Origin of the sequence: Gordonia sp. 852002-10350_SCH5691597 (genome assembly GCF_001665715.1) — a bacterium.
Taxonomy (GTDB): domain Bacteria; phylum Actinomycetota; class Actinomycetes; order Mycobacteriales; family Mycobacteriaceae; genus Gordonia; species Gordonia sputi.
Genome location: NZ_LZMO01000234.1, coordinates 1 through 43,469 on the forward strand (window position 1 = coordinate 1; position 43,469 = coordinate 43,469).

Sequence of the window (43,469 nt, forward strand, 5' to 3'; positions counted from 1 at the left end):
GACAACTCGCTCAGAAGATCGTCGCGCGTGAGGCGTTGGTGACAAAACTCCTCGATGGTGTTGCGGCGCTGGCTGATCAGACGCGAGCCGTCGCCGCCGAGAACGGCAACAGCTTCGCGCCGATCCTGGCGAACCTCAACACCATCAGCCAGCGCCGCAACACCATCGAGGAGTTTTGTCACCAACGCCTCACGCGCGACGATCTTCTGAGCGAGTTGTCCACCCTGACCGACGATGACCGCCAGCTGCGTCTGGGTATCGTTCACCACCGAGGTCACCGTGTTCGTGTCGGCGAGCAGTTGGGTGATCTGGTCTTTGCGGTTGGTGATGATCTTCGACATCTCGACGAGCGAATCGATCGTCGGTCGGGCAAGCGCAGGCGCATCCGAGAGCTGCGCGTTGAGCGTTGTGATGCTCTGCGCCAACGCTTTGTCGTCGACACCGGCGATCACCGGCGTGCCCACTTCGAGAGTCTTCTGCAGGTCGTAGGGCACCGCGGTCTTGGCGATCCGACCATCGGGCGCGGGTTGCGACGAATTCCCCAGTGACACATCGATGTAGCGCTGTCCGAGCAGCGTCGACATCTTGATTTCAGCGGAACCATTGGAGGTGACGTTCACATCGCGATCGACCTTCATGGTGATCTTGACGTGATCACGCTCGAGCGAGGTGTCGGCAACCTCACCGACGTCGATTCCCGCAACGCGCACCTTGTCGCCCGGCCGGATACCCCCGGCCTGGGCGAAATCGGCTGTGTACGACTTCTTCCCGATGTGCGCCTGCCCGATCCCGGTGACGAGCAGGATGAGCGCCACGATCACGGCGGCACCGATGACGCCGTACCACGTACGACGGTGCCTGCTGAAGCTCCTGCGCATGCGCCCGCTCATTGGCACACCGGAGAGTGCTTGGTGCCGCCGACTTTGTTGAGGATTCCAGGAGGCAGCAGGACGTTGCCTATCGAGATGTCGAGATCACATGCGTACACGTTCAGATACGCCCCCTCCTGCATCGCTTTCGGTAGGAGCGCGAGGAACTTCGGCAGATCGACCACGGTCTGGTCGAGTGACGCGCCCGCCGAGATCAGCCCGTTCGTCGCATACCTGGTGTTGTTCGCGGCCGCCGCCAGATCTGTGCGCGACCGACCGAGCACATCTGCGAAGCCTGCTGCGGTTCTCCCGATCTGGTCGACGGACTTCCCCAGCGCGGCCGAGTTCGCGTTGAGTTTCTCGATGAGCGACGCGACGCTGGTCACGACCCCGGTGAGCTGACTCTTCTGCACCGAGAGGTCGCGCATCACGCCGCTGAGGTTGTCGATGATCGCTCCGATCACGACGTCGCGGTTGGCCATGTCGGAGGCGAGTTTGCTGATCTGCGCGACGGTCGTGTTCAGCGATACGGTGTCGCCCTGGAATGCCTGGATCAAGCCGTTGGACAGTGCGTTGACCTGTTCGGGCTGCAACGTGTCGAACACCGGCTGGAATCCTGCCAGCAACTTCGTCACGTCGAACGAATCCTGCGAGGGCTGCTGCAGCGTCGAGCCCGGAGACAACGGCGCCTCGGATGCCGCGTCCTTGCGTGAGAGCGCGAGATAGCGCTGCCCGACGAGGTTCTGGTATCGGATCGCGGCCTGCGTCGTGGTGAACACCGGCTGGTCCTGTTGCACCTCGAACGTCACCTTGGCACGCCCGTGGTCGAGGTCGATCGACTGCACGCGGCCGACTCGAACACCTGCCATCCGCACGTCGTCGCCCGAGAGCAGGCCCGACGCGTCGTTGAAGTACGCCGAGAAGTCGCGCGTCGGACCCGACACGGAACGCTCGAGCGTCGAATAGATGATGTACGTCAGCAACAATGCGACCACCGCGAAGATGGTGAATCCTATCAACGGCTTTCGGATCGACCCCTCGACCGCGCTCATCGTCCTCCCCCCGTGCCGTTGCCGTCGTGTTCTTGTTCGAGTGACACGGACTGCACGAGTGGGCCGAGCATCAGCGTGTCGGCCGCACGCGGTGCGCGGTCGAGTGCCGTTGTCAGTGTCTGGTTGTCTGCTCCGGTGGTGATCGCACCTGCCGACGACCGGTCGCCGTCATCGGATGCCTGGCCCGATCCCTGCTGGTTGGAGGCCGGCGCAACGAGCAGCGGCCCCGAACTGGTGGGACCGGTGCCTGTTCCCGGTCCGATACATCCCGGACCGCGCGCCTGACCGTACGGACCGCCGTTGTAGACCGGACAGTTCGCGCGCGAGTACTGTTGCAGCGCACCGAAACTGATACCGACGTTGACCTGAACATGGCCGTTGAGTCCGGTGAACACCGTGACCGCCTTGGCAGCCAGTTGGTTGAGCGCGGTGAGCGCCTGCGGAAGCGAGTTCGGCTCGAGTGTCACTGCGCCGATCATCGTGTCGAGATCGGGAACCAATCGCTTGGCCACGTCGCCGTTGCGCGCGAACAGGGTCTGCGCCTGATCCAGCGTGGTCGACGCCGCGGTGAGGAGCGCGGTGATGTCACGTTGATGTGATGCGACGGTCATAGCGGGGATGACGCTGCGGCCCAGTGTGTTCAGTAGTTCGGGCGCCGACTTCGCCAGTCCGAGTACTGAATCGTTGAAGTTGTCGAAACCCGACGGTGCCCCCGCCGGGAACTGCGCGTTGAGTGATTCGAAGTATGTCTTGAGTTCGCCGGAGAACATCCCGAACACCGCGCCACCACCGTGCAGCGCATCCGCGATGGTGCCGAGCACAGACGCGAGTTGCTCGGGCGGGACAGCCGTCAGCAGCGTACGCAGATCGTTCTGCGCGTCTTGCAGCTTGATGGTCGGAAGTGACCGGTCTGCGGGAATGTTGGCGCCGTCGGAAAGATGTTCTGGTGCCGGCTGTTCGGGGGCGACGAACTCCACCGAGTTCACGCCGAACAGATTCGACGGCACCGTCCGCGCTGTCACGTTTGCCGGAATGCCCTCGGCCTGAGAGGGATCGAGGTCGATGTCGACAACCTTGATCTGTTTGCCGCCCGCCCCTGTCTCGGTGGAGAGCTGCATGGTCTTGACCTCGCCGACGATCAGGCCGTTGTACCGGACATCCGCGCTGTCGACGAGCCCGTCGCCGATGTCTTCCATCTCGGCGTGCACCCCGACGACCGAGTCGAACGCACCCTGATAGCGCATGAACAGGACGACGAACATGATGGCGAGAACAACCACGAAGATCAGCCCACGCAGAACGTACTGGCGCAGCGACGGGTTGCGTCCGTCGGTGGCGATGTTCATCGGTCCCCCCTCATCCCGATATCCGAACGCCGGACGACATGCCCCAGAAGACGAGCGTCATGATGAGGTTCGCGAAGACGATGACGATGATCGCGAGTCGGATCGCGTGGCCCGCTGCGACGCCGACCCCCTCGGGTCCGCCCGACGCGAAATATCCGTAGTAGCACTGGATGAAGGTGGTCAGCAGCACGAAGATGATCACTTTGATGAACGAGAAGAGCACGTCCTGAGAGCGGATGAACGAGTCGAAATACGAAAGGTAGTCACCTGCCCCCTTGCCGCTCTGGAGCTGGAACATGACTTGGCAGGCGATGTAGTTCGCGGCCAACGACACCGAGTAGAGGGGCACGATCGCGATCACGGCCGCGAGCATCCGCGTGGTCACGAGATACGGCATCGGTCGGATCGCGATCGATTCGAGTGCGTCGATCTCCTCGCTGATCCGCATCGATCCCAGCTGCGCGGTGAACCGGCATCCCGACTGTGCCGTGAACGCGGTCGCTGCGAGTAGTGGTCCGATCTCGCGGGTGGTCGCGAAGGCCGAGAGTCCACCGGTCACCGGTGCCATGCCGAGCAGATTCAGCGCGGTGTAGCCCTCGATACCCACAGTCGCCCCACCCATGACACCGAGGATGAGCATCACGCCGACGGTTCCACCGCCGACCACGATCGCCCCGTTGCCCCATGCGACGTCGGAGAGCAGGCGCCACACCTCTTTGCGGTAGTGGGTGAAGGTGAGCGGCACAGCACCGATCGACCGCACGAGGAACGTGACGAGATGCCCCATCCTGGCGAGTGCGTCGCGCGGTGCGGTGACGACTATCTTGCCCGCGCCGAGCGGACGTAGAACCGGTGGCACATACCGTGATGCGGTCACCTCACACCACCTTTGTCGGGACGAGGAGAGCGAACATCTGCGTGAGAATGACGTTCACCGTGAACAGGAGAAGCACCGAGTTGACGACGGCGGCATTGACCGAATTCGCCACGCCCGCAGGCCCACCCTTGGTCGACAACCCGCGGTCGCAGGCGACGATCGCCCCGATCGCCCCGAAGATGACCGATTTGGTGAGCGCGAACGAGAGGTCGGAGACAGAGGCGAACGATGCGAAGGTCCCGGTGTAGCTACCGGGCGTGCCGCCCTGGAAGTACACGTTGAACACGTAGCCGGTGATGAAGCCGACGAAGCACACAAAGCCACACAGCAGAAAACTAACGACCATCGTCGCGAGGAGCCTCGGCGAGATGAGTCGTTCGATCGGATTGACACCCATCACCCTCATCGCATCGATCTCGTCGCGGATCGTCCGCGAGCCGAGGTCAGCGGCGATGGCCGAGCCGACGGCGCCCGCGAGCAACAGTGACGTCACCAGCGGTGCACCCTGTCGAATCACACCAAGACCGGTTGCCGCACCAGAGAACGACGTCGCTCCGATCTGGCCTGCGATGTTGCTGACCTGGATCGACACGATCACGCCGATCGGGATGGCGACGAGCAGGGTCGGCAACACGGACGTGCTGGCCATGAACGCGCACTGACGGATGAACTCCGCGAACGGAAACCGTCGCTTGGCGATATCGACGAACAGGGTTCGGAACACCTCGACGAACAGACCGAGTTGCCGCCCGAACGTGTCGAACGACGCCACGACATGCTCGCGAAACCACACCGCAGCGCCGTTGTGGCGAGACCGGATGGTCACGCCACGTTCTGGCGCCGCACTCTCGCGCTCCGCGGTTTCACTCATGCCCGACTCTCGATGACAACCACCCCTGCCCATGTTGTGCGGTGCCGCACGCTGCCGGCAATCATGCCACTGTTGGCGCTATGCCAACAAGCGGTCGTTCGCCAGAGTTCACTTATCTAACTGCGCGGTAATATACATCGCCGCGCTGACGTCATGTGCGATGGGTCACATGGTGGCGAGTCGGCGCCCGGCCGCCAGCGGATCTACCGTTGGGGCCATGCAGACCAACCCCGAACTGCTCGGCCCTGTCGACGCAGACATCCCGGCGACAGGAGCCTCGAGGTCGGAGGAAGACGTGCACACAAGCGCGCCGTCGAGACGGTTCACCCCTCCCCGCTTCATTGGCGACATCGAGGTGTGGGCCCCGGCCGCGAATGCTGTCGTTCTCGTGACCGACTCGCCGGACACCGACGGCAGTCCGATGACGCGAGTGTCCGACGCTCCGGGCTGGTGGCGGGTCAACACTCAGGACGGTTCCGATTCCGGCGCGCCGTCGGAGTCGGATACAGGCCGTCGCTACGGCTTCCGAATCTTGTCCGACGACACAGACGGCGACGCTCCCGTGCGTCCGGACCCCAGGTCTGTCCGCCAGCCGGACGGTGTGCACGACATGTCGGCGTTGCACGTCGTCGACGAATCGATCTGGACCGACGACGGATGGCGCGGGCGGTCGATTCTCGGCGCGATCATCTACGAGCTTCACGTCGGTACCTTCACTCCCACCGGGACACTCGACGCCGCCATCGACAAACTCGACCACCTCGTCGACCTCGGCGTCGACTTCGTCGAACTCATGCCGGTCAATGCGTTCAACGGCGACGTCGGATGGGGATACGACGGCGTCGACTGGTACGCGGTCCAGGAGTCCTACGGAGGGCCGGACGCGCTCGCGCGGTTCGTCGACGCATGCCACGCACGGGGACTCGGGGTCGTTCTCGACGTCGTCTACAACCATCTGGGCCCGTCGGGAAACTATCTACCCGACTTCGGGCCGTATCTGAGCGACGGGGCGACGTCGTGGGGCGCAGGACCCAACCTCGCGGGCCCCGACTCGGACACTGTCCGCGACTACATCGTCGAAAATGCGCTTCGCTGGTTCCGCGACTTCCACATCGACGCCCTGCGACTCGACGCCGTGCACGCCCTCAACGACCACCGCGCGCTACACATCCTCGAGGAGCTCGCTCTCGAAACCGACTCCCTCGCAGCCGAACTCGGCAGGTCGCTGTCGCTGATCGCCGAAAGCGACCTCAACGACCCGCGTCTGATCACACCGCGTGATCGCGGCGGATACGGTCTGACGGCGCAGTGGGACGACGACATCCACCACGCCATCCACAGCCTGGTGTCCGGCGAACGGCAGGGCTACTACGCCGACTTCGGCAGCTATCAGGCCCTGGCAAAGGTGTTGCGCGGCGGCTTCTTTCACGATGGCACCTACTCGTCGTTTCGGCGACGACATCACGGCAGGCCGATACCGACCGACGAGATCCCGGCAACGGCACTACTCGCCTACACCTGCAACCACGACCAGATCGGCAACCGCGCCATCGGCGACCGCCCGTCGGCTTATCTCGATCCCGGGCAGCTCGCCATCAAGGCCGCGTTGGTGCTCCTCTCCCCCTTCACGCCCATGCTGTTCATGGGTGAGGAGTGGGCGGCGAGCACCCCGTTCCAGTTCTTCACCTCGCACCCCGAGCCCGAGCTCGGCCGCGCAACCGCCGAGGGACGCAAGGCCGAGTTCGCCGAGCACGGTTGGGACAGCGCCGAGATCCCCGATCCACAATCACCGCAGACATTTGCCGACTCGAAGCTCGATTGGAGCGAACCCGACACCGGAATCCACGCGCGGGTACTCGAGTTCTACCGTGCACTCATCGAACTCCGGAAAACACGAAACGCGTTCGCCGACAACTCCTTTGCCTCTATAGACGTCGAGTACGACGAGCAGGCCGGCTGGTTCGCGATGCATCGTGGCGACCAGACCGTCGTCGCGGTGATCGGCGCAGAGCCAACCACCGTGCCGATCCCGCTCGAACCGGCACTGACCTGGGCCGACGTCGACATCACCGACGACGGCCTGCACAGCGGAGGCCACAACCTCGTCGTCGGCACCAGAGCGCGCTGACGTAGGAGCAGAATCCGGCCGGTCAGGTCAGAAACGACGGTCAGGTCAGATAGTTGTACGCCGACGAGCCCGGCTCGAGTCGCTCGCAGTTGAGTCGGGAGTGTGACATCCGCTCCATGAGGTCGCCGAGCCCCTCCGGTGAACCGAGCTCGATGCCGACGAGCGCCGCACCCGTCTCACGGTTGTTGCGCTTGACGTACTCGAACACCGTGATGTCGTCGTCGGGACCGAGGACTTCGTCGAGGAACCTGCGCAGCGCACCCGGTTCCTGCGGGAAGTCGACGAGGAAGTAGTGCTTGAGCCCCTTGTGGACGAGGGACCGTTCGATGATCTCGTTGTACCGCGACACGTCGTTGTTGCCGCCGGAGATCAGGCAGACGACGTCGGCGTCGGCGGGCAGCGACAGTCTCGACAGCCCGGTGACGGCCAGTGCGCCCGCGGGCTCGGCGATGATTCCCTCGTTCTGATAGAGGTCGAGCATCGTCGAACAGATCGCGCCCTCGTCGACGTGGGTGATGTGGGTGGTACCCGCTGTCACGACCAGTGGATCGTCGACGGACAGCACCGGCACGTGCGACGTTCCGCCCTGGCGCGCGACCTGTCGGCGCACCTCGGGATGATCAGCGACGGTCGCGCCCATCGAGGCGAGTGCATGGTGACCGAGTGCGCCGATCCGCTTGACCGCCGCGCCGTCGACAAACGGGTCTATCTCCTCGAGCGTGACCGGCCCTCCTGCCGCCAACGCCGCCGACAGCGATGCCGCACCGTACGGTTCGACACCGATGATCGCGACGTCGTCGGACTTCGACCGCAGATAGGTGGCGATACCCGCCAGGCAGCCGCCCCCGCCGACCGGAAGGACGACGACGTCAGGAACCCTGCCGAGCTGCTCGACGATCTCCACCGCACTGGTGCCCTGACCGGCCGCGGTGCGCGGGTCGTCGAAGGCGTGAATCCATGCGGCGCCGGTCCGGATCACATCGTCCTGCGCGGCCGCCGCGGCAGCGTCGTAGGTGTCGCCGACCGCGATGAGTTCGACGAATTCGCCTCCGTGCCAGCGAATACGGTCGCGCTTCTGCTTCGGCGTGGTCGTCGGGACGTAGATGCGGCCGGGCACCTTCATCGTGCGGCAGGCGTAGGCGACGCCCTGTGCGTGGTTGCCTGCACTGGCCGCGACGACGCCCGGCGCGAGCTCGTCGTCGGACAGCAGCGACATGGTGTTGTACGCGCCGCGGATCTTGTAGGACCGAACGGTTTGCAGGTCTTCGCGTTTGACATGAATCCGTGCGCCGTACGCCTCCGAGATTCGTGGGACGGCCTCTAGCGGGGTGCGCGTGACCGCGGGCGAAATTCGCTCGACAGCCGCTTCGATCGCGTCGGCGCAGAGCTGCTGATCCGACGTCGTGGGCTGCGAATTGTCGATTCCGAGGTGTTGCGTACTCACGCTCTCATGGTCTCACCTCACGAAATCCCTCGTCGGGCGACCCGACCGACGTAGCATCGGTGACGTCCACCCATTTCGCCGCGTCGTCCTCGACACGCCGTCGTCCAGCCCAGTGGCGACACACTCACCGCATCGCGGCGGGACCGAACTCGCCGCTCCGCGGCGGAAACCGAACTCGCCGCTCCGCGGCCGAAAACAAGCAGGAGGTCGGCATGCTCCGACACCGCGTTCCCATGGCAGCCCTTCGGACCGGACCCCTTCGGCGGACCACAGCTCTTGCCACCGCCTGCGCAGCTGTATGCGCGACGGTGATCGTCACCGCCGTCACCGGCACCGGCACCGCGGGTGCCGCGGCGCCGTGTCCGGGTGGCGCAGCACCTGCGCGGCTCGTCGGAACTGTTCCCGGAGCAGCATTGGAGGGACTGACTGTCGATTCGCGCGGACGGCTCTACACCACCGACCTGGTCAGCGGCCGGGTTTTCCGACTCGATCGACCCGGCGCCGGTGCCGTGCCGATCGCCAAGGTTCCCTCCGGTGGCGCGGGAGCACTCGCGTGGACCCCGGACGGCACACTCCTCGTCGGCTACGGGTCGGACCCACGCGTCTTCCTGGGCGATGCGATCCGTCCCGGCGCAATTGCTCGGCTCGACGTCAACAACCTCGCCCTGCGCCCGTGGGTCGGCGGCCTCTCCGCAGCCGACGGAATGGATGTGTCGGCACGCGGAAATGTGTACGCCACCAACGACTTCGGCAACTTGGTCGGACGCATCACGCCCGCCGGGGCGGTCCAGGCCAACTGGGCTTCGATCCCGAGCGCCAACGGAGCGGTACTCAACCGCGACGACAGCTTCCTGTACGTGTCACGCACATTCAGCAATCCGGGAGTCAGCCGGATCTCGACCGGCAATCCGCGCATCGTGCAGAGTCTGTTGACGCTCGGTGGCGCCGACGCGCTCGCCGCACCCGACGGATTGACACTCGACGCCGCCGACCGTCCGGTGGTTCCGTTCAACGCGGGTGGTCAGATCGTGCGGATCACCTCACCGGGACGCTATTGCGTCCTCGCGAGCGGACTGCCGTTGTCGAGCGTGGTGTCGTACGGTCGTTCCGCGAGTGGCTTCTCGGCCGGACATCTGTACCGAGCAGGCTTCGACGGACGGATCTACGAGATCCCGAGTGGCTACTCAGCCGGGTCGGTCGCGGCGTTCCCCGGCCGCTGAGCCGACTCGCGCGTGAGGCTCGCCGCGACGATCCACACCGCGACGCCTGCCGCGGCCGACGACCATGCGGCAATCTCGGGCGACCAGGTCACGACGAGTGCGACAAGCGCGACCACTGCGGCCGCCACTGCTGAGTAGAGCTTGTGCACGGGCCAGTTCACTCCGGCGATGTCGATCGTGTGGCCGGCGCCGGTTGCGCGACCTCGGTGAGCTCCGTTGGACTCGATCAGAATTGCCATCGGATACCTCGCAACGATTCTGCTGGGGAGTTCGTCTACCCGTTCGGGTGGGCTTTGCGTCGAGTATAGACATACCCGCGAGAAAATATTCGGTGACCCGAAACCTTTCGGAGTGACCAACCGATCATTGCTGGTCAGCTCGCGTCAGCGCCCGTCACGCAGGGTGTCGAAGAGCTCGTGGTAGGGACCGACGAGGTACGCGGTGTCGTCTGCGGCGAGGCGATCGTCGCGGCGGGGATGCACGATGGTGTCGGTGCCCCGCACGATGGCGATGATCCGTGTGCGCGTCGGCAGGTCGGCCATGGTCATGCCGTCAAGGGGACTCCCGGCGCGGATGAACAAACCACCGACCATGAACGAGCGCTGTCCGACGGAGAAGGTCGAGATCACCTGGAGCCCCAGCGCAGCCCCGATGAACCACGGCGCCGCCAGTTCGACCGTCGATCGGACGTTCTGGAATCCGAAGCGATGCGCGACGGCCTTACCGAGCGAGTGGTCGTAGACGCGCATGACGACCGGCACCCCAGGTCGGCCGTCGGCGCCGCGGGACCACCGTGCGCCGAGCAGTTCGCGCAGCACGATGCCGCTCTCGATGTTCACCATGTCATCGTGTGTCAGCACGGCGACGGCCCGCGCCCGCGCGAGTCCGGCGTCGTTCAACGTGCTGCGGAGCGTCGCATCACCGAAGACGACCGGAATGTCGAGTTCTGCTGCCGCAGCGAGGTAGCGGTTGTCGTCATTGCGCTCGACCACCGCAACCGGATAACCGAGCGCGACGAGGTCGGTGGCGACACGGATTCCGAATGAGCCGAGACCGACCACGATCACGTGGCCCGACATCTGGCTCGCGCGTCGGCGTCCGGCCGATGTCCCGATACGGCGCGACAGGAGCAGGTCGGCAACGAAGGCCATCAGGATCGCCGTCGTGGTGATTCCTGCGAACATGAGCGCTATCGAGAAGAGTCGCAGCCACGTGGGCTGACCGACGAAGCTGAAGTCGCCGTAGCCGACGGTCGCGATGGTCTCGGTGGAGAAGTAGAGCGCGTCGACGAAGCTCATCCCCGGCCGGTGGTAGGTGAACCGCAGCAGGACCGTGGCCCCCAGCAGCAGGGCCAGCGAGACGCCGAGCGCACGGAACAGGTTGGGGTTCACGTCGTCTCGAAATCCCCGAAGGCCACCGAGAAGACGCAACAGAACCGGGCGGCCGCTTCTACGATGCACACGCTCGGGACCTTCCTTGACTGCGATGTTCTGGTGCGCCAACTCGTCGGCGGTGCCGATCATCGCGACCCAGTCGCCCGCTGTCACAGCGAGATCGCGCCCGGGCGAGGGAACGACCTCCCCCTCGTCAGGGCTGTTCTCACCGCGAAGCACGGCGACGGGAGCGAGGTCGCCGTAGAGTTCGCGCAACGTGGCGTCGCGGGACGCGTAGTCACCCGCGACGAGGAAGTCGTTGCCCGCCACCGGAATCGGGTGCGTGGTGCGGCCGAGACACGCCTCGACCACCGACGGACCCGCGAGCTCGGCGACGTCGAGCACCGCGCCCGGACCGTTGCCGAGGGCGACAGCGTCGCGTAGGACGCCGCTCGACAGGTTGGTCACGACGCGCACCTCGGCGCTGAGTTGGCGTGTCAGAAGGGCGATCTCGAGGTTGAGCGCGTCGTCGGAACCGGCGCAGACGACGGCCGCGGCGGTTTCGACGCCGACGTCCGGCAGTTCTGCCGGATCGTGCAGCACCACGATGGTCGCTCCTGCGAGCCGTAGTTCTTCGGTGATGCGCTCGGTGAGGGCGTCATCGCCGTGCACGATGATGTGGCCGGGCATTGCTGGAGCGTACCCGTGTCGGTCAGCCCAGGCAGGTCGGCCCGAGTAGCGCCTTGAGATCGCCCATCAGGGCCGAACTGGGCGTGACGCGCAACGACTCGGTCAACTTCAGCACGGTCGACCGCTCATCACTGACCAGCGTCACGTGCACGTCGGCCGGGCCCGGATGTCGGGTGAGTACCTGCTTGAGCGCTTGCACGCGATCGGGCGTGCAGGCGCGAGCCGCAAGTGTCAGCGCGACCGGTTTGGTGGCCCCCGCGGCGTTGAGATCGGGAACGGCGAGGTCGTTGGCGCTGATCATCATCGAGTCGTCGCGCATGTTGACGCGCGCCTTCACCAACACGATGTTGTCGGCGACGATGTCCATCCCGTAGGTCTGGAAAGCGCGCGGGAAGAAGTAGACCTCGACACCACCGACCATGTCCTCGAGTGTGACGGCCGCCCACGGCTCGCCCTTCTTGTTCACCCTGCGGGTCACCGACGAGATGATGCCGCCGATGGTGATCTGTGCACCGTCGGAGATGTTGCCCTCGAGCAACTGCGTGATCGAGGTGTCGGTCTGCGCCGCGATCGCGTGTTCGACGCCGCTGAGCGGATGCCCGGACACGTAGAGCCCCAACATCTCTCGTTCGAGTGCGAGCTTGTGCTTGGAATCCCATTCCTGGTCGGGCACCTTGACCGCGAACACCTCGGCCATGGTGTCGTCGGCTCCACCCCCCGCGTCGCCGAAGAGGTCGAACTGTCCGATCGCTTCGGCTTTCTTGGTGCCGATGACCGACTCGACCGCCTCGACATGGATCAGGAACAGACCCTTGCGCGGATGGTCGAGCGAATCGAATGCGCCCGCCTTCACCAGCGACTCGGTGACCTTCTTGTTGCACGCCGTGACATCGATCTTGTTGAGGTAGTCGGAGAAACTGGTGAACTTCCCCTTCTCGTCGCGGGCGGCGAGGATCGACGACACGACGCCCGAACCCACGTTGCGAATCGCGGCGAGACCGAAGCGGATGTCCGTTCCGACTGCGGCGAAGTTGTGCTGCGACTCGTTGACGTCCGGAGGGAGCACAGTGATGCCCAGCTTCCGGCAGTCGGCGAGATAGATGGCCGCCTTGTCTTTGTCGTCGCCGACGGAGGTGAGCAGGCCGGCCATGTATTCGGCCGGGTAGTTCGCCTTGAGGTAGGCGGTCCAGAAGGAGACCAGACCATAGCCCGCCGCGTGCGACTTGTTGAACGCATAGCCGGCGAAGGGCAACACCGTGTCCCACAGGGCGGTGATGGCAGCCTGGGAGAAGCCGTTGTTGCGCATCCCCTCTGCGAAGCCGTCATAGGCCTCGTCGAGGATCTCCTTCTTCTTCTTGCCCATCGCGCGGCGCAGCAGGTCTGCTTGACCGAGCGAATAGCCCGCGACCTTCTGAGCGATCTGCATGATCTGCTCTTGGTAGACGATCAGACCGTAGGTCTCGGCGAGGATTTCCTTGAGCGGCTCTTCGAGTTCGGGATGGATCGGCTTGATCTGCTGCAGCCCGTTTTTACGCTTGGCGTAATCGGTATGCGCGTTCACGCCCATCGGTCCGGGGCGATACAGCGCGAGCACGGCGACGATGTCTTCGAAGCCGGTGGGTTGCATCATCTTCAGCAGTTCGCGCATCGCCGCGCCGTCGAGCTGGAACACACCGAGGGTGTCGCCCTTGGCCAGCAGCTCGTAGGTCTTGGTGTCTTCGAGCGGCAGGGTGTCGAGGTCGAGATCGATGCCTCGGTTGAGCTTGATGTTCTCGAGCGCGTCGCCGATGACGGTCAGGTTGCGCAGACCGAGGAAGTCCATCTTCAACAGACCGATGGCTTCACACGACGGGTAGTCCCAGCCGGTGATGATCGCGCCGTCCTGTGCGCGCTTCCACACCGGGATCGCGTCGGTGAGTGGTTCGGAGGACATGATCACCGCGCACGCGTGGACGCCCGCGTTACGGATCAGGCCTTCGAGTCCGATCGCGGTGTCGTAGATCTTCTTGACGTCGGGATCGGTCTCGATGAGAGTGCGGACCTCCGTGGCCTCGCCGAACCTCTCATGTTCGGGGTTCGTGATACCCCAGACCGGGATGTCCTTGGCCATGATCGGCGGCGGCAACGCCTTGGTGATCTTGTCGGCAATGGCAAAGCCGGGCTGGCCGAACTGAACTCGCGCGGAGTCTTTGATCGCGGCCTTGGTCTTGATGGTGCCGAAGGTGATGACCTGGGCGACCTTGTCGCTGCCCCACCGGTCGGTGGCGTAGCGAACCATCTCGCCGCGTCGACGGTCGTCGAAGTCGATGTCGATATCGGGCATCGACACACGCTCGGGGTTGAGGAATCGCTCGAACAGCAGTCCGTGCGGGATCGGGTCGATGTTGGTGATACCGAGCGCCCACGCGACCAGCGAGCCCGCCGCGGAACCACGGCCTGGGCCGACGCGGATACCCACCTCGTGGGCGTGCCGGATGAGGTCGCCGACCACGAGAAAGTAGGCGGGGAAACCCATCTGGATGATGACGTCGAGCTCGTAGTTGGCGCGACGCAGATATTCCTCTGGTACCTCGACGCCGGGGAAACGACGCTCGGCGAGACCGTTGGCCACTTCCTTGCGCAGCCACGTCTGCTGCGATTCGCCGTCGGGAACGGGGAAGATCGGCATGCGGTCGCGGTGGGTGAAGACGTCGGTGTAGGACTGCACCCGGTCGCCGATCTCGAGGGTGTTGTCGCAGGCGTCGGGGACGACCGAATCCCACTGGGCGCGCATCTCGTCGGCGGACTTCAGGTAGTAGCCGTCGCCGTCGAACTTGAATCGTGTCGGGTCGGTCAGCGTCTTACCGGTCTGCACACACAGCAGCGCCTCGTGGCTCGCGGCATGGTCTTTCGTGACGTAGTGGCAGTCGTTGGTGACGATCGGCTTGATGCCGAGCTTGCGGCCGATGTCGAGCAGGCCGTCACGCACACGGCGCTCGATCTCGAGTCCGTGCTCCATCAACTCGAGATAGAAGTTCTCCTTACCGAAGATCTCCTGCCATTTGGCGGCCGCTTCGAGAGCTTCGCGGTCATGACCGAGACGCAGACGGGTCTGGACCTCGCCGGACGGACACCCCGTGGTCGCGATGATGCCCTCGGCGTGTTCGGCGATGAGGTCGGCGTCCATGCGGGCCCACTTGCCGAGTTGGCCCTCGATGGACGCCAGTGACGACAGCTTGAACAGGTTACGCAGACCGGTCGCGTTCTCGGCGACCATCGTCATGTGGGTATAGGCGCCCGAACCCGAGACGTCGTCGCCCTTCTGGTCGCGCGTACCCCACTGGATGCGTTTGGTGTCGAACCGCGACTCCGGTGCGATGTAGGCCTCGATGCCGATGATCGGCTTGATCTCGTTCTTGATCGCGGTGTTGTAGAACTCACTTGCACCGAACATGTTGCCGTGGTCGGTCATGCCGATCGCGGTCATGCCCAGGCGTTTGGCCTCCGCGAACAGGGGCGACACCTTTGCTGCACCGTCGAGCATCGAGTACTCGGTGTGGTTGTGCAGGTGGACAAACGAACCGGCCACGGATGCCTCTCACCTCGAAGGAACGTCCTGGACAGACGTCACTGAACGTGCGTGTGTTGCTGAGCGTTGTTGATCGATCCCGACCACTGATCGACCTCAACCACTGTAGGACTCCCCTCTGACACTCACGAACATGCCGCGCCAGGCTGTGACAGATGAGGCGAGGATCCCCGGAGTGTCGCCCGCGGCGTGTCGGCGCGGGCGTGCACTCACGTGTCGCGCAGGACGTCCAGAGCGTGTTGCAGGTCGGCCGGATAGGGACTGACGAACTCCACCCAACGTCCGTCGGCAGGATGGGCGAACCCGAGCGAACGAGCGTGCAGCCACTGGCGCTCGAGCCCGAGTCGCGCGGCCAACACCGGATCGGCTCCGTAGGTCAGGTCACCGCAGCATGGGTGGTGCAGCGCAGAAAAGTGCACGCGAATCTGGTGCGTCCGTCCCGTTTCGAGGTGGATGTCGAGCAGCGACGCCGCGGCGAACATCTCCAGCGTGTCGTAGTGGGTGATGCTCGGCTTGCCGTTCGCGGTCACCGCGAATTTCCAGTCGGCTCCCCGATGACGGCCGATCGCCGCGTCGATGGTTCCGGTCGGCGGATCGAGATGGCCCTGCACCAGCGCGTGATAGCCCTTCTCGACCTCACGGTCGCGGAACGCGCGTTTGAGCAACGTGTATCCGTGCTCCGACGCCGCGACCACCATCAACCCCGACGTGCCCACGTCGAGACGCGACACGATGCCCTGCCGTTCAGCCGCGCCCGAGGTCGAGATCCGGAATCCCGCGGCGTCCAACGCGCCCACGACGGTGGGTCCGCTCCATCCCAGCGACGGATGGGCCGCGACGCCAACGGGCTTGTCGACGACGATGATGTCGGAGTCGTGATAGATCACCGAGAGGTCTTCGACCGGCGTCGGCTCGACCCGCAACGGCTCGTCCGGCTCGGGAAGCAATACATCGAGCCAACTACCCGCTGCGAGCTTGTGCGACTTGCCGACCGCGATGCCGTCAACGGTCACATCACCCGCATCGGCGAGAGTGGCCACGACGGTTCGCGAGAGGCCGAGGATGCGGGACACCCCGGCATCGAGGCGCATGCCCGCGATCCCGTCGGGAACCGGCATGGAACGCGATTCACGCATTCTCGGCCTCGACTTTCGCGGCGCGCCGAGCGGCAAAGCCCGACCGCGAGCCGTCGTAGTCGTATCCGAGCAGCGACAGCACGACGAGTAGCACGGCACCGCACACAACCGCCGAGTCGGCGACGTTGAACACGGGCCACCAGCCGACCGAGATGAAGTCGACGACGTGTCCGCGCAGCGGTGCGGGGTCACGGAAGATCCGATCGATCAGGTTGCCGATGGCACCGCCGAGGACCAGCCCGAGACCGAGGACCCACCACCCCGAGCGGAGTTTGCGGCTGAACCGGAAGATGACCACCACGACCGCGAGGGCGATCAGCGTCAATACCCAGGTGTAGCCGGACGCCATCGAGAATGCCGCGCCGCTGTTGCGCACGAGCCGCAGCGTGACGGCATCACCGATGATGTGCACCGGGCGCTCCGGGTCGAGTAGCGCGACGACCAGCGACTTGGTGATCACGTCGAGCGCGATCACCGCCAACGCGATGCCCGCGAGCAATACCAGCACCGAGGTCGAGCTGCGCAGCATCCCACTGCGGTCGTTCTCGCTGGTTTCCCGGTCGTCGGAGAGGTCGTGCGTCTGGTCGGGTCGGTCATCCACCCCACCATCATCCCTGACACGTGCAATACGCTGACTGGCGTGTCCGATCCGACCCGTCGAACTGTCCATGAACCACCCCCTCGACGCCGCTCGGTTCGCCGCCGGGTCACGCTCGGATCGACCGCAGCGGCACTGGCGAGTGTGCTCCTCGTGTCGGGATGCGGCAGCGACTCGGAGTCGGATGCCGGATCGGGGCAGCCGTCCGGAGCCCAAGCGGGCTGCACGACCACCTCGACCTCCGGGCAACGCGACGCCAACCTGATCCCGATCCCACCCGCGGCGGTCACTGTCACATCCACCGGAAACCAGCCACACCGCGTGGTCGGCAGCGCCCCGAACCGCGCAACGCCACAACATTCGACGTTGTCGACGACGTCGTCTGTCACAGCGGCCGACGGCACGACCGAGCAGACCGTCGACATCCCGATCACCGCGTCGTTCCATTGCACCGACAACACCGATCTCGAGATGACACTGGGCGCGTCGACCTCGCCCGACCCGACGTTGAACGACCAACTGAAGGCGACCAAGGACGCGAAGGCGGGTGTGGCGCTCGGACCGGGCGCCGCTCCGGTCTCGCTGCGACTGATCCCGACGAAGGATTCGGGTTCGGAGGCGAGAAGTGCCATCGAGCAGTCGCTGGTTCAGGCGTTCCAGAACTCGATTCCTCTGCCCACCGAGCCGATCGGGGTGGGTGCGACGTGGCGAACCGAGCGGACCATCACGGCCGCCACAACGCTGACCCAGACGATCACCGCGACACTCAAGGCGTGGGACGGCAACCGCGTGACCATCGACTTCACCACCGAAGAATCACCGGTCAACTCGGTGTATGCGATTCCCGGCTCCGACACCACGCTGACCATCTCCCGCTACTCCTACACCGGTTCGGGAACCCTTGTCTCCGACGTGACGCGCGGTCTGCCGATCAGCGGCTCGGGCACGTACACGGGTGCGCGTGAACTTGTCGGAGCCGACCCTGCCAATCCACTGCTCCAGAAGATCGGCTTCTCCTACTCCTGGAAGTAGAGAGCTCCCTCACACACACGAGAGCCCCTGTCCCGCGCGGGACAGGGGCTCTCGTTGTGGTGCATGCGCGCTCAGGCGTGCACTTGAGTCACTTGGTGCACATGGCGCTCTTGATGTTGTTGCCGGACAGGATCGGGCACACCGAGTCGCTGGCGAGCTTCCACCGTCCGCCGTCGTACACGATCTGGGCGTCGAGCTTGGTCGGCGGGTTGTCGGGGAGCTTCACCTGAACCTTCACGGTTGCCTTGTTCGGGCCGGCCGGGATCACGGGCGGGAAGATCTGGTAGGTGACGTCCTTGTTGTCCTCACGCGCCTTGACCAGCTTGTCGAAGAGCTGGGGATCCTTCTCGGAACCCTGCACGAGATCGGTCTTCTCCGAGTTGGGCACATTGGGGTCGAGCGCCTTGTTCAACATCGCGTTCAGCGTGGCGACACTCGGGCGGACGTTGGGGTTGGTGACCCCGGCGTCGGCACCCGACGCGGCGGCCTCGGACGTCGCGGCAGCACTGGTCGTCGCAGCGACCGTGGGGACGTCGTCGGAATCGTCGCTGCTGCTGCATGCCGCGAGGGACGTGGCAACTGCCACGGTCATGACGGCGGCACCTACGAATTTAGGGAACTTCAAGGATCTTCCTCACATTTCAACGTCGGCGATGATCGTGTTCGGCGGTGACGGGCGCGGTCGTCCGCGGTTCACAGCGACCGTCACTCCGGTCACCGCGTCCACCCCCGTGGCCACAAACTCACACCACTATGCCAAACACATCGACTCCACCCAACGACACGTACCCGCCGAGATCGTGCGTGACAACGATCGTCGGTGAGCATTACGGTGTCGCACGAGCAGTGCCGACGAGTGCAACGGTTGACGTCCGACATCGGTTCCGGGGACGCTGTCTGGCATGACGCAACCCCGAATCGCGCTCATCACCACGGGCGGAACGGTAGCTGCTCGCCAGAGCGCGGACGGGGCGATTCCGGTGCTGACCGCGTCCGAACTCCTCGCCGACGCGCCGACGCCCGACGCTCTCACTCCACTCATCGAGTCCGTCGACCTCATGTCGGTCGACAGTTCGGCGATCACGGTGACCCAACAGGCGCAGGTGGTGCGCGCGGTCAAGGCCGCACTCGACGACGGTGACGTGACCGGGGTCGTCGTCACCCACGGCACCGACACGATGGAGGAGACAGCGTTCTTGGCCGACCTCGTCTCCGACGATCCCCGGCCCGTCGTGTTCACCGGGGCGCAATACCCCGCCGACGCCCCCGACGCCGACGGACCCGCGAACATCGCTGCGGCCATCGAGGTGGCGGCCGATCCGGCTAGCCGTGGCCGCGGCGTAGTGCTGGCATTGGGCGGACGCGTGCTGCCCGTTCGGGGAGCGTTCAAAGTGTCGACCACCGCGACCGAGGCCTTCGACACCGTGCACGACGCACTGCCGCGCCCCCTGGTCGGCGACCCGATGCCCGAACGTCTCGCCCGCGTGGACACCTACGCGTTGTACCCCGGCGTCGCCGCGGGAATCATCGCCGCGGCCGTCGCACAGCGTGCGTCGGGAATCGTGCTCGCGGCAACGGGTTCGGGCAACACGCATCCCGACATCACCGCCGAGGTTGTCGCCGCGCGACGCGCGGGGGTCGCCGTCGTCGTCACGACCCGTGTGCCGTACGGCCCGGTGGTCGCGACCTATGGCGGCGGTGGCGGAGCCGTCGACCTCGAACGCGCAGGCGCCGTGGTGTCCCGGTGGTTGCGTGCGCCACAGGCGCGCATGGCACTGATCGCGCTGCTGTCGACGGGACATGACGCCGACGACGTCGCCGACTTCTTCCGCCGTTCCGAGCCCGCCACCTGATCGTCGTGGCCTGAGGGCTCAGCGCGGTACATCGGGCCACGCGAGACTGTCGAGCGGGTCGCCGCGTCGCAACGCGCCATCGTCGGCTGCGAACGTGCGCGCGACGCCGGGTCCTGTTGCCCGCGTTTCGAATCGCACGGTCACCACACCGTGTCCGCTCCCCTGCACCCAGCCGTGCCCGAACTCGGGATGCACCACGTCGACGCCTGTCGTCGCCCAGCTCCCGCTGTCGGAGAGGGCCGATTCGGCACCGCTGTCGGAGACGGCAGAGTGGGTGGTTTCGAATCCGTCCGAGGGTGCAGCCGTGTCGACGGACACCACTGCTTCGAGATCTGGGGCGTCGAGATCTGGGGGCATCCGTGCGATGTCGGCGATTGGTGCAATATCGCCGTCGCCGAAGAGCACGTACTGCTCGACGGTCGACAGACCTGAGAAGCCCACTCCGACAAGGCGTATCGGGCCGACGGTCTGTGGGTCCAGAGCGAGTCGTCGGGCCATCGATGTGAGGGTGTCGAGATCGGTCGTCGCGGCGGGCAGCGTCGACGATCGGGTCAGGATCGACATATCCGAACGCTTGAGTTTCAGCACGACGGTGCGCGCACCGCGTCCGTCGGAAAGCAGTCGACGGTGCGCGTCGGCCGCCGACTTGTCGATTGCGGGTCGCAGGCCTGCGAGGTCGACGATGTCGCGCGCGAAGGTCGATTCGGCGCTGATCTGTTTGGCCGCTGCGCGCTCGGTGACGGGCCGGTCGTCGTGTCCACGCGCGAGCAGATGCAGTGCTGGTCCGACGCTGGAGCCGAGCACCGACGCTACTTCGAGGTCGGACATCGCGGCAAGGTCGCCGATCGTGTCAATACCCAGGCGCGCCAACCGTTCTCCGGAGACGGGCCCGATTCCCCAGAGTTTGCGTACCGGCAGTGCGTGGAGGAAGTCGAGTTCTCTGCTCGGCGGAATGACCATGACCCCATCGGGTTTGGCCATTCCCGAGGCGATCTTCGCGATCTGCTTACCGCTGCCGACACCGACGGAAGCCGCCAACCCGACGCCGTCGAAGATGCGCCTACGGATCTCTTGCGCGAACGCCTCGGCGTCGGCGGCGGAGGCACCGACGAGATCGACGGGTTCGCCGAAAGCCTCGTCGAAGGACAGCATCTCGATGACCGGCACCGCGTCACGCACGATCCCGAAGATCTTGCTGCTCACCACGCGGTACACCGAGCCGCGCGGTGGCAGTACCACCGCCGACGCTCCGACGAGGCGTCGTGCCTGATGCATCGGCATCGCCGAATGCGCACCGAATCGACGTGCGGCGTAGCTGGCGCCCGCGACGACACCGCGGCCCCCGGTGCCACCGACGAGCACCGGGCGTCCCGCGAGGGTCGGTCTCGTCAACTGCTCCACCGAGGCGAAGAAGGCATCCATGTCCAGATGCATCACCCACCGGGTGCTGCGTTCCCCGTCTGAGGACGAACCGGACACTGCTGACACACATCAAGACTAGGCAGGCCGATTCACGTCACGTCAGGGACTTACCCGGTGGTCGCCCTGCCGACGGCGAAAACCGGGATCGACGCCGCGTGTGTGTGCAGTTCGTCGTCGGATGGGTCGGTGGTCATGCCGTCGGGTAGGAATCGGCCGACCTCCCATCCCCATCGCTTCAGGTACGCGCGGATGATCGGACCGCGGTGGGCGACATCGACCTCGCTGAGCGTGACCCTTCGATCGTTGCGACCACGACGCAGGTGCGCGGTCCGCGCGGCTCGGGCATTGCGCACCCACTGGGTGTTGCCGCGTACCGCCACGAGGTACTCGCGACCGTCGAGCGCGATGGGATTCACCGGAATGCTCTGTGGTGCACCAGACTTTCGTCCGACGACGGTCAGCGTCTGTGCACCGGCGAGGTTGACCCCACGGTCGGCGAGCCAGCGAACGACGGAATTGAAGACGCGGTCCGAGCGGCCGGGCGTGACGTGGTGTTGCGTTGATTGCATGACGGTTACTCCTCGACGTTGTATGTGAAGCAGTGCATGGGAAGGCATTGCGAGTGAAAACCTTGCCCGAACCGAGAGCACCGCTCTCCATTGAGCATGCGCTCTTCGCCGAGGAAGTGCAAGAGCACCGCTCTCTGATCTGGCAGACTGGCCTCATGGCAACGGGAAAGACGCGCGCTGACAATCGCGCGGCGATGGAGGCCGAGATCCTGCGGCTCGGCCGCGAGCACCTGCGCACGCAGGGCGCTGCCGGGCTTTCGCTACGGGCGATCGCTCGCGACCTCGGCGTCGTCTCGTCGGCCGTCTACCGCTACGTACCCAGCCGCGACGACTTGTTGACCCTGCTTCTGGTGGAGGGCTACAACGACGTCGCCGACACCGTCGACGCCGCCGCTGACGCTGACAGCCCGGACGGCGTCAGCGACTCGCGGAAGCGCTTGCGGCGCATGGCCGTTGCGATGCGCGCCTGGGCACTCACCGATCCCGCGCGATGGGCGCTGCTGTACGGCAGTCCGGTGCCCGGGTACTCGGCACCGGCCGAGCGTACGACGGTCCCCGGAACGCGCGTGGTCGGCCGACTCGTCGTCGAGTTGGCGGCAGCCCACCGCGATGGCGCACTGCGCGCGCAGCTGCCATCGATCTCGCCGGCGGTCGCCGCCGACATGCGCCAGATCCTCGACGAGTTCGGCGTCGACATGCCCGCAGAGGTGGTCGCCGCGGCGACCACCCTATGGGCAACCATCATCGGCGGGATCAGCCTCGAGGTCTTCGGACAGTACGGCGCCGACACCTTCACACATCCCGACGCGCTGTTCACCACGCAGGTCGACGCCGTCCTGTCACTGCTCTTCGACGACCAATGTTGATCGGCGGGCTACTCAGCTCGCTTTTTGACGTCCGCCGTCACCCCGTCGCCGAGTTCGATCGCTCCCGCACCGGAGTCGTCTGCCGATTCGACTACGAACGACGTCGCGAGCACCTCACCGGCGATCATGTCGGCGTGGCGTCGAGCCCACTCGAGTCGCGGCTCGGGCACCACGAAGCGCACCTCGATGCGATCCGACACGTCGAGCCCAAGACCGCGACGTGCCTCCTGGAGTTCACGCACGCGGTCCTTCGCCCAACCCTCCGACTCTAGGTCTTCGGTGACGTTCGTATCCAGGACGACGAGTCCGCCCCCGCCGGGGAGTTCGGCCGTCGAATCCGGTTCCTCCGCAACGAGTTTCCTGCTGTACTCGCCCGGCTCCAGGTCGATGCCGTCGGCCGACACGATCTCGGTACCGTCGTCGGCGGTCCGCACGCTCCAGTTCCCCGCTTTGACCGCCTTGATGACGCGCTGTACATCTTTGCCAAGGCGTGGTCCTGCGGCGCGCGCGTTGACCGCGAGCTCGTAGTGACCGTATCGATCTGCCTCAGTGGACAATTCGACCGACTTGACGTTCATCTCGTCGGCGATCAGATCGGTGTAGGGCGCGAGACGATTGGCGTTGGGCGACGCGACGGTCAACTGCGGCAACGGAAGTCGCACACGGAGCTTGTTGGCCTTGCGCACGCTCGACGCCGTCGAGCACACCGCCTGCACGTCGTCCATCGCAGCGACGAGGTCGGCGTCGGCGGGAAGTTCGTCACTCGTCGGCCAGTCGGTCAGATGCACCGAACGCTCGCCCGTCAGCCCACGCCAGATGGCTTCGGTCGCCAGCGGAAGCAGCGGCGCCGCAAGGCGACTCGCAACCTCAAGCACCGTGTACAGGGTGTCGAACGCCTCCGGGTCCTCATCCTGGCCCGCCCAGAAACGCGCCCGCGATCGACGCACATACCAGTTGGTGAGTGACTCGACGAACTCGCGGAACGCATCACACGCGCCGGAGACGTCGTAAACGTCGAGGGCCTCGGTCATCGCGTCACGCGTGACGGCGAGCTTGGCCAGGATGTACCGGTCGAGCACGTTCGACGAGTCGGTGCGCCACGTGGCGGGCCGGTCGGCGTAGAGCTGCAGGAAGCTGTAGGCATTCCACAGCGGGAGCAACGCCTGGCGTACGCCCTCGCGGATTCCCTTCTCCGTCACCACCAGGTTGCCGCCACGCAGGATCGGCGACGCCATCAGGAACCACCGCATCGCATCGCTGCCGTCGCGGTCGAACACCTCGTTGACGTCGGGATAGTTACGCTTGGACTTCGACATCTTCTGGCCGTCGTCGCCGAGCACGATGCCGTGCGCCGCAACGGTTCTGAATGCCGGACGATCGAAGAGCGCAGTCGCGAGCACGTGCAGGTTGTAGAACCATCCACGCGTCTGGCCGTTGTACTCGACGATGAAGTCGCCCGGATTGTGCGCAGGCTCCGAACCGTCACTCGCCCCGTCGAACCATTCCGAATTCTCGAACGGGTAATGCACCTGGGCGTACGGCATCGAGCCCGACTCGAACCAGCAGTCGAGAACCTCGGGAACGCGGCGCATCGTCGAATTCCCGGTCGGGTCATCGGGATTGGGCCGCGTCAGATCGTCGATGTAGGGACGATGCAGGTTGTTCGGGCGCACGCCGAAGTCGCGCTCGAGCTCGTCGAGCGAGCCGTACACGTCGGTACGCGGGTACTCCGGGTCGTCGGAGATCCACACCGGGATCGGCGCGCCCCAGTAGCGGTTGCGGCTGATGTTCCAGTCGCGTGCACCCTCGAGCCACTTGCCGAACTGCCCGTCGCGGATGTGTGCCGGCGACCAGGTGATCTGCTTGTTCAGCTCGATCATGCGGTCCTTGATCGGGTCGACCGCGACGAACCACGACGGAACGGCCATGTAGATCAACGGCTTTCCCGACCGCCACGAGTGCGGGTAGGAGTGCTCGATGGTCTCGTGCCGCACCACACGCCCCTGGTGCCCGTCCGATCCGGCGAGGACGCGCGACCCACCGGCCTTGAGGTCCTTGATGATCGGCGCGTTGGCGTCGAACACCATGAGGCCCTCATACGGCGGCACCTGCGAGGTGAATCGGCCACCTGCGTCGAGTGGTTGCACGACCTCGATGCCGTTGGCCGTCGAGAGCTCCATGTCCTCCTCACCGAAAGCCGGTGCGAGATGGACGATTCCGGTACCGCTGTCGGTGGTCACGTAATCGCCGAGCAGTATGCGGTGAGCGTTGGGGTGCCCGACGAAGAAGTCGAACGGCGGTGTGTACGCCAGCCCCTCCAGGTCGCGCCCCTGATACGTGCCCAGCACCTCGGGGTCGACGATCTCCTTCGCGTAGCTGCCGAGCAGCGGCTCGGCGAGGAGGTACTCGCGCCCGTCCGCCGCACGCACATGCACATAGGAGACATCGGGATTGACGGCGATCGCGAGGTTCGACGGCAGAGTCCAGGGCGTCGTGGTCCAGATCAACGCATTGACCCCGTCCAGCGCCGCCAGCGGACCGTCGGAGTCGACGACCAGCGGCATGCTCACGGTGAGAGCGGGGTCCTGGCGCATGCGGTACGCGTCGTCGAGCTTCGATTCCTGGTTGCTCAGGGGTGTCTGCTCGTACCAGGAGTACGGCAGCACGCGATAGCCCTGATAGATGAGGCCCTTGTCCCAGAGCCGCTTGAATGCCCACATCACCGACTCCATGAAGTCGATGTCGAGGGTCTTGTAATCGTTGTCGAAGTCGACCCAACGAGCCTGACGGGTGACGTAGTCACGCCACTCACCGGTGTAGCGCAGCACGGAGTCGCGACAGAAGTCGTTGAACTTCTCGACGCCCATCTTCTCGATCTCCGACTTATCGGTGATCCCGAGTTGACGTTCGGCCTCGAGTTCTGCGGGCAGTCCGTGGGTGTCCCAGCCGAATCGACGCTCGACCTTCTTGCCGCGCATCGTCTGGTACCGCGGTACCAGATCCTTGACGTAACCGGTCAGCAGGTGACCGTAGTGGGGGAGGCCGTTGGCGAACGGAGGCCCGTCGTAGAACACGAACTCCGGAGCGTCGGCTCGATTGGCGATGGATGCGGCGAACGTGTCGTCGTTCTTCCAATAGTCGAGAACGTTGAGCTCGACGTCGGGGAAAGATGGCGCACCACTACGTACGCCACCGGTCATGTCGACGACCGGGTACACACGTGTTGCCGATTCTGACTGCTCGCTCACGCTGACTCCTCGTGCCTGGCTCGCACGTCCACTAGGACGTGTGCATGTGCTCTTGGCACGGGGACGCACGACGCGTGCGCGGTACCACCCCGCTTGCATCGGACTGCTCCGATGCCGCTCATGGCCCTCTCGGATCGGCAGGCGAATAACGCCGGGTGCTCACACACCCGGAGCGCTCCAACACTCCCAACCGAATGGGCCTGCGGCTATGACGGGCCACTCCCGCCCGGTTCTACTGGGACGCCCACCGACTCACGCGGTGCGTGACGAGAATCCGTTCTTCCGGGTGCTCCCCGGTGATGGCCGGATCATTGCGCTTCCAGTGTAGCGACCGCGGCTACCCGGCCACGAATCGACCGTCGTCGATGCCCTGGGTGTCGTCGCCCTGTTGATGCCGCAGGGGGTCGCCAGGGATGGATCGGTCGGGATCAGTCGAACGGCGGACGCCAGTTGGGATCGAGAGGATCGAAACGCCCGGTTCCGCTCCCCTGCTCACGCTCGGGTTGCTCCCAGGGTCGATCAGAAGGTTTGCCGTCGTCGGACGGCGGTTGCTGTATGCCTGGCGGCTGCTCGCGCTCTGGCTGTCGGGGCGCCGCGCCGGGACGCTGCTGGTCGCCACCCGGCCTCTGCTGGCCGTAGGGCTCGCGCCCCTGGGGATATGGGCCCCGGGGATACGGCTGCTGCGGGTACCCCGGCGCGGCCGGACCCTGCGGTGGGGGGCCCTGCGTTGGCATCTGCGCGGGAGGCGCTTGCCGCGGGGGCTGCTGGTATCCCTGCGCCGGCGGACGCTGATCAGGGCGCCCCTGCTGGGGCGGCGCCTGCTCGTCAGGCGTCGACGGCCTGCGGAATCCGCCGGTTGCGGGATCGCCCCCGACAGCGCGCAGATAGTCGTCGTAATTGCCTTCACGCGAGGACTGGGCAGCCTCTCCCGTGCCGAATGCATTCGTCCCTGGATTCTCGCCGGAATCCGGATTCGACGCCGCGTCGGCGGATGAACCCGACCGCCCGCCGGGTTGGATCACACCCTGCCACGACGATTGCGGAGGGGACTCGCGTCGTGCAGCGGGAGACGGACCGGAAATGCCCGAGCCGCCGTCGAACACATTACCACCGTCGGGGGGATCGTCGTCGGAGAGATCACTCTCGGCGGCGACGCTACGGGAGCGACGTCCCTCGGGACGCTCCCCTGTGTCGGACTCGTCGACCTGATCATCACTGCCGACCTGGTCATCATTGCCGACCTGGTCATCTTTTCGGCCGGAACCGATGATGTCGACGATCAGGAACGCCAGGCCGATGAGGCAGACGACGATGCACGCCACCGCCAGCCACACCGAGCCGGTGATCAACCCGACGATGAGCAGCACGAAGCCCACGAGGGTGGCCGCGAGCGCCAGACTCAGCACGTCATCTGCCTAATGACCGTCCGCCGGCACCGATCAGCTCTGCGAGTAGCTGCTGAAGCCGCCGTTACCGGGATCCGACGAGAAGGACTGATCGGAGCGCCCGTTCTCGACAGGCGCGGCACTGCCGCGCTGCTGTAGCTCTTCGAGCTGGGACTCGAGATAGGTCTTGAGGCGTGTGCGGTACTCACGCTCGAACGTCTTGAGCTGCTCGATACGTCCCTCGAGGACGCCGCGCTGCTGGTTGATGGTGCCCATGATCTCGCTGTGCTTACGCTCGGCGTCGCTCTGCAGCGCGTCGGCACGTTCCTGCGCCTGACGCAGCTGAGCCTCCGACCTCGTCTGCGAGTCGGCGAGGATTGCTTCGGCCCGCTGACGCGAATCGTTCAGCAGAGCGTCGGACTTCGTCTGCGCCTCGGACACCATGGCGTCCGCGCGCGAACGGGCATCCGCGAGCAACGTGTCGGCTTCCTGGCGAGCCGAACCCGTCAGGCGATCGGCGGTGTCCTGCGCGAGAGCGAGAACCCGAGCAGCTCGGATGTTCGAGTCGTCGTCGGACACCTGTGTCGAATCATCGGTCGTCGGTGTCGAGTCGGACGACGAGGATGCGTCGGCGGTCCCACTGCCGGACTTGGCGTCGGCGAGCTCACCCTCGAGCTCTTCGACGCGCTGCTTGAGGTCGCTGTTCTCTTCGATCAGGCGAGCGAGCTCGGCTTCGACGAAGTCGAGGAACTGATCGACCTCGTCCTCGTTGTAGCCGCGCTTACCGATCGGCGGTTTGCTGAACGCGACGTTGTGCACATCAGCTGGTGTCAGCCGCATGTCGGTTCCCCTCATTGTCGTTAGAGCGTTGGGTCGGCTCGAGCTTGGTGTCGTCCGAGCTTGGTCTTCAGTTGGGCGGATACGTCACAGCCTATGTGTACAGACTGTCACTCAATATTCATACCAGTCAAAATCCGTAACTGGCGTCTCATCCTGTCACATCTGAACCGCTTGTCGCATATGTTCGATGCCGTCCTGCAATGCAACAGTCACTCGATGATGACACTCAACGGTAGAACATCGGCTCGACGAGCGGCAGTCGGATCATGACGTCGGATCGTGTTCAACCGACGTTCACCGAGCGCCCGAGCTCCGATCAGCTGGTCAGAGGAGTGCGCTCGCCAGCGCCGAGGCCGCTGCATTGTTGGCCAGCCCTCGCATGACCGACATGAGGATGAGTACGACGATCATCACGATCATCAGCGAGAGATCGAGCCGAACCGGACCGAGCGGAATCGGAGGCAGTATGCGCCTAAGCGCCTTGATCGGCGGGTCGGTGACAGTGAATACCGCCTCGATGATCACAACTGCAATACCCCTCGGTCGCCATTCACGCGCGAAGGTGCGCACCAATTCGATGACGAGGCGTGCAAGCAGGAGCAGCCAGTAGATGAACAGCACGATGTAGAGGACTTCGAACAGTATCGCCACGAGTCAAGAGTGCCTGATATGTCGGGCGCGCTGCACCCCAGGTACCGCTGACCTGGTGCGCGCGAGCAGATGTGGGGGCCGAACGAGCATCGGCGGGCGAACCGAGTGCGATTCGCCCGCCGAATACGTCGATGTCAGCCGTGGTTGTAGAAGCCTGTCGCGGCGATCTTCTTGCGATCCTCCGCAGAGACGTCGATGTCGGCCGGTGAGAGGAGAAACACCTTCGTGGCGACTTTGTCGAACGAGCCACGCAGCGCGAAGGCGAGACCGGCCGCGAAGTCGACGAGGCGCTTCGCGTCGTCGTTGCTCATGTCGACGAGATCCATGATGACCGGGTTGCCGTCACGGAACCGCTCGCCGATCGTGCGTGCTTCGCTGTAGTCGGCGGGGCGCAGCGTCGTGATCTTGTGCAGCGGACCGTCGGCGAAGACCTGCTCGAGATCGGGACTCGCAGAGGCCGACACCGCTGCGGCGCGGTGCGGGGCCGCACTCGACCGCTGCAGCGGCTCGAGGCGCGAGACCGGGCGGGGACGCTCGACCGGCTCGGAGTGTCGCGGACCCGCGTAGGTGTAGTCGCCCTGGTACCCCTGCTCGTAGCCGGGTGCCGAATCGAAGCCTGGTCCGAATCGTCGCTCGTCGTAGCCTGCGTCGGCAGCCTCGCGGTAGCCGGGGTCTGCGTAGGAATCCCCGTAGCCGTCACGCAGCGGAGCCTCGCCGTAGTAGTCGTCGCGGTACACGCGCTCACGCGACATCGACCGCACCGGACCCGGTCCGGGCTCGTCGAAGTAGTCGTCCTCGTACTCGCTCGGAGGCACCATGCCGAAATATGCCTTGAACTTCTGCATCGTGGTCATGTGAGGGGCCTCTCTGGTCATCCGACACCCGCGGCGGGTTCGCGAGTGTTGTCAGTGTGGAGTTTGTTCTCGTTGGTTCGCATGTGACCAATGTGACTAGTGAGAGATTAACGGCCGCGGACCCATGATTGCGGTACCGACACGCACGCATGTCGATCCATGTGCGACGGCACTTTCGAGATCCGACGACATACCCGCCGAGAGTCCGGTCGCCTGGGGAAACCGGGTCCGAAACCGTTCGTGCGCCTGCGCCGTTCGTGCCATCCACTCGTCGACGTCGCCGTCGAGCGGCGCGATCACCATCAGCCCGCGCAGCGCCAGCGAGTCGCTCGCCTCGACCCTGTCGGCCAACTCGGGAAGCTCTTCCTCAAGCGCTCCACCCCTGGTGGGATCGCCGTCGAGGCTCAGTTGGAGATAGATCCCCAGCGGCGTGCCCCGCTCACCGTCGTCGAGGGCGGACCTACTTGCTGTCGCCAGATGATCGATGAGTTTGTCGCGGTCGACCGAATGCACCGCACGTGCCCATCGGGCGACGGTGCGCGCCTTCTTGGTCTGCACCGAACCGATCATGTCGAATGCGACGTCGCCGAGATCGCCACCCGCATCCGCGCGCAGTTCGTCGATTTTGCGGCTCGCCTCAGGCTCCCGCGACTCGCCGAAGTCCTTCTCGCCCAACGTGATCAATCGCGCGACATCTTCGGCTGGGAAGAACTTGGTCACGACGAGCAACTCCACGTCACCTCGTCGTCGCCCAGCAGCATCGACCGCGGCGTCGAGACGTGTGCGCACAGCCGACAGCGACTCCGACAGTTGGGCCGTGCGCTCATCGTCGTGTGCAGTCATCACGACTCGGGACTCGGGTCGATCCAGATGACCGATGCGAGCCTGCCCGTCGGCGCGCCGCGTCGGTGACTGAAAAGGTGCGCGTCTTCGATCGTGCACCGCGGATCCTCTGCCACCGCGGCGACACCCAGCGCAAGCAGTTGCCGACGCAATCCAGCCCGAAGATCGAGTCCCGGGGTGCGCTTGTCGGTCAAACAGGCACTGCCCGGTAGATGCTCTTCGACGTCGCGCTGCATCGCAGCGGGAACCTCGTATTGGCGTCCACACGCGGCAGGTCCGAGAAATGCGCCGATCCGCTCGGGGCGCGCACCCAACGAAATCATCACGCGCAGCGTTTCCGGGACGATCCCGATGCGCGCTCCCACCCGTCCGGCATGTACTCCGGCGATCACACCCGCCTCGTCGTCGCTCAACAGAACCGGCACACAGTCGGCACTGAGAACCGCCAGCGCAAGCCCTGGCGTCGTCGTCACCAGCGCGTCGGTGGCCTCGACGGCGTGGCCGACAGGAGCGTCGACCACTGTGACGTTGCGACTGTGAATCTGTTCCATCCAGACGACGCGGTCGGCGGCGAGACCCAACTGCGACGCGAGCCGAGACCTGTTCGCCGCGACGGCATCCGGGTCGTCGCCGACATGATCGCCCAGATTGAACGAGTCGTAGGGCGGTTTCGACACACCGCCGTCCCGGGTGGTCACCACACGACGCACCCGGGGCGTGATCGGCCCGCTCACGTTCGTCAGCGCTTCATGAACGACGGCACGTCGACGTCATCGTCGTCGAGCGTGACGCTGTTGCGACGGGGCGGCGACGCCTGGCGATCGGCGAACGGGTCACCAGCGCCCTCCTGCGGCATCTTCCCGAAGAGCGGGTCGGTCTTCTCCGCGGGGTTCACGGTGCCCGCCTGGCCAGCTCCGACGGCCGTCTTGCCGACGGCCGCGGGGGCGTCGGTGCGCTTGCGCGGGGTACCGCCGTCGAATCCTGCCGCGATGACCGTGACGCGCACCTCGTCGCCGAGGTTGTCGTCGATGACCGTGCCGAAGATGATGTTGGCGTCCTCGTGTGCGGCTTCCTGCACCTGCGTCGCGGCGTTGTGGATCTCGAAGAGACCCAGGTCGCTACCACCGGCGATGGACATCAGCACACCACGCGCGCCCTCCATCGACGACTCGAGCAGCGGCGAGTTGATCGCAGCCTCGGCCGCCTTGCGTGCACGCTCCTCACCACGCGACGACCCGATGCCCATGAGCGCCGAACCTGCGTCGCTCATGACGCCTTTGACGTCGGCGAAGTCGACGTTGATCAGGCCGGGGGTAGTGATCAGATCCGTGATGCCCTGCACGCCGTTGAGGAGTACCTCGTCGGCGCTGCGGAAGGCGTCCATGAGGCTGACCTGGGCATCGCCCAACTGCAGAAGGCGGTCGTTGGGGATGACGATGAGGGTGTCGCAGGACTCGCGCAGGGCGGTGATACCGGCCTCTGCCTGTCCTCCGCGACGCTTGCCCTCGAAGCCGAAGGGTCGGGTGACGACACCGACGGTCAGGGCACCCAGCTTGCGTGCGATCGACGCGACCACCGGCGCACCTCCGGTGCCGGTGCCGCCGCCCTCGCCCGCGGTCACGAAAACCATGTCGGCGCCCTTGAGGAGCTCTTCGATCTCATCGCGTGCGTCCTCGGCGGCCCGACGGCCGACCTCGGGGTCGGCGCCTGCTCCGAGGCCGCGCGTCGAATCACGACCCACGTCGAGCTTGACGTCGGCATCACTCATCAACAGCGCCTGCGCGTCGGTGTTGATGGCGATGAACTCCACGCCCTTGAGGCCCTGCTCGATCATTCGGTTGACGGCGTTCACGCCGCCGCCGCCGATGCCGACGACCTTGATCACGGCCAGGTAGTTGTGCGGTGGCGTCATGGCGCTCGCCTTCCTTATCGATCCAAAACCCTAAACCTGAACCATAGATTTAGAGTTATGTCAAGTGGTCTGTTGCCGAGAACGCTATGCACCCACTGGCCCAGGAGCCAGCAGGCGGCGCGGCGTGTCGCTGTGTTTTTTGGCGCGGCTGCGTGGTGCGCCCTAGTCGCGTTCTTCCTCCTCCCTCACATCGTCGCTGTGTTTATCGGCGCGGCGGAGTGGTGCGCCTCTAGTCGCGTTCTTCCTCCTCCCTCGCATCGTCGCTGCGCTCCTCGCTCGCTCGTCGTCCAGAACGCGACGGCGCACCACTCCGCCGACGCGTTCCCGCGCCCGCTCACCACTCCACCGACGCCGCGACCTGCTCGCGGCGGGCTCGGTCGGGTGGGTGGGTGATCTCGACAAGCTCGATCAGCGAAGGATCGACTCGATCAGCGAAAGCGACGACGCGACCACTCGACCGACCCCACACCCGTCGAACTGCACGCCCGGCGAGCGCGCCGTGCCTGCACCACGAAGAGCGAGGAGCGTAGCGACGATGCGATGAGGAGGAAGGCACGGTGCTAGAGCTCGCCGGGCATGCGGCGGCGAAGCCGCCGCCTATTTGACAGCCGGGAAGTCCGGACTCGACACGTTGTATTCGGATGCCTTGCGCGGCAGCAGGTATCCGAGGGTCCGCGCCTTCTCGTCGCCTCTGGCCGAATCGCCCCAGACGACCTTGCGGTTGCCCTTGAGGGTGAACTTGATGTCGACGGGCGAGGATGCGTCGATCGCCGTCACCTGCTCCGAGATGTCGTCGGGTAGTCCCGCGGTTGCCTTCATGGCTGCGACGGTTGTCGGGTCCGATGGTCCGGGGTTGGGCGTGGTGAACACGGGAAGTGCGGCGTACTCGCCGGGCAGCCCTCTGGTGGCGTAGGTCAGGTATGAGACGCCGGTGCGGTCGAGGACGTGCACTTTGTCGCCGTCGACGACCCTGGCGGTCGGTTGCCGCTCGACAACCGTGATCAACAGCGACGACGGGTATTCACGCTGGACGCGCGCGGACTCGATCGATGGGATCGCCGCGATCCGCTGCGCGACGACACGGGTGTCCACGCGTAGCAGCGGTGTCCCCGACGCGACGTCAGCGGCGTGGAGAATCTCGCCGGTCTGCACACCTTTGGCACCCTCGATGGTGGTACTGCGCACCGACATCAGCGGCGTGAAGAACGCGACGAGAACGAGTCCCACGACGACGATCACGACAGCACCGACCCCGAGCAGCATGCGCGCTCCTCGACGTTCCGGCAGGAACCGGGTCACGAGGTGCCCTCGCCTCCCCTGGTGGTCCGCGATGCCGCGCGGGTGTCGTCAAGTGCGGCAAGGATTTCGGGTCCCTGCATGGTGATGTCTCCGGCGCCGAGGGTCAGCACGATGTCGCCGGGCCGCGCGATCGACGCGACGAGCCCGGCAAGCGTCGAGAGATCCGGGACGAACCGGTGGTTCCCGGTCAGTCTGTCCGTAATGCTCCGACCGCTCACACCGGGAATCGGTGCCTCACGTGCCCCGTAGACGTCGGCGACGATCACTTCGTCTGCGGCGTCGAGAGCCGAGGCGAACTCCTCCGCGAATTCTTCTGTGCGCGAATACAAGTGGGGCTGGAACACGGCGATCACCCGCCCGTTGCCGGCATCGCGGGCGTGGTCGCCGACTCCCCGGGCCACGACACCCCGTGCTGCGGCAAGCACTGCGGCGACCTCGGTCGGGTGGTGGGCGTAGTCGTCGTACACCGAGACGCCCGCCGCACTGCCCTTGTATTCGAAGCGACGTCGGACACCGCCGAACGCCTCGACTCCAGCGACGACCTCGGCCAGCTCGCCGCCCGCGCATACCGCACCGAGGATCGCGCCAAGGCTGTTGCGCGCCATGTGGATTCCCGGGGTCGTGAGAGTGATCGGGACCTCGATAGCGGTGTCGGCAACCGGCTGTGTGAACCTCACATCGGCCACCCCGCCACTCCCCTGCGGCGCCCACGAAAGCAGCGTGGCCGCCGGGATGACATCTGGGATGGAGACCGTGTCGGCGTCGGTGCCGTACCCGAGCACCCGGACACCGCGCGCGGTCAGCTCGGAGGCACGTCGCTGCGCGAGTGCCACGGTCCCCGGATCGTCGAGGCAGACGATGAGCGTGCCGCCCGGCCGGATCTTCTCGGTGAACTCGTCGAACACCGCGACGTACGCTTCGACGCTGCCGAAGAAGTCCAGATGGTCGACTTCGATGTTGGTGATCACCACGATGTCGGGGGTGTACTCGAGGAGCGACCCGTCGCTCTCGTCGGCCTCCGCGACGAATACGTCGCCGCTACCGTGATGGGCGTTGGTACCCGACTCGTTGAGCTCGCCGCCGATCGCGAATGACGGATCGAGCCCTGCGTGCTGCAGTGCGACGACAGCCATCGACGTCGTCGACGTCTTGCCGTGTGTTCCGGCGACGAGCAGCGTGCGGTGGTCGGCCATCACTCCCGCGAGGACGTGGGGCCGCAACAGGATCGGGATCCCACGCTCGCGTGCCGCGACGAGTTCCGGATTGGTCTTGGGTATTGCGGCGTGCGTCGTGACGACGACGGTCGGACCGCCGGGCAGCACGTCGAGTGCAGCGGCGTCGTGACCGATCGTGATCTCGGCGCCACGCGCACGCAGCGCGATGATTCCGCGACTGGTCTTGGCATCCGATCCCGACACCTGACCACCTCGGGACAGCAGAATGCGCGCCAGGCCCGACATTCCGGCCCCACCGATTCCGACCATGTGGACTCTACGGAGCTCTTCTGGCAGCGGGGCAGCTCCCGGCTCGGGCTGTGCTGGGGATCCGGGGTGTGCGGGGGTCACATCGTCGATTGTCACCGCTCGCGAGCCGATTCGGTCGAACGAAACGCCGCCCCGTCATCGGGATCACCGGGTTTGCGCGCGCCCTCATCGCGAGCATCCGACGCTCGATCATCGGTCGCGGCCGGTGCGCTCGCGTCGGCCTCTGCCGCCTCGACGCGCTGCGCGGCGCGCGCCCGACGTCCGGGCCGATGCGACGCAGCGAGGTCGAGGGCCGCACGTGCCACCGCATTCGCGGCGTCGCCGTGGCCCGTCCCGAACGCGGACGCCGACATCGCGGCGAGCCGTTCCGGATCGCCGAGGAGTGCGGGAACCTCCGCGGCCACCCAGTCCGCGGTGACCTCGTCATCGGCCACCAGCACCCCACCACCGGCTTCGACGACCGGCAGCGCGTTGAGCCGCTGTTCGCCGTTGCCGTGCGGAAGGGGCACGTAGATCGCGGGGAGCCCGGTAGCCGACACCTCGGCAACCGTCATCGCGCCCGACCGACACATCACGAGATCGGCGGCCGCATAGGCGAGGTCCATGCGTTTGAGATATCCGACGGCCCGATACGGCGGAGCGCCCTCGGGTGACACCGGATCGATCGTGTTCTTGGGTCCATACGCGTGCAACACGCCGATCCCGGCGCGCCCCAACGCGTCAGCAGCACCCGCGACCGCCTCGTTGAGTCGTTGCGCCCCCTGCGATCCGCCGAATACGAGCAGGGTCGGGGCGTCCTCGTCGAGGCCGAAGTAGTGGCGGGCCTTGGCGCGCAGACCCTTGCGGTCGAGGTCAGCGATGACGCCGCGCACCGGGATACCGACCACCTCGGCGCCGTCGAGTCCAGAGCCGTCGACCGCGGCCATCACGACGTCGGCGAAGCGGGCGCCGACCTTGTTCGCGACACCGGCACTGGCATTGGCTTCGTGGATCACGATCGGCAGACGTCGACTCGGCCGCAAATGTGCCCTGGCCGCGAGGTAGGCGGGCATCGAGACGTATCCGCCGAATCCGACGACGACGTCGGCCTTCACGTCGGCGAGGACCTTGCGGGTTGCGAGCACCGAGCGCAACAACCGCGCGGGTGTCTTCGCGAGTTCGACGCCGGGCTTACGTGGCAGCGGGACGGGCGGGATCAGCGCGAGGTCGTAACCGCGTTCGGGAACGAGCGTCGTCTCGAGTCCACGAGAGGTGCCCAGTGCGGTGATCCGTGCGGAGGGATCGAGTCTGTGCACCGCATCCGCTACCGCAAGTGCCGGTTCGATGTGACCGGCGGTGCCGCCACCGGCGACCACAACCGACAGCTTTCGGTCACTGCCTCCCGCAGCCCCGTGGTCGGTTGTCGTGACCCGTGTTTCGTCCGGACCCATACGGTCTGCACTCCGTTCACATCTGTTCTGCTCACCTCGGGAGATCAGCGACCGGTGCCCGACCACCGCGACCCACCCGACATCTTGTCAGCTCGCCCGGTGTGACCGGAATAGCGCCCCGAGTCCGACCGCGACGCCCCCGTCGACGACCCTGTTCGCGTCGAACTCGGCACTCCCCTGCCCGTCGCGCGACGGGCGGATTGGCTTGCACGAGCGGACTCTGACGATCGTCGCGATGGGTTCTGTCGCTCGTGACCACGGGCGTCGTCCCGACGCTGTTGGCGGCCTGAATACCCGACACGGTAGTCGAGACGGACCGGACCCGACCGAGGTGCCCCGCGTCGATCGACGGGTGGACTCGGCTCCGGCGCCGCACCGAAGAAGCGCACGCCGATCGCGCGACGCCAGGCGGGTACCCGATTGGGTGTCGCAGAACGTCGTCCACCGGACGAGGCCGGTGCGCGGCGATCACGCGTGTCGAGACGATTCCGCGCGCTCTCGGCCCGGGTCGGCTTGTAGGCAACAGGCGTCGGCAAGCGGAACCAGCGGCTGACGCGACTGCGCTGGCCGGTCGTCAATGCGGCGACGGCCTCGGGCTCATGACGCGCGGCATTGGCCAACAGGCCGAGCATCGCCAACACCGTCAACGTCGACGTACCGCCCGCCGACAACAGCGGCAACTGGATTCCGGTCACCGGCAGCAGCCCGATGACGTATCCGATGTTGATGAAGGCCTGCGCAGTGATCAGGACCGTGATGGTCGACGTCATCAGCCGCAGGAACGGGTCGGTGCAGCGGTGAGCGATACGGAAGCCGGTGAACGCCAGCACGACGAACAGGAAGACGACGAGCAGTCCGCCGATCAACCCGAGTTCCTCGCCGATGATCGCGAAGATGAAGTCGTTGTGCGCGTTGGGCAGGTAGTTCCACTTGGCGCGGCTCTGACCGAGTCCGACTCCGAAGACGCCGCCGTTGGCCAACGCGAACGTCGCCTGCCGCGCCTGGTAGCCGGCACCTTGCGGATCGTCGATGCCACCGAGGAAGCTCATCACGCGCTGCGACCGGTAGCTCTCGACGAGCGCCAGGACGACGGCGATGCCGACACCGGTGATGACGAACGCCGCGAACACCTTGATCGGCAGCCCTGCGAACCAGAGCAGAGCACCGACGATGATCGCGATGGTGATCGTCGTCGAGAGGTTGGGCTCGAGAATAATCAGCAGGCAGATCAGCAGGCCGACCGGCACGAGAGGCACGAGCAGCTCGCGCAGCGACGCGTTGTCGCGTCGACGTGACGCGAGCAGATGCGCGCCCCAGACACAGAGCGCGACCTTGACCAGCTCGGACGGCTGCACCGAGAGGCCGTTGATGTCGAACCAGCGGCGCGCACCCTGGCTGAGGGTGCCGATTCCCGGCACGAGGACGAGCGCCAACATGATCGTCGTGGCGGCGATCAGCGGGACCGCCATGCGACGAAAGAATCGCACCGGCATGCGCAACGTGAGGTAGAAGACAACCGCACCGAGCACCACGAAGATGACCTGATTGGCGAACAAACCGTAGGCCGACCCGTCTGCGGAGTAGCCCTCCACCGACGACGCCGAGAGCACCATGATCAGACCGAACGACGTCATCAGCGCGGCCATCGTCAGGATCAGATGGTAGGACGCCAGCGGCCGGCTGAGGAGATTGCGGATCCCCTCGACGATGGTGGCGGGGATCGCGGCAGCATCACCGCGCAAGCGGGGAGCCTTCGCCGCGGTCCGTCGTTTCGACGAGGCGCGCGAGGTCGATGCACTGGAGCTCTCGGCGTCGACGCTCTTCGTGTCGGTCGACCCAGCCTTTTGTGTCCCAGCCTCTTGTGTCGCAGCCTCTTGTGTCGCCGCTTCCCGTGTTGCCGTCACGGCTGCGTCGCCCGGGGAGCGCTCCCCGGCAACGAGCGCGCGGCGGCCGCGAAGGCATCACCACGTCGTCCGTATCCGGGAAACATGTCCAGCGACGCCGCCGCGGGTGCCAGAAGCACTGCGTCGGGGCGCGGATCGTCGGCCGTGGCCAGCGTCCACGCCTCTGCGACTGCACGGTTCATCACCGCGGTCGCGAGGTCGTCGGAGTTCCCGGGGGCGTCGAATGAGGGTTGTCCCCCGCTCGGCGCCGGACCCGTCTCTGATCCGAAGGCGCGCTGTGCAATCACACCGCCATCGTCTCTTGTGAATACTGTGACTGTTGGGACTTCTGGGGCGTGTCGCGAAATCGCGTCGACAATGATGTCCCGATCTCGCCCGATCGCGACAACTCCGGCCAGTCGATCCGCGGAGCCGGTGATCATGTCGTCGACCGACGCGCCCTTCAACAAGCCACCCGCAATGAGCACGACGCTCCGGTGCGCACCGATCGCGGCCGCAGCCGCGTGCGGATTGGTGGCTTTCGAATCGTCGACGAAGTCGATGCCGTCGATCGTCACGACGACCTCGCCCCGATGCGCCGCGGGCCGAAAAGCGCTCAGCGCCCGACCGATCGCCGACGGTGCGACGCCGATCGCCAGCGCCAACGCTGCGGCGGCCAGCGCGTCGGACACTCCCGACGGCCCCGGGGGGTGAATCGCCGTGGCGGCGATCAGAGGCGTGCCTCCGGACGTGCCGTCCTGCTCAGCCGTGAACGCCCGATCGACCAGCTCGCCGTCGACGACGCCGAGTTCACCCGGAGCGGGCTCGCCAAGGGTGAACCCCACGCGCCGTCCCGGCACCGGTAGGTCTGCGGCGACCGCGTCGTCGAGGCCGACCACACCCACGTCGCCGTGCAGCGCGATCTGCTTGTCGGCCGCGTACGCGGCGAACGACCCGTGCCAGTCGAGGTGATCGTCGGCGATGTTGAGCACGACACCAGCGTCGGGAGTGATCGACGGCGCCCAGTGGAGCTGGAACGACGACAGCTCGGCGCACAGGACGTCAACCCTCGGTTGCGTCTGCATCGCGTCGAGCACCGGCAACCCGATGTTGCCGCACGCTGCGGCATCGCGACCGCCCTCGATCACGATGTCGGTCAACATCGACGTCGTTGTGGTCTTTCCGTTGGTTCCGGTCACGACCAGCCAGGTGCGCGGGGCGCCCAACAGTCCGGCACGGTCGACCCGCCACGCGAGCTCGACCTCGCCCCACACGGGGATCTCGTGTTCGGCCGCGGCAACCATCAAAGGATTGGTCGGCGAGAATCCCGGCGACGCGATGACGAGGTCGGTCGCCGCAGGCCAGGAGTCGTCGGCGAGGAGATCGGCGATCGAGGTGAGGCGTGCACCGGCGGTACGCGCGGCGTCCGTCCCGACAACGCTCGTCGTCTCGGCTCCCCCGAATCTCGCGTCAGCGATCGTGACCTCGGCGTCGACGCCGAGGAGGAATCGTGCCGCCGACATCCCCGCTGTGCCCGCGCCCGCGACGAGTACGCGCCTGCCGCTCAGATGCAGCTCCGACGGTGAGGTCATCGCGCTCAGCCGTTGACCGTGAGGAACTCGCCGTAGAACAGCGAGAGCCCGAGCGCACACGCGATGGCTGTGAGCAGCCAGAATCTGATGATCACCGTGGTCTCCGCCCAGCCACCGAGTTCGAAGTGGTGATGGAACGGCGCCATGCGGAACACGCGACGACCCGTCGTCCGGAAGAACGCGATCTGGATGACGACCGACATGATCTCAGCGACGAACAGCGCGCCGATGACCACCGCGAGCAGCTCGGTGCGGGTGGTGATCGACAGTCCCGCGAGCAGACCGCCGAGAGCCAACGAACCGGTGTCGCCCATGAAGATCTTGGCCGGTGCCGCGTTCCACCAGAGGAATCCGAGACACGCGCCGCCACCGGCAACCGCGATCAGTGCGAGATCCAGCGGGTCGCGTACCTGGTAGCAGCCCCGAGGGATGTCGGCGGCGGGCTTGGCGCCACCCGAGCAGGCGTTGACGAACTGGAAGAACGTCACCAACACGTAGGTTCCCAGCACCATCGCCATCGACCCGGCAGCGAGACCGTCGAGACCGTCGGTGAAGTTGACTGCGTTCGACCATGCCGCGACGACCAGCCAGCAGAACACCACGAACGCGACCGAGACCATCGAGATCGCGTCGATGTCGCGGACGTAGGACAGATGCGGACTCGCGGGCGTGTAGCCCGAGTCGTTGCGGAAGCCAAGGACGAGCACGCCGAACAGAATGGCCGCGAGGAACTGCCCGATCGACTTGGCCGTCTTGTTGAGCCCCAGGTTTCGGTGTTTGCGGATCTTGATGAAGTCGTCGAGGAATCCGACGCCGCCGAGTGCCGTCGCGAGACCGAGAACGAGCAGCCCGGATGCCGTCGGCCCGTTCCCGTCATGGGTGAACACTCCGACGATGTGCGCTCCGAAGTAGCCGGCCCACAGCGCGATCAGAATGGCCACGCCACCCATCGACGGGGTGCCGCGCTTGGTCTGGTGACTCTGCGGCCCCTCGACGCGGATCTCCTGCCCGAATCCCTGACGGGAGAACACGCGGATGAGCACCGGAGTGAGCAGGATCGACACCGCAACGGCGATGGCACCCGCAATGAGGATCTGGGTCACCGCAGCATCCCTCCCTCAGTTCGCCCGACCGTCACTCGTCGCTCTCCTCGTTCCTGTCTCGTCATCTCCCCCAGCCCCATCCAGGCCCCGCAGCTCATGTACTCGATCCCGCCGCCAGATCAGCCAATGCCGGATCGACGCCTGCGACGAGCACCATGTCGTCGGGCGCCGGGCGCCACTCGTCGGTGTCGAGAGTTGCGGCCGCGTCGTCGACCGTCTCGACCAACCTCGCCTCGTCGCCCCAGGAACCCTCCATCACGGCTCCCTGATGCAATGCACGGACCGAGCGCGACTCTCCGACACACAGCGTCTTGTCGACGGCGAGCCGCACGGCGAGCCGGCCAACCCTGTCGTGTTCGACGACACGCTCGTTCTCGGTGAGCCCATCGCGTGTGTCCATGTCGCCGATGATCGCCCAGGTGCGCACACGCTCAGACGAATCCCGTGCGCGAGAGACGAGGTCGCGGATCGCACGCGACACCGTCTCCACATCCGCAGGCACGATGACTACCCGTCGTTCCTCTTGGCCACCATCAGGACTCATCGAGCGGCCCCCGACGTCTTCTCGACGACGCCCGCGAGCGCCTCGGCGACGACGTTCCTGTCGTCGAACGGATGCTTCACGCCGTCGATCTCCTGGCCTGCCTCGTGGCCCTTACCTGCCACCAGCACGATGTCGCCGGGCCGTGCCCACGCAATAGCCGTCTCGATCGCAGCACGGCGGTCGCCGATCTCCCTGATCTCGACGCCTTCTCGACGCTCGTCGTCGGGCACCGCATGCGCACCCGCTAGTACAGCGGCGCGGATCGCGGCAGGGTCCTCGGTCCGCGGATTGTCGTCGGTGATCACGACGAAGTCTGCGCGACGCGCTGCCACCTCGCCCATCAGTGGACGCTTGGCGCTGTCTCTGTCGCCACCGGCGCCGATGACGACGGCGACACGTCCACGCGCCTGCTCGTCGAGGGTGGCCAGCACCGCTTCGAGCGCTCCCGGCTTGTGCGCGTAGTCGACGATGGCGAGGAAGTCCTGCCCACGATCGATGCGCTGCAGCCGACCGGGAACCGACACCTCGGCGATCGCCGACGTCGCCGTCGTGACGGGCACACCCGCTGCGACCGCCACCGCGACCGCGAGCGTCGCGTTGGCGACGTTGTAGCGGCCGGGCAGCCGAAGCGTCAGATCGTGGCCGATCCCTGCGGCGTCGGTGATCTCCACGCGTTGTGCACCGCCGGACTCGATCGTCGACGGTCCGGCATGCCACTCGGCCGGAATGTCGGTCGTCGAGACCGTGATCGGCGCTATGACCTCACCTCGCCGCGCGACGTCGAGCATGCGTCGACCCCAGTCGTCGTCGACGCACACCACCGAACGCACCGCCCGCGTGTGTGATCCCGCCGCGAACAGTCGTGCCTTGGCCTCGAAGTAGTCGCGCATCGTCGGGTGGAAGTCGAGGTGGTCCTGCGACAGATTGGTGAACGCACCGATCGAGAAGTGGGCTCCGTCGACGCGTCCGAGTGCCAACGCGTGACTCGACACCTCCATGACCACGACGTCGACGCCGCGCTCGAGCATCGCGGCCAGCAGTGCCTGCAGGGTCGGCGCCTCGGGCGTCGTCAGCGAACTCGCCTGAGCGACACCGTCGACGCGAGTTTCGACCGTGCCGATCAATCCGACGGTGTGGCCTGCAGCCATCATCGCGGCCTCGACCATGTAGGCCGTCGTCGTCTTGCCGGACGTGCCGGTGATGCCGATCAGCTTGAGGCGCTGCGACGGGTTGCCGTAGATCCGTGAGCTCACCCCGCCGAGGACCGAGCGGGGGTCGGCGTGCACGAGTACCGCACACGCGGCGTCGGGCGGAAGCACCCGACCGAGTTCTGCGCGGCCAGCCGCGTCGGTGAGGATCGCCGTCGCACCCCGCTCGAGCGCCTCGGCTGCGAACCGCGCGCCGTGGGTGCGGCCACCCGGCAGCGCCGCGAACAGGTCGCCCGCGACGATGTCCTGCGCACGCAACGACACCCCGGACACGGCGGC

General features: G+C 66.0%; 35 protein-coding genes. 5 read left to right on the forward strand and 30 right to left on the reverse strand.

Annotated elements, in window-relative coordinates:
* The 5 genes from A5777_RS17235 to A5777_RS17255 form a co-directional block, all read right to left on the reverse strand.
* Window positions 1-878: MlaD family protein (locus tag A5777_RS17235; RefSeq protein ID WP_231895105.1), on the reverse strand; the 878-nt coding region annotated here is incomplete at its 3' end.
* A gap of 8 nt (window positions 879-886) precedes the next feature.
* On the reverse strand, window positions 887-1,921 hold the full coding sequence (locus A5777_RS17240; RefSeq protein WP_064863573.1) for an MCE family protein: 1,035 nt from the start codon (window positions 1,919-1,921) through the stop codon (window positions 887-889).
* Window positions 1,918-3,267 (reverse strand): MlaD family protein, encoded by a 1,350-nt coding sequence (locus tag A5777_RS17245; protein WP_064863574.1) that lies wholly within the window; start codon window positions 3,265-3,267, stop codon window positions 1,918-1,920. Before A5777_RS17245 ends, A5777_RS17240 begins: the two co-directional genes overlap by 4 nt.
* A gap of 10 nt (window positions 3,268-3,277) precedes the next feature.
* Window positions 3,278-4,144, reverse strand: a complete 867-nt coding sequence (locus A5777_RS17250; protein WP_064863575.1) for an MlaE family ABC transporter permease — start codon at window positions 4,142-4,144, stop codon at window positions 3,278-3,280.
* Window position 4,145: 1 nt separating this feature from the next.
* The gene (locus A5777_RS17255; protein ID WP_156529411.1) at window positions 4,146-5,015 is read right to left on the reverse strand and encodes an MlaE family ABC transporter permease; all 870 of its coding nucleotides are present in this window, start codon (window positions 5,013-5,015) and stop codon (window positions 4,146-4,148) included.
* A 217-nt stretch (window positions 5,016-5,232) separates the two neighbouring features.
* Here A5777_RS17255 and treZ point away from each other — a divergent pair, with 217 nt between their 5' ends.
* Entirely contained in the window at window positions 5,233-7,143 is a 1,911-nt protein-coding gene (treZ, locus tag A5777_RS17260; RefSeq protein WP_231895106.1) for a malto-oligosyltrehalose trehalohydrolase, read from the forward strand.
* Between the two features lie 40 nt (window positions 7,144-7,183).
* Here the strand turns inward: treZ and ilvA are convergent, their stop codons facing one another.
* The gene (gene ilvA / locus A5777_RS17265) at window positions 7,184-8,587 is read right to left on the reverse strand and encodes a threonine ammonia-lyase IlvA (RefSeq protein WP_442903056.1); all 1,404 of its coding nucleotides are present in this window, start codon (window positions 8,585-8,587) and stop codon (window positions 7,184-7,186) included.
* 233 nt (window positions 8,588-8,820) lie between these two features.
* Between ilvA and A5777_RS17270 the strand changes: the two genes are divergently transcribed.
* A complete protein-coding gene (locus A5777_RS17270) occupies window positions 8,821-9,807 on the forward strand; it encodes an SMP-30/gluconolactonase/LRE family protein (protein WP_064863596.1) in 987 nt (328 codons plus the stop codon).
* On the opposite strand, the gene A5777_RS17275 is transcribed toward A5777_RS17270, so the two are convergent.
* From A5777_RS17275 to lspA, 5 genes are all read right to left on the reverse strand, one after another.
* Window positions 9,768-10,046 (reverse strand): hypothetical protein, encoded by a 279-nt coding sequence (locus tag A5777_RS17275; protein WP_064863576.1) that lies wholly within the window; start codon window positions 10,044-10,046, stop codon window positions 9,768-9,770. The two genes, A5777_RS17270 and A5777_RS17275, sit on opposite strands and share 40 nt — an antisense overlap.
* Window positions 10,047-10,190: 144 nt before the next feature.
* A complete protein-coding gene (locus tag A5777_RS17280) occupies window positions 10,191-11,870 on the reverse strand; it encodes an NAD-binding protein (RefSeq protein WP_064863577.1) in 1,680 nt (559 codons plus the stop codon).
* 22 nt (window positions 11,871-11,892) lie between these two features.
* Window positions 11,893-15,438 (reverse strand): DNA polymerase III subunit alpha, encoded by a 3,546-nt coding sequence (gene dnaE, locus A5777_RS17285; protein WP_082933724.1) that lies wholly within the window; start codon window positions 15,436-15,438, stop codon window positions 11,893-11,895.
* Between the two features lie 209 nt (window positions 15,439-15,647).
* Window positions 15,648-16,574 carry an RluA family pseudouridine synthase gene (locus tag A5777_RS17290; RefSeq protein WP_064863578.1) on the reverse strand — a complete coding sequence of 309 codons (927 nt, stop codon included), beginning with the start codon at window positions 16,572-16,574 and terminating at the stop codon, window positions 15,648-15,650.
* On the reverse strand, window positions 16,567-17,175 hold the full coding sequence (lspA, locus tag A5777_RS17295) for a signal peptidase II (RefSeq protein ID WP_064863579.1): 609 nt from the start codon (window positions 17,173-17,175) through the stop codon (window positions 16,567-16,569). The genes A5777_RS17290 and lspA overlap by 8 nt, the downstream gene beginning before the upstream one ends.
* Before the next feature lie 39 nt (window positions 17,176-17,214).
* Here lspA and A5777_RS17300 point away from each other — a divergent pair, with 39 nt between their 5' ends.
* Window positions 17,215-18,204, forward strand: a complete 990-nt coding sequence (locus tag A5777_RS17300) for a hypothetical protein (RefSeq protein ID WP_082933726.1) — start codon at window positions 17,215-17,217, stop codon at window positions 18,202-18,204.
* 88 nt (window positions 18,205-18,292) lie between these two features.
* Here the strand turns inward: A5777_RS17300 and A5777_RS17305 are convergent, their stop codons facing one another.
* The gene (locus A5777_RS17305) at window positions 18,293-18,829 is read right to left on the reverse strand and encodes a hypothetical protein (RefSeq protein WP_064863580.1); all 537 of its coding nucleotides are present in this window, start codon (window positions 18,827-18,829) and stop codon (window positions 18,293-18,295) included.
* 277 nt (window positions 18,830-19,106) lie between these two features.
* Between A5777_RS17305 and A5777_RS17310 the strand changes: the two genes are divergently transcribed.
* A complete protein-coding gene (locus A5777_RS17310) occupies window positions 19,107-20,057 on the forward strand; it encodes an asparaginase (RefSeq protein WP_064863581.1) in 951 nt (316 codons plus the stop codon).
* Window positions 20,058-20,075: 18 nt separating this feature from the next.
* Here the strand turns inward: A5777_RS17310 and A5777_RS17315 are convergent, their stop codons facing one another.
* Both A5777_RS17315 and A5777_RS17320 read right to left on the reverse strand, forming a co-directional pair.
* On the reverse strand, window positions 20,076-21,491 hold the full coding sequence (locus A5777_RS17315; RefSeq protein WP_064863582.1) for a DNA polymerase IV: 1,416 nt from the start codon (window positions 21,489-21,491) through the stop codon (window positions 20,076-20,078).
* Between the two features lie 95 nt (window positions 21,492-21,586).
* Window positions 21,587-22,048 carry a nitroreductase/quinone reductase family protein gene (locus tag A5777_RS17320; protein ID WP_064863583.1) on the reverse strand — a complete coding sequence of 154 codons (462 nt, stop codon included), beginning with the start codon at window positions 22,046-22,048 and terminating at the stop codon, window positions 21,587-21,589.
* Window positions 22,049-22,203: 155 nt separating this feature from the next.
* On the opposite strand from A5777_RS17320, the gene A5777_RS17325 reads away from it, so the two are divergent.
* Window positions 22,204-22,914, forward strand: a complete 711-nt coding sequence (locus tag A5777_RS17325; protein WP_064863599.1) for a TetR/AcrR family transcriptional regulator — start codon at window positions 22,204-22,206, stop codon at window positions 22,912-22,914.
* Window positions 22,915-22,922: 8 nt separating this feature from the next.
* On the opposite strand, the gene ileS is transcribed toward A5777_RS17325, so the two are convergent.
* The 16 genes from ileS to A5777_RS17405 form a co-directional block, all read right to left on the reverse strand.
* Complete coding sequence (gene ileS / locus A5777_RS17330) at window positions 22,923-26,114, reverse strand: isoleucine--tRNA ligase (RefSeq protein ID WP_156527329.1); 3,192 nt, start codon at window positions 26,112-26,114, stop codon at window positions 22,923-22,925.
* Window positions 26,115-26,590: 476 nt separating this feature from the next.
* Window positions 26,591-27,568 (reverse strand): hypothetical protein, encoded by a 978-nt coding sequence (locus A5777_RS17335; protein WP_064863585.1) that lies wholly within the window; start codon window positions 27,566-27,568, stop codon window positions 26,591-26,593.
* 33 nt (window positions 27,569-27,601) lie between these two features.
* Window positions 27,602-28,387 carry a DivIVA-like cell division protein Wag31 gene (wag31, locus tag A5777_RS17340; RefSeq protein ID WP_064863600.1) on the reverse strand — a complete coding sequence of 262 codons (786 nt, stop codon included), beginning with the start codon at window positions 28,385-28,387 and terminating at the stop codon, window positions 27,602-27,604.
* Window positions 28,388-28,711: 324 nt separating this feature from the next.
* Window positions 28,712-29,038, reverse strand: coding sequence for a YggT family protein (locus tag A5777_RS17345; RefSeq protein WP_064863586.1), 327 nt, complete (start codon window positions 29,036-29,038; stop codon window positions 28,712-28,714).
* A 134-nt stretch (window positions 29,039-29,172) separates the two neighbouring features.
* On the reverse strand, window positions 29,173-29,892 hold the full coding sequence (locus tag A5777_RS17350; protein WP_064863587.1) for a cell division protein SepF: 720 nt from the start codon (window positions 29,890-29,892) through the stop codon (window positions 29,173-29,175).
* A gap of 96 nt (window positions 29,893-29,988) precedes the next feature.
* A complete protein-coding gene (locus A5777_RS17355; protein WP_064863588.1) occupies window positions 29,989-30,735 on the reverse strand; it encodes a YggS family pyridoxal phosphate-dependent enzyme in 747 nt (248 codons plus the stop codon).
* The gene (gene pgeF / locus A5777_RS17360; RefSeq protein ID WP_197494586.1) at window positions 30,735-31,445 is read right to left on the reverse strand and encodes a peptidoglycan editing factor PgeF; all 711 of its coding nucleotides are present in this window, start codon (window positions 31,443-31,445) and stop codon (window positions 30,735-30,737) included. Before pgeF ends, A5777_RS17355 begins: the two co-directional genes overlap by 1 nt.
* A 29-nt stretch (window positions 31,446-31,474) precedes the next feature.
* Window positions 31,475-32,647, reverse strand: a complete 1,173-nt coding sequence (gene ftsZ, locus A5777_RS17365; protein WP_005205614.1) for a cell division protein FtsZ — start codon at window positions 32,645-32,647, stop codon at window positions 31,475-31,477.
* A gap of 597 nt (window positions 32,648-33,244) precedes the next feature.
* A complete protein-coding gene (locus A5777_RS17370; protein ID WP_197494584.1) occupies window positions 33,245-33,910 on the reverse strand; it encodes a cell division protein FtsQ/DivIB in 666 nt (221 codons plus the stop codon).
* Between the two features lie 32 nt (window positions 33,911-33,942).
* Window positions 33,943-35,430 (reverse strand): UDP-N-acetylmuramate--L-alanine ligase, encoded by a 1,488-nt coding sequence (gene murC / locus A5777_RS17375; RefSeq protein WP_231894505.1) that lies wholly within the window; start codon window positions 35,428-35,430, stop codon window positions 33,943-33,945.
* A 92-nt stretch (window positions 35,431-35,522) separates the two neighbouring features.
* Window positions 35,523-36,860, reverse strand: a complete 1,338-nt coding sequence (gene murG / locus A5777_RS17380; RefSeq protein WP_005205609.1) for an undecaprenyldiphospho-muramoylpentapeptide beta-N-acetylglucosaminyltransferase — start codon at window positions 36,858-36,860, stop codon at window positions 35,523-35,525.
* 44 nt (window positions 36,861-36,904) lie between these two features.
* Window positions 36,905-38,764, reverse strand: a complete 1,860-nt coding sequence (gene ftsW, locus A5777_RS17385; protein ID WP_064863591.1) for a putative lipid II flippase FtsW — start codon at window positions 38,762-38,764, stop codon at window positions 36,905-36,907.
* Window positions 38,761-40,335 (reverse strand): UDP-N-acetylmuramoyl-L-alanine--D-glutamate ligase, encoded by a 1,575-nt coding sequence (murD, locus tag A5777_RS17390; protein WP_005205605.1) that lies wholly within the window; start codon window positions 40,333-40,335, stop codon window positions 38,761-38,763. The genes ftsW and murD overlap by 4 nt, the downstream gene beginning before the upstream one ends.
* Window positions 40,336-40,340: 5 nt before the next feature.
* Complete coding sequence (gene mraY, locus A5777_RS17395; protein ID WP_005205603.1) at window positions 40,341-41,438, reverse strand: phospho-N-acetylmuramoyl-pentapeptide-transferase; 1,098 nt, start codon at window positions 41,436-41,438, stop codon at window positions 40,341-40,343.
* A 94-nt stretch (window positions 41,439-41,532) separates the two neighbouring features.
* Window positions 41,533-41,982, reverse strand: coding sequence for a hypothetical protein (locus A5777_RS17400; RefSeq protein ID WP_039855444.1), 450 nt, complete (start codon window positions 41,980-41,982; stop codon window positions 41,533-41,535).
* Window positions 41,979-43,469, reverse strand: a 1,491-nt coding sequence (locus A5777_RS17405; RefSeq protein ID WP_197502409.1) for a UDP-N-acetylmuramoyl-L-alanyl-D-glutamate--2,6-diaminopimelate ligase, incomplete at its 5' end; no start/stop codon positions are given. The genes A5777_RS17400 and A5777_RS17405, both read right to left, overlap by 4 nt.

Excerpts from the sequence above, each read along its gene's own strand:
- A5777_RS17280 (WP_064863577.1), bottom strand. The coding sequence starts at position 11,870 with ATGCCCGGCCACATCATCGTGCACGGCGATGACGCCCTCACCGAGCGC.
- A5777_RS17270 (WP_064863596.1), top strand. The coding sequence starts at position 8,821 with ATGGCAGCCCTTCGGACCGGACCCCTTCGGCGGACCACAGCTCTTGCC.
- wag31 (WP_064863600.1), bottom strand. The coding sequence starts at position 28,387 with ATGCGGCTGACACCAGCTGATGTGCACAACGTCGCGTTCAGCAAACCG.
- A5777_RS17240 (WP_064863573.1), bottom strand. The coding sequence starts at position 1,921 with ATGAGCGCGGTCGAGGGGTCGATCCGAAAGCCGTTGATAGGATTCACC.
- A5777_RS17275 (WP_064863576.1), bottom strand. The coding sequence starts at position 10,046 with ATGGCAATTCTGATCGAGTCCAACGGAGCTCACCGAGGTCGCGCAACC.
- A5777_RS17320 (WP_064863583.1), bottom strand. The coding sequence starts at position 22,048 with ATGCAATCAACGCAACACCACGTCACGCCCGGCCGCTCGGACCGCGTC.
- A5777_RS17400 (WP_039855444.1), bottom strand. The coding sequence starts at position 41,982 with ATGAGTCCTGATGGTGGCCAAGAGGAACGACGGGTAGTCATCGTGCCT.
- A5777_RS17315 (WP_064863582.1), bottom strand. The coding sequence starts at position 21,491 with ATGCATCTGGACATGGATGCCTTCTTCGCCTCGGTGGAGCAGTTGACG.
- murG (WP_005205609.1), bottom strand. The coding sequence starts at position 36,860 with ATGGGTCCGGACGAAACACGGGTCACGACAACCGACCACGGGGCTGCG.
- ftsZ (WP_005205614.1), bottom strand. The coding sequence starts at position 32,647 with ATGACGCCACCGCACAACTACCTGGCCGTGATCAAGGTCGTCGGCATC.
- treZ (WP_231895106.1), top strand. The coding sequence starts at position 5,233 with ATGCAGACCAACCCCGAACTGCTCGGCCCTGTCGACGCAGACATCCCG.
- A5777_RS17245 (WP_064863574.1), bottom strand. The coding sequence starts at position 3,267 with ATGAACATCGCCACCGACGGACGCAACCCGTCGCTGCGCCAGTACGTT.
- A5777_RS17325 (WP_064863599.1), top strand. The coding sequence starts at position 22,204 with ATGGCAACGGGAAAGACGCGCGCTGACAATCGCGCGGCGATGGAGGCC.
- A5777_RS17290 (WP_064863578.1), bottom strand. The coding sequence starts at position 16,574 with ATGCGTGAATCGCGTTCCATGCCGGTTCCCGACGGGATCGCGGGCATG.
- A5777_RS17355 (WP_064863588.1), bottom strand. The coding sequence starts at position 30,735 with ATGACTGCACACGACGATGAGCGCACGGCCCAACTGTCGGAGTCGCTG.
- A5777_RS17350 (WP_064863587.1), bottom strand. The coding sequence starts at position 29,892 with ATGACCACGATGCAGAAGTTCAAGGCATATTTCGGCATGGTGCCTCCG.
- murC (WP_231894505.1), bottom strand. The coding sequence starts at position 35,430 with ATGGTCGGAATCGGTGGGGCCGGAATGTCGGGCCTGGCGCGCATTCTG.
- murD (WP_005205605.1), bottom strand. The coding sequence starts at position 40,335 with ATGACCTCACCGTCGGAGCTGCATCTGAGCGGCAGGCGCGTACTCGTC.
- ileS (WP_156527329.1), bottom strand. The coding sequence starts at position 26,114 with ATGACCGGTGGCGTACGTAGTGGTGCGCCATCTTTCCCCGACGTCGAG.
- A5777_RS17370 (WP_197494584.1), bottom strand. The coding sequence starts at position 33,910 with ATGCTGCTCGGGGTCGGTGCTGTCGTGATCGTCGTCGTGGGACTCGTT.
- A5777_RS17255 (WP_156529411.1), bottom strand. The coding sequence starts at position 5,015 with ATGAGTGAAACCGCGGAGCGCGAGAGTGCGGCGCCAGAACGTGGCGTG.
- A5777_RS17310 (WP_064863581.1), top strand. The coding sequence starts at position 19,107 with ATGACGCAACCCCGAATCGCGCTCATCACCACGGGCGGAACGGTAGCT.